The organism is Mycobacterium sp. E3251 (assembly GCF_001666835.1).
Classification (GTDB): Bacteria; Actinomycetota; Actinomycetes; order Mycobacteriales; family Mycobacteriaceae; genus Mycobacterium.
On sequence record NZ_LZJF01000139.1, the window covers coordinates 1 to 44,921 of the forward strand.

Consider the following 44,921-nt stretch of genomic DNA (forward strand, 5'->3'; position numbering starts at 1 on the left):
GGGGGTCTTCTACGGTGCTGCACTCGCAGGGCAGGCGCGCCCGGCGGGTCGGGGGCGCCGGGGCTGACCATCTACAACGCAGTAGGAAGTAGTCCCGGGCCCCCCCGCCCCGGCACTACTTATCTGCTTATCTGCGGGTCGGGTAGCGTCGGGCCAGTGACCGCAACGCCGCGCGAATTCGACATCGTGTTGTACGGGGCGACCGGCTTCGTCGGGAAGTTGACCGCCGAATACCTGGCCCGGTCCTCGCCTGGCACGCGCGTGGCGCTGGCCGGCAGATCCACCGACCGCTTGCGAGCCGTCCGCGACACGCTGGGTGAGTCCGCTCAGGCCTGGCCGCTTGTCGCCGCCGACGCATCCTCGCCGTCGACGCTCAACGATATGGCGGCCCGCACCCAGGTCGTCATCACCACGGTCGGCCCATATACCCGTTACGGGCTGCCGTTGGTCGCCGCGTGCGCGACGGCGGGCACCGACTACGCCGACCTGACCGGGGAGGCCATGTTCGTCCGCGAGAGCATCGACCTGTACCACAAGCAGGCCACCGACACCGGTGCCCGCATCGTGCATGCCTGCGGATTCGATTCCGTCCCTTCGGACCTCAGTGTCTATGCGCTATACCGGGCGGCGCGGGATGACGGCGCCGGAGAGCTCGCCGACACCGACCTCGTGGTCCGGTCCTTCTCGGGTGGGGTATCCGGGGGAACCGTCGCGTCGATGCTGGAGGTGTTGGACACGGCTTCCCGCGATCCCGATGCGCGCCGCCAACTCGCCGACCCGTACACGCTCAGCACCGACCGCAGCGCCGAACCCGAGATCGGGCCGCAGCCCGACCTGCCGTGGCGGCGCGGTCGCCAGATCGCGCCGGAACTGACCGGCCTGTGGACGTCGGGGTTCGTGATGGCCCCCTACAACACCCGTATCGTGCGGCGCAGCAACGCATTACTGGACTGGGCGTACGGCCGCCGGTTCCGCTACACCGAGAGCATGAGCCTGGGGTCGTCGCCGCTTGCGCCGCTGGCGTCGGCCGCGGTGGGCGGCGTCGCGAACGCCACATTCGGATTGGGTAGCCGCTATTTCCGGCTGCTGCCCCGCCGGCTGGTGGAGCGCATCGTCCCCAAACCCGGGACCGGCCCCAGCGCGGCGGCGCGCGAGCGCGGCTATTACAAGATCGAGACCTACGCCACCACGACCACCGGCGCCCGATACGTGGCGCGCATGGAGCAGCGCGGAGACCCCGGCTACAAGGCGACTTCGGTGCTGTTGGGGGAGTGCGGCCTCGCGCTCGCGCTCGACCGCGACAAGCTGCCGAACCTGCATGGCGTCCTCACCCCCGCGGCCGCGATGGGTGACGCGCTGCTGGCCAGGTTTCCCGCCGCCGGTGTGACGTTGCAGGTTGACCGGCTCTCCTAGTGACCCGGCTCACCTGCGATTTGGGCACTTACAGCGGGGTAAACGGCGCTCCCTAGAATTGACGGGTGACCGCCAGCCGCAGCCCCGCCAGCGTCCTGCCCAAGTCGTGGGATCCCGCTGCCGCCGAAAGCGCGATCTATCAGAAGTGGCTCGACGCGGGCTACTTCGAGGCCGACCCGACGAGCGCAAAACCGGGATACTCGATCGTGCTGCCCCCACCGAACGTGACCGGCAGCCTGCACATGGGGCACGCGCTGGAACACACCATGATGGACGCCCTGACCCGTCGCAAACGGATGCAGGGTTATGAGGTGCTGTGGCAGCCGGGCATGGACCACGCCGGGATCGCGACCCAGAGCGTGGTGGAAAAGCAACTTGCGATCGACGGCAAGACCAAAGAGGACTTCGGCCGGGAACTGTTCGTCGACAAGGTCTGGGACTGGAAGCGCGAGTCCGGCGGTGCGATCAGCGGCCAGATGCGCCGGCTCGGGGACGGGGTGGCCTGGAGCCGCGACCGCTTCACCATGGACGAGGGCCTGTCGCGGGCGGTGCGCACCATCTTCAAGCGGCTCTATGACGCCGGCCTGATCTACCGCGCCGAGCGCCTGGTCAACTGGTCGCCCGTGCTCGAAACCGCGCTCTCCGACATCGAAGTCAACTACGAAGAGGTCGAGGGCGAGCTGGTGTCGTTCCGCTACGGCTCCCTCGACGACTCGCAACCCCACATCGTGGTCGCCACCACGCGGGTCGAGACGATGCTCGGCGACACCGCCATCGCGGTCCATCCCGAGGACGAGCGGTACCGCCACCTGGTCGGCACCACCGTGGCGCACCCCTTCGTCGACCGGCAGCTCCTCATCGTCGCCGACGAACACGTCGACCCCGAATTCGGCACGGGCGCGGTCAAAGTCACGCCCGCCCACGATCCGAACGACTTCGAAATCGGCCTGCGGCACCAACTGCCGATGCTATCGATCATGGACACCAAGGGCCGGATCGCCGACACCGGAACACAATTCGACGGCATGGACAGATTCGAAGCCCGGGTGGCGGTGCGTGAGGCGCTGGCCGCCCAGGGCCGCGTCGTCGCGGAGAAGCGCCCCTACCTGCACAGCGTCGGGCATTCCGAACGAAGCGGTGAGCCGATCGAGCCCCGGCTGTCGCTGCAATGGTGGGTCCGGGTGGAATCGCTGGCCAAGGCCGCCGGTGACGCGGTTCGCAACGGGGACACCGTGATTCACCCGGCCAGCCTGGAGCCACGCTGGTTCGGCTGGGTCGACGACATGCACGACTGGTGCATCTCGCGGCAGCTGTGGTGGGGCCATCGCATCCCCATCTGGTACGGGCCGGGCGGCGAACAGGTGTGTGTCGGCCCCGACGAGACGCCGCCGGAGGGCTGGGAGCAAGACCCCGATGTGCTAGACACCTGGTTCTCCTCGGCCCTGTGGCCGTTCTCCACGCTGGGCTGGCCGGAGAAGACCCCCGAGCTGGAAAAGTTTTATCCGACAAGCGTCTTGGTCACCGGATACGACATCCTGTTCTTCTGGGTGGCCCGCATGATGATGTTCGGCACCTTCGTCGGCGGTGACGACACCATCACGCTCGACGGTAGGCGCGGCCCGCAGGTGCCGTTCACCGATGTGTTCCTGCATGGGCTGATCCGTGACGAATTCGGCCGCAAGATGAGCAAGTCCAAGGGCAACGTCATCGACCCGCTGGACTGGCTGGACATGTTCGGAGCCGACGCGCTGAGGTTCACGCTGGCCCGCGGTGCCAGCCCCGGTGGCGACCTCGCCGTCGGCGAGGACGCCGTCCGGGCGTCACGAAATTTCTGTACCAAGCTGTTCAACGCCACCCGGTACGCGTTGCTCAACGGTGCGCACGTCGCACCGTTGCCCGCGCACAACGAGCTGACCGATGCCGACCGCTGGATTCTGGGACGGTTGGAAGAGGTTCGCGCCGAAGTCGATTCGGCGCTCGACGGTTACGAGTTCAGCCGCGCCTGCGAGGCGCTCTACCACTTCGCGTGGGACGAATTCTGCGACTGGTACGTCGAATTGGCCAAAACGCAGCTGGCCGAGGGGAACGCACACACCACCGCCGTGCTGGCCGCGGTGCTGGACACGCTGCTGCGGTTGCTGCACCCCGTCATCCCGTTCCTCACCGAGGCGTTGTGGCAAGCCCTGACCAACCAGGAGTCGCTGGTGATCGCCGACTGGCCGGAACCGTCGGGCTTCGAGCCGGACCCCGTTGCCACGCAACGGATCAGCGACATGCAGAGGCTGGTCACCGAGGTCCGCCGGTTCCGCAGCGACCAAGGCCTGGCCGACCGGCAGAAAGTGCCGGCCCGGCTGGGCGGCATGGACGGCGCCGATTTGAGCACCCAGGTGGCCGCGGTGACATCGCTGGCCTGGCTCACCGCGCCGGGCGATGCGTTCGAGCCGTCGGTGTCGTTGGAGGTGCGGCTCGGTCCCGGCATGAACAGCACGGTCGTCGTCGAGCTCGACACCTCGGGCACCATCGATGTCGCCGCCGAGCGCCGCCGCCTGGAGAAAGACCTCGCCGCCGCGCAAAAGGAACTGGCGTCGACCACCGCCAAATTGGCCAACGAGGACTTTCTGGCCAAGGCGCCGCAGAAGGTCGTCGACAAGATCCGCGACCGCCAGCGCGTGGCCCAGGAGGAGACCGACCGGATCAACACGCGGCTGGCCGGGCTGCGGTGAGCGAGCACTCCGACTGGTCCGAGCCCGGCGAGGCCACCACCCTGGCCCCGACCCCGGATGAGATCGCTGCCTTGCTGCAGGTCGAACACCTGCTGGACCAACGCTGGCCGGAGACGAAGATCGAGCCGAGCCTGACCCGGATCAGCGCTCTGATGGACTTGCTGGGCTCCCCGCAACTGGCCTATCCGTCGATCCACATCGCCGGCACCAACGGCAAGACCTCGGTGGCGCGCATGGTCGACGCGCTGGTGACCGCCCTGCACGGTCGCACCGGTCGAACCACCAGCCCGCACCTGCAGTCGGCGGTTGAGCGGATCGCGATCGACGGCCGGCCGATCACCCCGGCGCAGTACGTCGCCACGTATCGGGAGATCGAGCCCTTCGTGCAGATGATCGACGCGCAGTCGCAAGCCGCGGGCGGGCCTGCGATGAGCAAGTTCGAGGTGCTGACGGCCATGGCGTTCGCCGCGTTCGCCGACGCGCCCGTCGACGTCGGGGTCATCGAGGTCGGCATGGGCGGGCGATGGGACGCCACCAACGTCGTCAACGCCCCGGTGGCGGTCATCACGCCGATCGGCATCGACCACGTCGAATACCTCGGTGACGACCTCGCCGGCATCGCCGCCGAGAAGGCCGGCATCATCACGAAGGCCCCCGACGGCGCACCCGACACCGTCGCCATCATCGCGCGCCAGGCGCCCGAAGCGATGGAGGTGCTGCTGGCCCAGACCGTGCGGGCCGACGCCGCGGTGGCCCGCGAGGATTCGGAGTTCGCGGTTTTGGAGCGTCAGGTCGCGATCGGCGGCCAGGTGCTGCAGCTGCAGGGCCTCGGCGGGGTGTATTCCGACATCTACCTGCCGCTACACGGCGAACACCAGGCGCACAACGCGGCGGTGGCACTCGCGGCCGTCGAAGCGTTCTTCGGCGCGGGGGCGCAGCGGCAACTCGACGTCGAGGCGGTGCGGGCCGGGTTCGCCGCCGTCACCAGCCCCGGCCGGCTGGAACGCATGCGCAGCGCGCCCACCGTCTTCATCGACGCCGCGCACAACCCGGCCGGCGCGGCCGCGCTGGCGCAAACCCTGAGCGACGAATTCGACTTCCGCTACCTGGTCGGCGTGCTCAGCGTGCTGGCCGACAAGGACGTGAACGGCATCCTCGCCGCGCTCGAACCGGTTCTGGATGCCGTCGTCGTAACCCACAACGGGTCGCCGCGGGCGCTGGACGTCGAGTCGCTGGCGCTGGCGGCGGCGGAGCGATTCGGGCCCGAGCGGGTGTTTTCCGCCGAGAACCTGCGCGACGCCATCGACGCCGCGACCGCCCTGGTCGATGACGCGACGCTGGACGGGGAACCCGAAGCGTTCTCCGGCGCCGGAATCGTCATCACCGGCTCGGTCGTCACCGCCGGGGCGGCACGGACCTTGTTCGGCCGGGATCCGGAATGACCGACCAGAACCGGGCAGACCCCTGGAAGAGCTTCGGCGCGGTGATGGCCGCCACGCTGCTCCTGGAAGCGATCGTGGTGTTGCTGGCGATCCCGGTGGTGAGCGCCGTCGGCGGCGGACTGACGCCGGTGTCGCTGGGCTATCTGATCGGAGTGGCCGCGCTGCTCATCCTGCTGGGCGGGGTGCAGCGCAAACCCTGGGCCATTTGGGTGAATCTCGGTGTGCAAGCCCTCCTGCTCGCCGGCTTCGCGGTGTATCCGGGCGTCGGGATCATCGGGCTGCTGTTCACGGGATTGTGGGCCTTGATCGCGTACTTCCGGGCCGAGGTGCGGCGCCGCCAGCGGTAGGGGCGGCTCCAGCGGCATCCGCCGCACTCGCCGCCCGGCCGATCGCCGCCCGGTTCTGTACGCTGTGCGCCGTGACCGAACGGACCCTGGTACTGATCAAGCCGGACGGCGTCGAGCGGCAGCTGGTAGGGGAAATCATCAGCCGCATCGAGCGAAAGGGCCTGATCATCGCTGCGCTGGAGCTCCGGCGCGTCAGCGAGGACCTGGCCGCCGCGCATTACGCCGAGCACGAAGGCAAGCCGTTCTTCGACTCGCTGCTGGAGTTCATCACCTCGGGCCCGGTGGTGGCGGCGATCGTCGAGGGACCGCGGGCGATCGCCGCGTTTCGGCAGCTCGCGGGTGGAACCGACCCGGTGGAGAAGGCCACACCCGGCACGATCCGGGGCGATTTCGGGCTGGAGACGCAGTTCAACCTCGTGCATGGGTCCGATTCGACCGAGTCCGCAAAGCGCGAAATCGCGCTCTGGTTTCCCGACGCGTAGCGCCCCGGCGAACGGGGCCGCGCCGCGCCGCTGACGGCCCGTTTGCTCACGGGTGGGTGGGGCCCGCCGAGTGATGTGGGATACTGACGGAGGGTGAACGTGGCCGGACCGGCTTCGGACACCCGAATGAAGACTTAGACAAGCGCGATCAATCGCCAGCCGGCATTGGTGCGCGGCATGTCAGGCCATCATTCAGCACGGCGCCGAGCGCATTCCCCGCGAACCGCTCGGGGCGAGACCATCACAAGCCCGGGGGAAGTTAGCCGGGCCCATAGCGAAGCCCTCGCGTGGCCGCGTCGCAAGGACGCGCCCGGGGGCTTGAGGAGAATACGTGGTAGACGGTGCACCATCCGCAGAGTCATCCGAAGAGCCGACCCGGCACGACGAACTGCCGGACCGCCTGAGAGTCCATTCGCTGGCCCGAACGCTGGGAACGACCAGTAAGCGGGTGCTGGATGCGCTCAGCGCACTCGACGGACGGATACGCAGCGCGCACTCCACCGTTGACCGTGATGACGCGGTCCGGGTACGCGATCTGCTGGCCGCCCAGCCCGATGAGGGCGCCGAGGACGCCGGCGCCGTCGGCGAAAGCCCCCACGCCGAGGCCGGGGAACCCGAATCCCGGCTGATGCTCGAGACGGCGGTCGAGCGACCGCACTACATGCCGCTGTTCGTTGCGCCGCAGCCGGTACAGGCGGAGGAAGACGACGGCAACGCCGACGAGGACACCGACGCCGACGATTCCGACGTCGACGACGAAGACGACGAGCAGACCGATCGACCGGCCAACCGGCGCCGTCGCCGGGGCCGTCGCGGGCGCGGGCGCGGCCGCGGTGAGCAGGGCGGACCCGACAACCAGAACGACTCGGGCGACGACGACGAGCCGCAACAGCGGGGCCAGAAGGCGGGAGAGGCCGACTCCTCCGGCGCCGAGGACGACGACGGCGAAGACGACGAATCCGATGACTCCGACAGCGGCGACGACGGTTCGGCGGAGGGCGGCAATCGACGTCGCCGCAGGCGCCGGCGCCGCAAGTCGGGTTCGGGCGACGACGGCGATGAAAACGCGTCGCCCGACGACCCGCCGAACACGGTGGTGCACGAGAGGCCGCCCCGCAGCGGGAAGAACGGCGGCAATGGCGGAAACGGCTCGTCGAACGCCGAGATCAAGGGCATCGACGGCTCCACCCGGCTGGAGGCCAAGCGCCAACGGCGCCGTGACGGCCGCGACGCCGGACGGCGTCGTCCGCCGGTATTGAGCGAGGCGGAGTTCCTGGCGCGCCGCGAGGCCGTCGAACGGATCATGGTCGTGCGCGACAGGGTCCGCACCGAACCGCCGCATCAAGGGGCGCGCTACACCCAGATCGCCGTGCTCGAGGACGGCATCGTCGTCGAGCACTTCGTGACCTCGGCCGCGTCCGCCTCGCTGGTGGGCAACATCTACCTCGGGATCGTGCAGAACGTCCTGCCGTCGATGGAGGCGGCGTTCGTCGACATCGGCCGCGGCCGCAACGGCGTGCTCTACGCCGGCGAGGTCAACTGGGAAGCCGCCGGCCTGGGCGGGTCCGACCGCAAGATCGAACAGGCGCTCAAACCGGGAGATTACGTCGTCGTCCAGGTCAGCAAGGACCCGGTCGGGCACAAGGGCGCCCGGCTGACCACCCAGGTGTCGCTGGCCGGCCGGTACCTCGTGTACGTGCCGGGCGCGTCGTCGACCGGGATCAGCCGCAAGCTGCCCGACACCGAACGGCAGCGGCTCAAAGAAATCCTGCGCGAAGTGGTGCCGTCGGACGCCGGGGTGATCATTCGCACCGCCTCCGAGGGCGTCAAAGAGGACGACATCCGCAACGATGTCACCCGACTGCAGGAGCGCTGGAAACAAATCGAGGCCAAGGCGGCCGAGATCACCGAGAAGGCCGCCGGCGCGGCGGTCGCGCTCTATGAAGAGCCCGACGTGCTGGTCAAGGTCATCCGTGACCTGTTCAACGAGGACTTCGCGGGCCTCATCGTCTCCGGTGACGAGGCGTGGACGACGATCACCGACTATGTGAATTCCGTTGCGCCCGACCTGGTTTCAAAGCTGAACAAGTACGAACCGCCCGGCGGCGCCGACGGTCAGCCGGGACCCGACGTCTTCGCGGTGCATCGCATCGACGAGCAACTCGCCAAGGCGATGGAGCGCAAGGTGTGGCTGCCTTCGGGCGGGACGCTGGTGATCGACCGGACCGAGGCCATGACGGTGGTCGACGTCAACACCGGCAAGTTCACCGGGTCCGGCGGCAACCTCGAACAGACGGTGACCAAGAACAACCTGGAGGCCGCCGAGGAGATCGTCCGGCAGCTCCGGCTGCGTGACATCGGCGGCATCGTGGTCATCGACTTCATCGACATGGTCCTCGAGTCCAACCGTGACTTGGTGTTGCGGCGGCTCACCGAGGCGCTGGCCCGCGACCGCACCCGCCATCAGGTGTCCGAGGTGACGTCGCTGGGCTTGGTTCAGCTGACCCGCAAGCGGTTGGGCACGGGGCTGATCGAGGCCTTCTCGACGTCGTGCACCCACTGCGGCGGCCGGGGGATCGTGCTGCACACCGACCCGGTGGACTCGGCCCCCTCGAACGGTCGCAAATCGGAGTCCGGTGGTCGCCGCGGCAGGCGGTCCAAGAAGAAGGGGGCCGAGGAGCCGGTGGTGGCCAAGGTGCCCGCGCACGCTCCCGGCGAGCACCCGATGTTCAAGGCGATGGCCGCCGGCGGGTCCGGGCAGGCCGACCGTGACGACGACGAGTCCGACGAGTCCGCCGAGGAAGCGACCGGCGAGCTCGACGAGCGGAAGCAACGGGACGTGGCCGACGGGGCGGACACCGACCAAGAGGACTTCGAAGACACCGACGAAGACACCGACGACTCTGACGACGACTCTGAGGACGATCTCGACGACGACGACGAGGATCTCGACGACGAGGAAGACCTGGGCGAGGACGACGAGGACCTCGAGATGGACGACGACGACCTGGACGTCGAGGACGACTCAGACTCCGATGACTCCGATTCCGACGAGGATTCCGACGGTTCCGTCAACGGCGGATCGGGCTTCGGGCGTCCGCGGCGGCGTCGAGCGGCAGGCAGACCGGCGGGGCCGCCGATCCACGCGGACTGACCTGGACCAGTTTGACCCTGTAGCCGCTGGTCAAGTACCCTAGGACAGTTGTCGTCAGGTCGGGTGGACTTTGGCCGGCGGCAGCGGGACTCCCGGGCAGCCGGCGCAGACCCGCACCCCAGACCCACTTAGCTTTGTCCGAGCGCACCGCCGGTGGCTCGCGCGCGAAGAGCCGAAGAACGGCTGAGCAGAGGAAAGAAGGCAGGAGCAACGATGGCGACCTACGCAATCGTCAAGACGGGCGGCAAGCAGTACAAGGTCGCCGTCGGGGACGTGGTCAAGGTCGAGAAGCTCGACTCCGACCCGGGCGCGAATGTGTCGCTTCCCGTCACGCTGGTCGTGGACGGCGCGAAGGTGACCACCGACGCGGCCGCGCTGGCCAAGGTGGCGGTGACCGGCGAGGTGCTCGAGCACACCAAGGGCCCCAAGATCCGTATCCACAAGTTCAGGAACAAGACCGGCTATCACAAGCGTCAGGGGCACCGTCAGCAGCTGACGGTCCTGAAGGTCACCGGGATCAAGTAGCGGGAGGCGACAGACATGGCACACAAGAAGGGCGCTTCCAGCTCGCGCAACGGCCGGGATTCCGCCGCTCAGCGGCTGGGCGTGAAGCGGTTCGGCGGCCAGATCGTCAAGGCGGGCGAAATCATCGTTCGTCAACGTGGCACCAAGTTCCACCCCGGCCTCAACGTCGGGCGTGGCGGTGACGACACGTTGTTCGCCAAGGCCGCCGGAGCCGTCGAGTTCGGCATCAAGCGCGGCCGCAAAACCGTCAGCATCACGCCCCAGGTCTAAGCCTCACGAGCCGGGGGCAGCGCCCCCGTGCGGGGAACGCTGCGGCGGCGTTGCGAGGTATTTCGCCCTGGCGTGACATTCGAAGGGCTGGTATTCGATGCCTCGATTTGTCGATCGGGTCGTCATCCACGCGCGAGCGGGTTCCGGCGGTAACGGCTGCGCGTCCGTCCATCGGGAGAAATTCAAGCCGCTGGGCGGTCCCGACGGCGGCAACGGCGGCCGCGGCGGCAGCATCGTGTTCGTCGTCGACCCGCAGGTCCACACCTTGCTGGACTTCCACTTCCATCCGCACGTCACCGCGCCCTCGGGCAAGCAGGGGATGGGCAACAACCGCGACGGCGCGGCCGGCGCCGACTTGGAAGTCAAAGTTCCCGACGGCACCGTGGTCTTGGACGAAAACGGCCGGCTGCTAGCCGATCTCGTGGGTGCGGGCACCCGCTTCGAAGCCGCGGCGGGAGGCCGTGGCGGCCTGGGCAACGCCGCACTCGCATCGCGTGCCCGCAAGGCCCCCGGCTTCGCGCTACTCGGTGAGCAGGGCGAAGCGCGGGACCTGACGCTCGAACTCAAGACCGTCGCCGACGCCGGCCTCATCGGTTTCCCCTCGGCCGGGAAATCGTCGCTGGTGTCGGCGATCTCGGCGGCCAAGCCGAAGATCGCGGACTACCCGTTCACCACCCTGGTGCCCAACCTCGGTGTGGTGTCGGCCGGCGAGCACACCTTCACCGTCGCCGATGTGCCGGGCCTGATTCCCGGCGCGTCGCAGGGCCGCGGTCTCGGCCTGGATTTCCTCCGGCACATCGAGCGCTGCGCCGTGCTGGTGCACGTCGTCGACTGTGCTACCGCCGAGCCGGGCCGCGACCCGATGTCCGACATCGATGCGTTGGAAGCCGAACTCGCCGCGTATACGCCTACCCTGCAAGGCGATTCGACCCTGGGCGACCTCGCCGAGCGGCCACGGGCGGTGGTGCTCAACAAGATCGACGTGCCCGAGGCGCGGGAACTCGCCGAATTCGTCCGCGACGACATCGCCGAACGCGGCTGGCCGGTGTTCCTGGTGTCGACGGTATCGCGGGAAGGCTTGCAACCGTTGATCTTCGGGCTGTGGCGGATGATCTCGGAATACAACGCCACCCGCCCGCAGGTCGTGCCGCGGCGGCCGGTAATCCGGCCGGTTCCGGTCGACGAGAGCGGCTTCACCGTCGAGCCGGACGGTGAGGGTGGCTTTGTGGTCACCGGCGCCCGCCCCCAGCGTTGGGTCCGGCAGACCAACTTCGACAATGACGAAGCCGTGGGCTATCTCGCCGACCGCCTGGCCCGGTTGGGTGTCGAGGACGAACTGTTGCGCCTCGGCGCGCAACCCGGGTGCGCCGTGACCATCGGGGACATGACATTCGACTGGGAGCCGCAAACACCTGCGGGACAACAGGTTGCGATGAACGCCCCGATGTCTGGGAGAGGCACCGACGTGCGGCTGGAACGCAGCGAGCGCACCGGGGCCGCGGAGCGCAAGGCGGCCCGCCGTCAGCGCCGCGAACGCGGTGACGAGTCGTGAGCGCCGGCGATGATGCAGTGGGGGCACCGCCCGCTTGCGGGGGACGAAGCGATGAGCAGGAGCGGCGCATCGTGATAGCTCAGCGCGACGCCATCCGGGCCGCGCGCAGCCTGGTGGTCAAGGTCGGGACCAACGCGCTGACCACACCGTCCGGGGTGTTCGACGCGGGCCGGCTGGCCGGGCTGTCCGACGCCATCGAAACACGCATGAAGTCGGGCACTGACGTCGTCATCGTCTCTTCGGGTGCCATCGCCGCCGGCATCGAGCCACTCGGATTAGCCCGTCGCCCCAAGGATTTGGCGACCAAGCAGGCCGCGGCCAGCGTCGGGCAGGTCGCGCTGGTGAACGCGTGGAGCGCGGCGTTCGCGAGGTATGGCCGCACGGTGGGGCAGGTGCTGCTGACCGCGCACGATATCTCCATGCGGGCCCAGCACACGAACGCCCAGCGCACCCTGGACCGGCTGCGGGCTCTGCACGCGGTGGCGATCGTCAACGAGAACGACACGGTGGCCACCAACGAGATTCGGTTCGGCGACAATGATCGACTTTCGGCGCTGGTGGCTCACCTGGTCGGAGCCGAGGCCCTGGTGCTGCTCTCCGACATCGACGGTCTGTACGACTCGGATCCCCGAAAAACCAAGGGCGCCCGATTCATTGCGGAGGTCTCCGGCTCGGCGGACCTGACCGGTGTGGTTGCCGGACCGGGCAGCGACTTGGGCACCGGGGGGATGGTGTCCAAGATGTCGTCGGCATTGCTGGCCGCCGACGCGGGAGTGCCGGTCCTGCTCGCCGCCGCGGCCGACGCCGCGACCGCCCTGACCGATGCTTCGGTCGGCACGGTGTTTGCCGCCCGGCCCGTTCGAATGTCGGCGCGCCGGTTCTGGGTGCGGTATGCCGCCGAAGCGGCCGGCGCGCTGACCCTGGACGAGGGCGCGGTGCGTGCGGTGGTATCCCAGCGCCGCTCGTTGCTGGCCGCCGGCGTCACCGCGGTGTCGGGCCGGTTCTATGCCGGAGACGTCGTCGAACTGCGCGGCGCGGACGCGGCCATGGTCGCCCGCGGCGTGGTGGCCTACGACGCGACCGAACTGGCGACCATGATCGGCCGGTCAACCTCCGAGCTGCCGGGGGAGTTGCGCAGGCCCGCGGTGCATGCCGACGATCTGGTGGCGGTTTAGGGCGGCTAGCTGAAGGGGTTGCTGTTGTCCTGCCACGCCGCCGATTCGGGACGCGGCCCGTAACGCAGGGCGTAGTCCTCGTGCATCTTCGCTTGCTTCTTGTTCTTGAGCACGTCGACGAGGTTCGGGTTCAGGCCGTGCTGCGCCAGCCGGTGCCGGCGCCAGACCTTGTTCAATGCGAGCGAAATCAGCAGGGCCCAGGTATAGAGCGGCACGGTCATCTCGGTGTGCACATACAGCGAAGCGGGCAGCAGCCAGAATGGTGCGAGAACCAACAGGGGCGGGATGGCCCACCGGATCATGTGCCGGCGCACGGCCCCCTTGCCGGCCAGATCGTTGGCGACCCAGTCGCGCATCGAGCTGGGCAGGCACCGACCGTACGAGTAGGCGATGTACTGCCAGACGTTGGGTTTGGTGCGGGTCTTGGATTCGGTCACGGTGGCTCCTATGGCGGGCGGTTTCAGGACTGCAATGCGCCCGCCGCCAGGGCGGCCGCGTTGATGCGGGTCAACACCTGGTGCAGGTGCTGAAGTTCGCCGATGTCGACGCCCAGACGCGCGACCACGGCGGGTGGAATCTTGAGCGCACGGCGCCGCAAGGCTGTGCCGCTGTCGGTGAGTTTGACGTCAGTGGAGCGCTCGTCGACGGTGCTTCGCGTACGGGTGATCAGGCCGAGTGCCTCCAAGCGCTTGAGCATCGGCGACAATGTGGCCGGATCCATCTGCAACGTAGCCGCAATTTCCTTGACTGACAAAGCTTTTCGCTGCCCCGTTCCGGCCCGCTGGTGATCCCAGAGCGTCAGCATCACCAGGTACTGGGGGTGGGTCAGCCCCAACGGCTCCAACAGCGGCCGGTAGACGGCCAAAACGGCGCGGTTGGTCACGCTCAGCGCGAAGCACACCTGCTGTTCGAGGGAAAGCGGGTCGAGCTCCGGTGCGGTCAGCGGCGACATAATTACATGGTATCCCAATAGTTAACGTGCTAACTATGTCGTCCTCGTCACAGCCACGGCCCGTGCATTAGTGCACCGAAGTGGATTTGAGATACAGAGCGCCCCAGACGATCTCGGTCAGCGTGGCGGCCAGCTCCGCGTCATAGTCGCGCGGGTTCACCGGGAGGTTCTGCTGGCAGGATCGCTCGACCATCCAGGTCAGGGCGTTGGCGGTGGTGGCCGCGGGCAATTCCGGCCGGATCGAGCCGTCGGCCTGCCCTTCCTCGATGACCCGGGTCATCCGCCCGGTGACCGCGGTCAACAGGTTGCGGTAGGTCGCCGCGACCAGCGGGTCATAGCCGGCCATTTCGTTCAGCGCGACCAACACCGGTTGGTGCCGCCGATAGCTGGCGATGATGGCGTCCATCGCGGCGCGCACGTCGGCCGGATCGTGCCGGCCGGCCACGCTCCACCAGCGATCCGCGCTCTCGGCGAGGTCGGCGAACACCTGGTTGGCCAGGCGGCGCAGCAGGTGCCCTTTGTCCTCGAAGTAGATGTAGAAGCTCGCGCGGGAGATGCCGGCCGCGCTGGACAGCCGGTCCACGCTGAGCTCGGTGAAACTGGCGCCGTCGCGCATCAGCCGCTCGGTGGCGTCCAGCAGCCGGCGTTCGATCTGCTCTCGCCGCTGCTGACGTTCCTGTTCGCGGTTGGCCTGCGGCTTCCGGGTGACCGATGGCATATGCCCAGCATAGAGCGTCTTGTGACGGCTTGACTAGACACTATGTCTAGGAATAGTGTCGCAGGCAGTCTGTGACCGAGGTCATACGCAACGGAGGGATCGCCAATGACCGTGATGACCGGGACGTCGGGCACCGAGAAGCCCGGGCGTGCCTACGACCCCATCGACCTGTCCTCGCGCGCGTTTTGGTCGACCACCGCGGCCGACCGGGAGCGTTCGTTCGCGGTGCTACGGGCCGAACGCCCGGTGAGCTGGCACCCTCCGGTTGAAGACGCCCTGATGTCCGATCCCGAGGATCCCGGCTACTGGGCGGTCACCCGGCGCGCGGACATCGTCTCGGTCAGCCGAAACAACGAGGTGTTCCTGTCCGGCAAGGGGGTGATTTTCGAGAACGTCCCCGTGGAACTGCTCGAGGCCTCGCAGTCCTTCCTGGCGATGGACCCACCGCGGCACACCAAGCTGCGCAAGCTGGTCAGCGCGGCGTTCACCCCGCGGCAGGTCCGCCGCATCGAGGACTCGATCAAGGCGAACGCCAAGACCATCGTCGAAGAGCTGCGGGCCGCGGGCAGCGGCGTAGATTTCGTCGAGCAGTGTTCGAAACAGCTGCCCATTCGCACACTCTCGGACATGGTCGGGATCGAAGAATCCGAGCGTGAGCACGTGGCGCGGGCCGCCGATGCGCTGGTGTCATGGGCGGACCCCGTCTACCTCGACGGGCGCAATCCGCTGGAGGTCCTGGTCGAGAATCAGATGTATCTGCACCAGGTCGCCGGCGCGCTGGCCGCCGAGCGCCGCGAGCGGCCGGGTGACGACCTGTTCAGCGGTCTGGTGAACGCGGAGGTGGACGGCGACCGGTTGTCCGACGCCGACGTGGCCGCGTTCTTCGTGTTGCTCGCCGTGGCCGCCAACGACACCACCCGCCAGACCACCAGCCATGCGATGAAGGCGCTCACGGACTTTCCCGATCAGCGCGCCTGGCTGCTCGAGGATTTCGACAACCGGATTCCCATGGCGGTCGAGGAGTTCATCCGGTGGGCCTCACCGGTGATGACCTTCCGGCGCACGGCGGCAACGGATGTCGAGCTGGGCGGCCAGACCATCCGCGCGGGGGAGAAGGTGGTGATGTTCTACCCGTCCGGAAACTGGGACACCGAGGCTTTCGACCATCCGGAACGTTTCGACCTGGCCCGCGACCCCAACCCGCACGTCGGCTTCGGCGGCGGGGGGGTGCACTTCTGCCTCGGCGCGCACGTGGCCCGGGCGCAGCTGCGAGCCATCTTCGGCGAGTTGCTGCGGCAGCTGCCGGACATCCAGGCGGGTGAGCCCGCATACGTGGCGGGCAACTTCATTCACGCCGTGCGCCGCATGCCGTGCACGTTCTAACCCGCTGCTATCGGCGATAACTCGTCAGCCAGCAGCGCCAGCAGCTCCGAGCAGCCGCCGTCGACCTTGACGGTGGCCAGGTCATCCCCGCGGGTGCGGCCCCGGTTGATGATGGCGATGGGCCTGCCCAGCGCGGCGGCGTGACGCACGAACCGGTAGCCGGAGAACACCGTCAGCGACGAGCCGGCGACCAGTAGTGCGTCGGCCTCGTCCACCAGTGAATATGCCTGGTCGACAACCTCTTTGGCGACGCTTTCACCGAAGTAGACGATGTCCGGCTTGAGCATTCCGCCACAGCGCGGACAGTCCAGATAGCGGAACGACGTGGTATCGGCGACGACGGCGTCGGCGTCGGGGGCCACCGCGAGGCCGCCGACCGCTTCGGCGCGCTCGGCGAATCCCGGGTTGAGCGCTTCCAGTTGTTCGGCCAGCGCGGCGCGGCTCATGGTGTACCCGCAGCCCAGGCAGATCACCCGCGCGTAGGTGCCGTGCAGATTGACGACATTCTCGCTGCCGGCCTTGGTGTGCAGCAGGTCGACGTTCTGGGTGATCACCCCGGTCACCACCGACGCGCGCTCGAGGGCGGCCAACGCTCGGTGGCCGGCGTTGGGCATGGTGTCATCCATGTGCCGCCAGCCGACGTGGTTGCGCGCCCAGTACCGCTGCCGGAACGCAGGATCCGAGGTGAACTGGCGGATGGTCATCGGATTGCTGGGCGGGGAATCAGGACCCCGGTAGTCGGGGATGCCGGAGTCGGTGGACAGCCCCGCGCCCGTCAGCACCGCAATCCGGCGGCCGGCCAGCAACGCGACCAACTCCGGCGATTCTGCGCGGCGGGCGGTCACCCCGTCCAGCGTACGGCCATGACGTGGTTAACCGAGGCACTCCGCGGCGGTGGTGAGCTCCGCCGACATGTTCTTCTCCATCATCTTGAGCGCCGCCGCGGCCAACTCGGCGTCGATGCCCGCGACCGCGTCGGTCGGTATCACGACGGGAAAGTGCCGCACGTAGGCGTCGAGCGCGGTGTAGAGGATGCACTGCTCGGTGACCTGGCCGGCGATGACCAACCGCTTGGTCTCCAGCCGGTTCAGCAGGTAGGCCAGCGCGGTCGCATAAAAGGCGCTGTGCCGGACCTTGGTCATCACGCGCAAGTCCCCGGCCGGCACAATCGGCTTCACCAGATCGGGGCGCGCGCCGTCGAGCGCGGAGCCGACGATGTCGGAGAACTGGGCCGCGAAATCGCCGTAGTTGTCGTTGACGTAGACCAGGTCCACGTCGTCGGATTCGCGTGCGCGCCGGACCAAATCGGCCAGCGGGTCGATGATGGTGGCGACATTGGGTATTAGTTCTTCAGCATCGGGATGCTGGTAGGTGTTCATCATGTCGACCACGACCACGGCAGTATCGCTCATGATGGAAGGGATACCCGGCGGCCGCGGGTTGACACAGGTCAGGCGACAATGGAAGGGCGATGGACTTTTACAACGCTTACAGCCAGGGCTTTGTCCGGGTCGCCGCGTGCACGCACCACACCACGCTCGGCGATCCGGCGGCCAACGCGGAGTCGGTGTTGCGATTGGCGCAGGCTTGTCACGACGACGGCGTCGCGCTGGCCGTGTTCCCGGAGCTGACGTTGTCCGGGTACTCCATCGAGGACATCGTGATGCAGGACTTGTTGCTCGACGACGTCGCAGCCGCCATCGAGACCATCGTCGGGTCCTCGACCGATCTGCTGCCGGTTCTGGTCGTCGGTGCCCCACTGCGGTACCGCCATCGCATCTACAACACCGCGGTGGTCATCCATCGGGGCGCGGTGCTCGGGGTGGTGCCGAAGTCGTACCTGCCCACCTACCGAGAGTTCTACGAGCGCCGGCAGATCGCGGCAGGAGACGACGAGCGCGGCACCATCCGGATCTGTGACGCCGACGTCCCCTTCGGCCCCGACCTGTTGTTCGCCGCTTCGGATGTGCCCGATTGCGTGCTGCACGTCGAAATCTGCGAGGACATGTTCGTGCCGATCCCGCCCAGCGCGGAAGCCGCGCTGGCGGGCGCGACGGTGCTGGCGAACCTGTCCGGCAGCCCGATCACGATCGGCCGCGCCGAGGACCGCTGCCTGTTGGCGCGTTCGGCGTCGGCGCGCTGCCTGGCCGCCTATGTGTATGCCGCGGCGGGCGAGGGCGAGTCGACCACGGACCTGGCCTGGGACGGTCAGACCATGGTGTGGGAGAACGGTGAACTGCTGGCCTCATCCGAGCGCTTTCCGAAGGGGGAGCGGCGCAGCATCGCCGACGTCGACATCGACCTGCTGCGTTCGGAACGGTTGCGCATGGGGACCTTCGACGACAACCGGCGCCACCACCGCGGGTCGGCCGAGTCGTTCCGGCGCATCGAGTTTCGGCTGGACCCGCCCGACGGCGATATCGGATTGCACCGCGACATCGAGCGCTTCCCCTTCGTCCCCGCCGATCCGCAACGCCTGGAACAGGATTGCTACGAGGCCTACAACATCCAGGTGTCCGGACTCGAGCAGCGGCTGCGCGCGCTGAACTATCCGAAGATCGTCATCGGCATTTCCGGCGGCCTGGACTCGACCCACGCGTTGATCGTCGCCGCACGGGCGATGGACCGCGAGGAACGGCCGCGCAGTGACATTTTGGCGTTCACCCTGCCGGGGTTCGCGACGGGCGATCGCACCAAACGCAACGCGATCGAGCTGTGCCGCGCACTCGGGGTCACCTTTTCCGAAATCGATATCACCGAGACGGCAATGGTCATGTTCAAGGAGATCGACCATCCGTTTGGGCGCGGGGAGAAGGTTTACGACGTCACCTTCGAGAACGTGCAGGCGGGCCTGCGCACCGACTACCTGTTCCGGCTGGCCAACCAGCGCGGCGGCATCGTGCTCGGCACCGGCGACCTCTCTGAAATCGGGCTGGGCTGGTCGACTTACGGGGTGGGCGACCAGATGTCGCACTACAACGTCAATGGCGGCGTCCCGAAGACGCTCATTCAGCACCTGATCCGTTGGGTCATCTCGTCGGGCCAGTTCGAGTCCGACGTGACCGACGTGCTGCAGTCGGTGCTGGATACCGAGATCTCCCCGGAGCTCGTGCCGAAAGGCGAGGAGGAAGAGCTGCAGAGCAGCGAGGACAAGGTCGGACCGTATGCCCTGCAGGACTTCTCGCTGTTCCACGTGCTGCGCTACGGGTTCAGGCCGTCGAAGATCGCGTTTCTGGCGTGGCACGCGTGGAGCGATCCCGAGCGCGGGAACTGGCCACCGGGATTTCCCGCCGACAAGCGACCGGTCTACTCGCTCAAGGAGATTCGGCATTGGCTCGGGATCTTCGTGCAGCGGTTCTACTCGTTCAGCCAGTTCAAGCGCTCGGCCTTGCCCAATGGCCCCAAGGTGTCGCACGGCGGTGCGCTGTCACCGCGCGGTGATTGGCGTGCCCCGTCGGACATGTCGGCGCGCATCTGGCTCGACGAGATCGAGCGGCAAATACCCGAGGAGTAGCACGCTCGGGGCCCGCCCGGCATCGCCGGACGGGCCCGGAACGTCCGCTCACGCCCTCGCGCGGCGCCAGCCCTGGTACTGCAGCTCCGCGAACACCAGCGTGTAGGCGCCCGCCGCCAGATTCAACGCGACGCCGGCCGAGGTCAGCGGGAAGACATCCGCGAGCACCAGCACCACGGCGGCCACCGTGTAGGCCACATTGGCGATGATGACGGCCATACCGGCGCGCAGCACCGATCGCATCCTGGCGAGCCCGAACACGAGCACGCCGTAGCCGATCAAGAACGCGGCCATGCTGTATTCGAACGCCTTCGTGGTTCCCGAAAGCTCGGCGAGCCGGCCGACCAGCGGGATACCGGCCAGGCCGACCAGCCCGCTGATGGCGGCGTCGGCGCGCATGGCGAGGCGGAGCAGCCCGTCGCGGGTGCCCGTGCGGTCAATGGTGGTGGCGGACATTGATGTTCCTTTCGTGGTGGCTGAACGGTCGCCACTCACGCTGCTCGCAGACCACTGCCAGATCGACGCCAGACGCTGCCAATCACTGCCAAGCGCAGGCCAGGAGGGTCGCGTCGGCCCGCCGCCTCAGCGTTCGTAGGTTCCGGTCAGCGCGCCGCGGGCCAGCACGTGCCCACGGATCGCGGCCAGCAGCGCCTTGGCCGTGGCGATGCTGTCCGGCACGGCCCGGTCGATCGCGAACACGTGGAATCGGTAGTGGTGCGGGCCGTGGCCGGGGATCGGACGCGGCCCGGCGTAGCCGCGATGGCCCAGATCCGCCCGCAGGCACCGGACGCCTGCCGCATGCGGTTGCAAGCCGCCGGCCTCGAGGCCGTCCAGCGTCGGCTCGATCACGGCGACGGTGTGCAACAGCGGGCGGGGCAGCGGCACGTCGACGTCGTCGACGATGAGCACCAGCTGCCGGGTCCCCGGCGGCGGCGCGCTCCACCGCAAGGGTGGCGAGACATTGTCCCCGACGCCCTTGCCCGCGCTGGAGGTCGGCATCCCGCCGCCATCGGTGAAAGCGGTGCTGCTGAGGCTGATGGCGGCGGGCGCATCGAACGCCGGCCCGGCAAGGGGACTTCGGTGCGCGCCGGCGCGGACGCGGCGCAGCAGCCGGCCCGGCAGCGCCGTCATGCGCCGCTGCCCGCGCCGCGAATCGCGACGGTGGGCGACCGCAGGAGATCGCCCAATTCGCTGGGAAGATAACCCTGCTCCACCAACCGCGGCAGCACGCCGCCGCTTTCGATGATGTCCAGGATGAGCCCGGGGAGTTTGGGAACGCGTCCGGACGCACCCGTGGTGTCGTTGCGCCAGGTGCCCCCGGTCAGGTCGAAGGTGGCCGTGTCGCCTTCGTGGAAAACGCTGGTGGCATCGGGCACGGTCATGGCCGGAAGGCCGGCGTTGACGGCATTGCGAAAGAACAAGGAGTTGAATTCCTCGGCGACCAGTCCCGCGACGCCGAGCTCGACGAAGAGGGCCGCCACCGGCCGCGAGGATCCGAGACCGAAGTTCTTGCCCGCCACCACGATGTCACCCGGGGACACCTCGTCGGTCCAACCCGGGCGAACCTCGTAGAAAATGTGCCTGGCCGCCTCCGACGGATCCATCTTCATCGCGAAGGCCGGGTACATGGCGTCGGTGTTGAGGTTGTCTCCGAACAGCCAGACCTTGCCGCGAAACTGCACGGTCATGCCGTCACACTCCTCGGGTCGGTGATGTAGCCGGTGATTGCCGACGCGGCGACGGTCGCCGGTGATGCCATGAAGATCTCGGCCTCGGTGCTGCCCATGCGTCCGGTGAAGTTACGTGTGCTCGAGGTGATGCATACCTCCCCGGGACCGACCACGCCCATGTGGTAGCCGAAACAGGCGCCGCAGGTGGAGTTGGTGATGACCGCACCCGCGTCGGCCAGATCCTGCAGGTACCCCAGCCGCATGGCGTCCCGGTACACCGCCTGAGAGGCGGGCGTGACCAACAGGCGCACCCCGGGCGCGACGGTCTTGCCGCGCACCACCCGTGCGGCGATCGCGAGGTCTTCGAGCTGTCCGTTCGCGCACGAGCCGATGAAGGCCTGGTCGACCTTGCGGCGGTCCAGCTGGGAGACGGGCAGACCATTGCGGCTGACCGTTCCCGGCCGCGCCACGTAGGGCTCCAGCGTCGCCAAATCGACGCGGCGGATCTCTTGGTATGCGGCATCGGAATCCGGCGTAACGGCACGGTATTCGGTGACGCCACGGTCCTCGAGAAACGAGGTCAATACCTCGTCGGGCTCGAACGTGGCGAAGTCGGCGGAAACCTCGGCGCACTGGGTCGCCACGGTGCGCCGGTCATGCATCGGGATGCCGGCCAGGCCCGTGCCGCCGAATTCCAGGTTGCGGTTCGGCGCATCGCCGTACTCGTTGGCGATATGCAAGAAGATGTCTTTTCCGCTGACGGTCTCCGGCTTGGCGCCCTCGAGCTCATATCGGATCGTGGGCGCGACCTGAAACCATGTCATGCCGGTGCACATGATCGAATAGATCTCCGCGGGCCCGAGGCCCCGCGCGGCGGTGTTGTAGGCGCCCGCCGCGCAGGTGTGAGAGTCGGTGCAGGCCAAGACTTCTCCGGGTCGCGCCAGCCCGTTCTCGGCGATCACCTGGTGGCAGATGCCGTGCCGGCCGACGTCATAGAACCGTTGGATGCCGAAATCGGCGACGAATTCGCGGGCCCGCGGACCGCCCGCGGCGTCCTTGATTGTCGGTGCGGGCACTGCGTGGTCCATGACGACCGCCAGCTTGTCGGGGTCATGGATCCGGTTGGGCGTAATCCACATCGTGGCGAACTGCAAATCGATGAGCACGGTCATGTCGACGTCGACCACGACCGTGTCACCCGCGGACACCACATCCAGACCGGCCTTGCGGGCGAAGATCTTCTCGATGATCGTCATGCCCATGAGGGGTCCTTGCGGGCGTAGCGGGCGTCGCGCTCCAGCCAGTCGGCCATTCCCACCATGTTGAAGAAATCGGCGGGTGTGCTGGGCAGGTGGCCGGCGATGTCGGTGCCGTTCAGTTCGCAAAGGCTTTGCAACATACCAAAAGTCGCCTGCATCAACAGGGTGCTCGGATGGATCGCGATGGCGTAGCCCAACTCTTGCAGCCGCGAGGCCGACTGCAGCGGCGTGAGGCCACCCAGCACCAAATTGATCAGCAGGGGAGCGTCGACCTCGCGCGCGATGCGCTCGATCTCACCGTCGTCCTGCGGCGCCTCGACGAAGACGATGTCCGCGCCTGCCTGCGCGTACCGGTTGGCGCGTTCGATGGCAGCGTCCAGGCCTAGGGGCGCCCGCGCGTCGGTGCGCGCCACCACCAGCAGGTTGTCATCGGAGCGGGCGTCCAGCGCGGCGGCCAGAGTCTGTTCGAACACCGCCACATCCACCACCTGCTTGTCGGGCAGGTGGCCGCAACGTTTCGGAAAGACCTGGTCCTCCAACTGAATCGCGGCCACTCCCGCCGCGTCGTACGAGCGAACGGTGCGCACCACGTTCATGGGCGCGCCGTAGCCGGTGTCGGCGTCGGCGATCAGGGGGATGTCACCCAACGCTTCGGTGATCATCGCGACCCTGCCGGCCATCTCGGTCGCGGTGACCAGCCCGATGTCGGGTAAGCCGAAGCCCGAGGCCGCCACGCCTGCGCCGGTCATGTAGGCCGCGGTGTGGCCGGTGCGTTTCGTCAGGTGCGCGGAGATTCCGTCGAAAACGCCTGGCGCGACGATGAGTTCGCGGGCACCGAGCAAGTCCTTCAGCCGTTGCCGCGCCGCGGTAGTGGGCATGACTCTCTCCTTTAGTCCAGGGCGCCCGCGACCGAGGCCGCGAGCAGATCCGTCAGTCGCTCGACGTCGTCGAGGCCGTCGAGATTGACCACCGCCCGCTCGATGGCTTCGGCGCGCGACCGGCTGGTGACCCGGTCGGCGAGCGAGTGGAACTTGTCGACGAGTTCGTCGTTGGTGACGGGGTCGTTGGGCGCGCCGTGCGGCAAGGCCACGCGGGCGCGATGGACCGCGCCGTCCCGGGTGGTCACCGCGACGTCGGTACGAAATTTTTCGGTGAAATCGGCGTGGGTGAGCGATTCGTCCAGGTGCACCGTCGTCGCCGCGATGAGCGACCAGATGTCGTCGGAATCGAGGCGGGCGGCGGTGAACTGTTCGGGCAGCACGTTGCCGTCGAGCAGTGCCGCGGCGGTCGCATAGCCGATGTTCATCTGGGCGCCGATCGCGGTCAGCGGTCTCTCCGGTTGCCACCAACCGTGCTTGTAGATGGTCTCGCCGACGGTGATGTCGATCTTCGAAATGCCCTGGGATGCAACGGATTCACGCACCCGACGGGCGGCGTCGATCGCGGCGTGCACCCCACCCATCGCGGCGTAGGACTTGACCATGATCATGGTGGTCTCCCATCGCTGGCCGAGTTCGCCGGTCAGCGGCGCGGCGTCGGGGTCGTGGCCCTCGCCGAAAACACTGAGAAACCCGCCGTATTCGCGCTCGAAAACCCGCTTGATGCCGGTGTAACCGGCCGCCGCCAGCCCCGCCGCGTAGAAGCCGTTGCGCGCCGCCAAGCCGTGGTGCATGCGCTTGCTCATGGCCTCGTACTGGGCGGCCATCAGACCCGCCGACTGCGTGCCGGCCAGACCGAGGGCGTCCTCCAATTGCGCCGGCGGCAGCCCGCGTAACTTTCCGGACGCCATCGCCGCGGCATGCGTGCCGAAAACCGAGCCCGAGTGCCAGCCGCGGTCGAGCATCTGGGTGCCGTGCAGCGTGTAGCCGACGCGCGGGCCCACCTCGAAGCCGGCGACCGCGGCCAGCAACAGGTCGGCGCCCGTCGAGGGGTGCGGCCGCGTGGACGCCGTCGACAGCAGGGCGGGAATCAACAACGAGCAGCTGTGCAGCGGGGCAAGCGGGTGAAAGTCGTCGAGCTCGAAGCCCTGAATGAAGGTGCCGTTGAGTATCGCCGCGGCAGGCGCCCCCGTGGTGCGTCCGGTGCCGATGACGACGGTGTCGCCGGCGCCTTCCAGCGCGAGGACGGCGTCGGTCGCGGTGCGTGACCACGGTAGTTGCGCCCCTACCAGCGCGCAGCCGATGCCATCGAGGAGCAGGTGTTTCGCACGGTCGAGGACGGGACGCGGGACGTCGTCGAGCGTGAGGCCGGCGACCCAGGTGGCGAGCCGCCCCGTCGGCCCGTCCGGGTCGGTGGCGGCCGGCGTGTTCATCGAATCTCCCTGGCCAATGAGTGGTTGTTATATACATATAACAACCGATCGGGCTACGCAAGGGGGCCGTGTGGAAGCATTGACCACCATGCAGCAAGGCGAGGGTGGGCCGGTCTCGGCGGCGGCCGGGGTGCCGCTGCACCGGCAGCTGTTCTTGGTGCTGCACGACGAGATCGACCGTGGCGTCATCGCCGCGGGCGACGCATTGCCCACCGAGCAGACCCTGTGCGATCAGTTCGGCGTATCGCGCATCACCGTGCGCCGGGCGCTGGCGGACCTGGCCGAGCAGGGGTACATCGAGCGCAGGCACGGCGTCGGGTCGTTCGTACGGCCGCACGGACGAGCGGACGTCTCGGGTGTTTTGGCGGCCGGGCGTTCCTTCATGCAGGGGTTGCGACAGACGCAATTCGAAACCAAGGTCGACGTCGTCGAGCTGGGAAAACGCCGTCCACCGAGGGCCATCGGGGAGGCGTTGGAAAGTTCCGGCGAGCTGCTGCAGATCGTGCGGGTGCGGCGCCAACGCCGCACTGATGAGCCGTTGATGGTGACCGAAGCCTGGCTGCCGCCGGAATGGGCCGACGTACTGACCGAACGGGAGTTGCGGCGCAGGCCGCTTTACGAGCTGCTATCCGACGAGGGCGTCGTCGTGGACCGTGTGCTGCACGAGATCACGGCCGAGATCGCCGGACCGCGCCACGCGCACCTGCTCGGCACGGCCATCGGCGCCGCGCTGCTGCGCGTCAACCGCTTGGCGTTCGTGGCCGAGGCGCCGCATCACTACGTTTCGACCGTGCTGTCGCCGAGCCGTAGCCGCGTCCTGCTCAGCCAGACGGCCGAGGAGATGGAGACCGGCGACGGCCTGAGGATCGCCCACGACGTGGGCGGACGCATCGGCTAGCGGGCGTCGCGCAGCGCCGCGTCGATCGCTTCGGCGTCCGGTGCGCAGTTACCTGCGCCCGGCAGCAGCGTCGCCAGCGCGCCCGCGGCACAGGCGCGCTGCAACGCGCGCAGCCGCTGGGCGGGCGATCCGGGATGGGGCGGCCAGCTGCCGGCCAGCACCCCCGCGAACACGTCGCCGGCCCCGGTGGTGTCCACCGCGGCTACCGCGGGGGCGGGCACCAGAAAGTCGCCGTCGACGCCCACGTACCGGACGCCGCGCGCACCCAGTGTGGTCACCAAGTGTGTTGGGCGCCAAGGCCATTCGTCGGACTCGGCTTCGTTGGCAATCACCACGTCGGCCGCGGCCGCCAGGTCGGCCAGCGAGCCCCGGTCTCCGCCGGCCGGCGAGGCGTTGACGATGACGACCGCCCCGACCGAACGGGCCTGCTGCGCCGCAACCACCGCGGCTTGCACCGGAATTTCCAACTGCGTCAATAACACATCACAGCCTGCGATGACGCTTCGCGCGGCGGCGGCGTCCAGCGCCAGCCGGCCGTTGGCGCCCGGCGCGACCACGATGGTGTTCTCGGCGTGGGCGTCGACGACCACGATCGCCGTGCCGCTCGGTCCGGGCGTTTCGGCGGTGGCGTCCAGGCTGACGCCGTTGCCCAGCAGGTGGGCGCGCAATTCCGCGGCGGCCGGGTCATCGCCGATCGCGCCGACGAATTGCACCCGTGCGCCCGCGCGCGCCGCCGCCACCGCCTGGTTACCGCCCTTGCCGCCCGGAGCGTAGGTCAGCGACGACGCCAGCACCGTCTCGCCGGGAGAGGGGAGGGCATCGACGCGGAGCGACAGGTCCATGTTCACGCTGCCGACCACACAGACTCGGGCCATTAAGTTGACGTTAGTCGCGCTTCCGTGGTGCACGAATGCACAGGATTCTCCACGTCGAGTGCTTTGGCGCAATCGCCCATATCTTGAGACACGCGCGCTAATGTGCTGCGTGAGCGATGCTGCGTGTCCGAGGAAGGGCGAAGTCGAGTGACATCGAGCGAGCTGCAAAACGCTGAGCCGGCTTCCAAGACCGCACCCGAACACGCTTCGGACCAGGCTGCGGCCGCCATTGAGGAAGGCGAGCCTCGCAAGACCCGTAAGTTTCGCCGCCGTCGGCTTTTCCGGATCGGCCTGCAATCCAAGCTCTTGCTGACGCTGCTCCTCTGCAGCATCCTCTCTATCGGGGTGATCGGCTTCATCGGGGCGTCGTCGGGCCGCAACGCCCTGCGCCAAGTCGAATCCGAGCGACTCACCGAACTGCGCGAGTCCCAGGCGCGGCAGGTGCAGTCGCTCTTCAGGGAGGTGACCAACTCCCTGATCGTCTACAGCGGCGGCTTCAGCATCGTCGAAGCGACGACGGCGTTCACCGATGGATTCGCCCAATTGTCCAATGCGACGATCAACCCGGCGCAGCAGCAGGCGATCTTCAACTACTACGACGACAACATGATCAAGCCGATCAAACGGATCACCGGTGAAGATCTCGATCGCAACGCGATCCTGCCGAGTTCCAACGCGCAGAAGTACCTTCAGGCCTACTACACCGCGCCTTACCATTCGATCTCCGAGGCGAGGAAGGTTGACGACGCCGGCGACGGCAGCGCGTGGTCGGCGGCCAACGCTCGCTACGGCTTCTACATGCGCGAGATCGTCACCCGCTTCGAGTACCCCGATGCGCTGTTGCTGGACATGCAGGGCAACGTCGTCTATTCGGTGAACAAGGGCCCGGACTTGGGCACCAACATTCTGACCGGGCCTTACCGGGAATCCAAGTTGCGCGATGCCTACCAAAAGGCTTTGCGCTCAAACGATCTCAGCTTCGTCTGGATCACCGACTTCCAGCCGTACCAGCCGGAGCTCGACACCCCCACGGCCTGGGCGGTGTCGCTGGTGGGAATGAACGGAAAATTCAACGGCGTCATGGCCCTGCCACTGCCGATCTCGAAGATCAACAGGATCATGACCGCCGACAAACACTGGGATGCCGCGGGAATGGGCCCGTCGACCGAGACTTACCTCGCCGGAGCCGACAACCTGATGCGTTCCGACTCAAGGCTTTTTCTGGAGGATCCGGCTGAATACCGGCGCGAGGCGGTGGCATCGGGCACCCCGCCCGACGTTGTCGACGAAGCGATCCGGCTGGGTGGCACGACCCTCGTCCAGCCGGTGCCCACCGCGGGTCTTCGCGCCGCCCAACGTGGGCAGACCGGAGTAATCAGCGCCACCGACTATCTGGGCAACCGGGAGCTGGAGGCCTACGCGCCGCTGATCGTGCCGAACTCCGATCTGCACTGGTCGATCCTGGCGACACGGGACAACTCCGACGCTTTCGCGCGCCTGGGCAGGTTCAGCAGGACGGTGGTGCTGGCGGTGGCGATCATGATCTTCGCCATCTGCGTCGCGTCGATGGTGCTGGCCCAGCTGATGTTGCGGCCGATCCGTCGGCTGCAGGCCGGCACGCAGAAGATCAGCTCCGGCAACTACGAGGTCAACATCCCGGTCACCACCCACGACGAGATCGGCGACCTGACCGCGGCTTTCAACGAAATGAGTCGCAGCCTGGCAATCAAGGAGGAACTTCTCAACGAGCAGCGCCGGGAGAACGACCGCCTGTTGCTGGCGCTGATGCCCGAGTCCGTTGTTCAGCGATATCGCGAGGGGCAGGAGACCATCGCGCTGGAACACCAGGGCGTGGCCGTCATCTTCGCCGAAATCGTCGGGCTCGACGAAGTTTCCGTGGATGTATCCGGCGACGAGCTCGTCGGGATGGTCGACGAACTGTTCCGGCAGTTCGATTCGGCGGCCGAATCTCTGGGCGTCGAGCGGATTCGCACCTTCCACAACGGCTATCTCGCCAGCTGCGGTGTGGTCACGCGGCGCCTGGACAGCATCCACCGCAGCGTCGACTTTGCCATCGAAATGCGCCAAATCATCGATAGGTTCAACGGCCAGACCGGCCACCAGCTGCGCCTTCGAGTGGGCATCAGCACCGGTGACGTCATCAGCGGACTGGTGGGTCGCTCGGGGCTCGTCTACGACATGTGGGGCGCCGCGGTCAGCCTTGCCTACCGGATGCAAAGCGGCGCAAACCAATCGGGCATCTACGTCACCTCCCAGGTGTACGAGGCGATGCGGGACGTGCGGCAGTTCACGCCGGCCGGCACCATTTCGGTCAGCGGAACCGACCAGGAGATCTACCGGTTGTCGGAGCGATCATGAACCTGTTCGACTCATCGTGGTTCTACTGGGCCATCGGCGTAGCGGTCGGATTCCCGATTGCCTTGATCCTGCTTACCGAGCTGCACCGCACGCTGGTCCGCCGAGACAGCCAGCTGGCCCGGCAGGTCAGCCTGCTGCGCAACTACCTGCTGCCGCTGGGCGCGTTGTTGCTGCTGCTCGTCGAGGCTTCGCAGGTGCCCGCCAAAGACGGCTCGGTGCGGATCCTCACCACGCTGTTCGGCCTGCTGGTGCTCGTGCTGGTCTTGTCCGCGCTGAACGCCACCGTGTTCGAGGGCGCGCCCGACAAAAGCTGGCGCAAACGGCTGCCCGCCATCTTCATCGATGTCGCCCGCTTCGGAGTCATCGGCGTCGGCCTGGCGGTCATGCTGTCAATGATCTGGGGCGTCCGGATCGGTGGCCTGTTCACCGCGCTCGGCGTCACCTCGGTTGTCATCGGCCTGATGCTGCAGAACTCCGTCGGCCAGGTGGTGTCCGGGTTGTTCGTGCTGTTCGAGCAGCCATTCCGGATCGATGAGTGGCTGGACACCGGGACCGCGCGAGGGCGTGTCGTCGAAGTGAACTGGCGGTCCGTGCACATCGACACGGGCAGCGGCATCCGCATCATGCCCAACTCGATGCTCGCCAGCACCTCGTTCACCAACCTCAGTCGCCCGTCGCGCGCGTACGACTGCGCGATCACAACCAAGTTCGCGCCCGGCGATTCCCCGGACAAGGTGTGCGAGATGCTCACGCGGGTCGCTGCGGCGTTGCCGGCCCGCAGACCCGGAATGTTGCCCACCGCAGTCTCCTTGGGCGGCGCCCAGTACCGCACGACCATCCGGTTGGCGTCCCCCGCCGACGCCGAAGCCACCGAAGCGACCTTCCTGCGCTGGGTTTGGTATGCGGCGCGGCGGGCGCGCCTGCATCTCGACGGTGCCGACGACAACTACTCCACCAAACAACGCGTGGAAAAAGCCTTACGCACGGTCGTCGCGCCGGCGTTGCGGCTGAGCCATACCGATCAGCAATCGCTCGTCCCGTACGCGAAGCTCGTCCGCTACGGCGCCGACGAAATCCTCGAATCCGCAGGCCAGGTCTCGCCCGGCATGACCTTCCTGGTGGCCGGCCGGGTGCGCTTGACGGCGACGACCGACGACGGCTCGGTGGTGCCGGTCACCACCCTGGACGAGGGATCGTTCCTGGGCCTGACCGCGCTGACCCGCCAGCCCAACCTCGCCGGCGCGTACGCGCTGGACGAGGTGACGGCGCTGCAGATCGATCGCGAGCACCTCGAGCATCTGGTGATGCGTAAGCCGTTGCTGCTCCAAGACTTAGGACGACTCATCGAGGAGCGACAAGCCAAGGTGCGACAGGTGACGCACCGTGAACGGATCAGCCTGAGCCGCATCGGGGCGCCGGCGGCGGCAAAAACGCTCCGCTGACCCGCCGGAGACCGCGACTTGATAGTCGGCGCGTTACGCGCGGGACGGAAGCCGTAATACCCGGGCCGCCTCACCTGGCCGGTTAAGGCCCGATACCCTGGTTCAATGAGTCTGCAAGCACCATTCCTCAGCGGTGGGGCTCAACAGCGGGAGTCTGACTTGCGCCGGGAGGTGCACAATGCCGCTCGCCGCGCCCGCGTCGCCTCCCGCGTCCTGGCGTTGCTCCCGACGGTCGCCAAGGACCAGGCGCTGCGGTCGGCCGCCGACGCGGTAGCGTCCCACACCGACTTGATCCTGTCGGCCAATGCCGAAGACCTCCGCGCCGCCGAGGCTGCCGGCACCCCGACCGCCATGCTCGACCGGCTGGCGCTGGACCCCAAACGGGTCGAGGGAATCGCCGCCGGCCTGCGTCAGGTCGCCGGGTTGCCCGACCCGGTCGGCGAGGTGCTGCGCGGCTACACGCTGCCGAACGGATTGCATCTGCGCCAGCAGCGCGTGCCGCTCGGCGTCGTCGGCATGATCTACGAAGGCCGGCCCAACGTCACCGTCGACGCCTTCGGTCTGGCGCTCAAGTCGGGCAACGCCGTGTTGCTGCGCGGAAGTTCCTCCGCCGCGCGGTCCAACCAGGCGCTGGTGCAGGTGCTGCGCGCTTCGCTGGTCAGCGAGGACCTCCCCGCCGATGCGGTGCAACTGCTTTCGGCCGCCGATCGCGCCACGGTTACGCACCTGATCCAGGCCCGCGGCCTGGTCGACGTGGTGATTCCGCGCGGGGGAGCCAGTCTGATCAACGCGGTGGTTCGCGACGCGCAGGTGCCCACCATCGAAACCGGCGTGGGCAACTGCCACGTCTACGTCCACGAAGGCGCCGACCTGGACGTCGCGGAACGGATCCTGCTGAACTCCAAGACCCGTCGGCCCAGCGTCTGCAACGCCGCCGAGACGCTGTTGGTCGATGCCACCATCGCCAAGAAGGCGCTGCCCCGGTTGGTGGCCGCCCTGGAGGACGCTGGCGTGACCGTGCACGGCGGATCCTCGGCGGATGCGGGGGAGGACGACCTGCGCCGCGAGTACCTGTCGATGGACATCGCGGTCGCGGTGGTGGACGGCATCGATGCCGCGATCGCCCACATCAACGAGTACGGCACCGGGCATACCGAGGCCATCGTCACCAGCAATATGGCTGCGGCGCAACGGTTTAGCGACGGCGTCGACGCCGCCGCAGTGATGATCAACGCGTCGACGGCGTTCACGGACGGTGAGCAGTTCGGTTTCGGCGCCGAAATCGGCATCTCCACCCAGAAATTGCATGCGCGGGGCCCCATGGGGCTGCCGGAATTGACCTCGACCAAGTGGATCGCGTGGGGCGACGGGCAGATCCGTCCAGCCTGACCGCGACGAAAAGTGCTTTAGGAGAACCGACATAGTGAGCGTGCCCGCCCGGCCCAAGCCGCTGTTCGCCGACATCGACGACGTCTCGCGACGGTTGGCCGAGACCGGTTACCTGCCCGACACCGCCACCGCGACCGCGGTGTTCCTGGCCGACCGGCTGGGCAAGCCGCTGCTGGTGGAGGGCCCCGCCGGGGTGGGCAAGACCGAGCTGGCCCGCGCCGTCGCCCAGGCGACCGGTTCCGGACTCGTCCGGTTGCAGTGCTACGAGGGCGTGGACGAGGCGCGCGCGCTCTACGAATGGAACCACGCCAAGCAGATCCTGCGCATCCAGGCGGGCTCCGGTGACTGGGACCAGACGAAGGACGACGTGTTCAGCGAGGAGTTCCTGCTGCAGCGCCCGCTGCTGACCGCCATCCGGCGCACCGAGCCCACGGTTCTGTTGATCGACGAAACCGACAAGGCCGACATCGAAATCGAGGGCCTGCTGCTCGAGGTGTTGTCCGACTTCGCCGTGACCGTCCCGGAACTGGGCACGATCACCGCGGAGCGGACGCCGTTCGTGGTGTTGACCTCCAACGCCACCCGCGAACTGTCGGAGGCCCTCAAGCGTCGGTGCCTGTTCCTGCACATCGACTTTCCCAGTCCCGAATTGGAGCGCCGCATCCTGTTGTCGCGGGTGCCGGAGCTGCCGCAGCATCTCGCCGATGAGTTGGTGCGCATCATCGGCGTGCTGCGCGGCATGCAACTCAAGAAGCTCCCGTCAGTCGCCGAGACGATCGACTGGGGACGCACGCTGCTCGCGCTGGGCCTGGACACCATCGACGACTCCGTCGTCGCCGCCACCCTGGGCGTGGTCCTCAAGCATCAGTCCGACCAGCAGCGCGCAACCGGCGAGCTCCGGTTGAACTAGGGACGCACCGATGGCCCCCCGCCGCATCCGCCCCACCCGGCCGCTCGCCCCGCACGGGCTGCCCGGGCACCTGGTGGGTTTCGTGGAAGCACTTCGCGGAGTTGGCATTTCGGTTGGCCCATCCGAGACGGTGGACGCCGGCCGGGTGATGGCCACGCTGGGTTTGGGCGACCGTGAGGTGTTACGCGAGGGCATCGCCTGCGCCGTGCTGCGGCGTCCCGAACACCGCGAGACCTACGACGCCATGTTCGACCTGTGGTTCCCCGCGGCGCTGGGCACACGCGCGGTGGTGACCGACGAGGAGGCCGACGCGACGTCGGGCGACTCCTTGCCGCCCGACGACGTCGAGGCGATGCGCCAGATGCTGCTGGATCTGCTCACCGAGAACCCCGACCTTGCCGGCATGGACGAGCGGCTGGTCGCGATGATCGCGCGCATCGTGGAGGCCTACGGCAAATACAGTTCCAGCCGCGGCCCGTCGTTCTCGTCGTACCAGGCGCTCAAGGCGATGGCCCTGGACGAATTGGAGGGCAAGCTGCTGGCGGGGCTGCTCGCCCCGTACGGCGACGAACCCACGCCCACCCAGGAACAGATCGCCAAAGCCATGGCGGCGCAGCGGATCACGCAACTGCGCAAGATGGTCGACGCCGAGACCAAGCGACGGACCGCCGAGCAGCTGGGCCGTGACCACGTCCAGATGTACGGCATCCCACAGCTTTCCGAGAACGTCGAGTTTCTGCGCGCCTCCGGCGAACAGCTGCGCCAGATGCAACGGGTGGTGGCGCCGCTGGCCCGGACCCTGGCCACCCGGCTCGCGGCCCGGCGGCGGCGCAGCCGCGCCGGCGTGATCGACCTGCGCAAGACGCTGCGCAAGTCGATGTCCACCGGCGGCGTGCCGATCGACGTGGTGCTGGCCAAACCCCGTCCGGCGCGACCGGAGCTGGTGGTGCTGTGTGACGTGTCCGGTTCCGTCGCCGGGTTCAGCCACTTCACCCTGCTGCTGGTACACGCGCTGCGCCAACAGTTCTCGCGGGTCAGGGTGTTCGCGTTCATCGACACCACCGACGAGGTGACCCACATGTTCGGGCCCGAAGCCGACCTGGCCGTGGCGATCCAGCGGATCACGCGGGAGGCCGGCGTGTACAGCCGCGACGGGCATTCCGACTACGGCAACGCCTTCGCGTCGTTCGTGCAGGCGTTCCCCAACGTCCTTTCGCCGCGCAGCTCGCTGCTGGTGCTCGGTGACGGCCGCACCAACTACCGCAATCCGGAGACCGAGCTGCTGGCCCACATGGTGACCGCCAGCCGGCACGCGCACTGGCTGAATCCCGAGCCCAAGCACCTGTGGGGCAGCGGCGACTCGGCGGTGCCGCGCTACCAAGAAGTCATCACGATGCATGAATGCCGGTCGGCCAAGCAGCTCGCCGCCGTGATCGACCAGCTGCTGCCGGTCTGAGGACGTTCTTCGTCCCTGCGTCACGCTCGGGCGCCGGTGTGACGCTCGCCGGAGGTCCCGGGATGCGGGCCGGCCCGCGGACTGAGGAATCAGGCCGGATCGCCGCCTCAAGTAAGCTGGCAAATCGTGCAAAAGCAGCTGCGCAGGCTGGGAGTGATGGGCGGGACGTTTGATCCCATCCATTACGGACACCTGGTTGCCGCGAGTGAGGTCGCCGACCTGTTCGACCTCGACGAAGTGGTGTTCGTGCCCAGCGGTCAGCCCTGGCAGAAGGACCGCCACGTCTCCGCTGCCGAGGACCGATACCTGATGACGGTGATCGCCACCGCGTCCAACCCGCGCTTCTCGGTGAGCCGGGTCGACGTCGACCGTGCCGGGCCCACCTACACCAAGGACACGCTGCGGGACCTGCACGCCCTCAACCCCGATTCGCAGCTGTACTTCATCACCGGGGCCGACGCGCTCGCTTCGATCCTGTCCTGGCAGGGCTGGGAGGAGCTCTTCGAGCTGGCGCGGTTCGTCGGCGTCAGCCGGCCCGGCTACGAGCTGCGCCGCGAACACATCACCGGCGTGCTGGGCGAGCTGGCGGAGGACGTGCTGACGCTCGTTGAGATCCCGGCGCTGGCGATCTCGTCGACCGACTGCCGTTTGCGCGCCGAACAACATCGGCCACTGTGGTACCTGATGCCCGACGGCGTCGTGCAGTACGTCTCCAAGCGCCGGCTCTATCGCGGCGAACAATCGAAGGACACCGTGAGCCGATCGACCCTGCCCGCCGGGAAGAACACATGACCGCCACGCAGGAGGCGATCGACATGGCGACCGTGGCCGCCGGCGCGGCCGCCTCGAAACTGGCCGACGATGTCGTCGTGATCGACGTGTCCGGCCAACTGGTGATCACCGACTGCTTCGTCATCGCCTCGGCGTCCAACGAGCGGCAGGTCAATGCCATCGTCGACGAGGTCGAGGAGAAGATGCGCAGGGCGGGCTACAAGCCGGCGCGCCGGGAGGGCACCCGGGAGGGCCGCTGGACGCTGCTGGACTACCGCGACATCGTCGTGCACATCCAGCACCAGGACGACCGCGACTTCTATGCCCTGGACCGGTTGTGGGGTGACTGCCCGGTCGTGCCGGTGGATCTGGCCGCGGTTCCCGACGACTCGGCGGGCACGCAATGACGATTCGCCGCCTGATCATGTTGCGGCACGGGCAAACTGAGTTCAACGCAGGCAGCCGCATGCAGGGGCAACTGGATTCCCAACTCAGTGAGCTCGGTCGGGCGCAAGCGATCGCCGCCGCCGAGGTGCTCGGCAAGCTACAGCCATTGCTTATCGTGTCGTCGGATCTGCATCGCGCGTACGACACGGCGATCCGGCTCGGGGAGCGGACCGGCCTGCCGATCCGGGTGGATCCGCGGTTGAGGGAAACCCACCTCGGCGACTGGCAGGGAGTGACGCACACCGAGGTCGACATGCAGGCCCCTGGTGCCCGGCTGGCCTGGCGCGAAGACGCCACCTGGGCGCCCCATGGTGGCGAAAGCCGGGTCGACGTCGCCGCCCGCAGCGTGCCGTTGGTTACCGAACTGGTCTGCGGTGAGCCGGAATGGGGTGGACCCCAGCACGCCGATCGGCCGGTGGTGCTGGTGGCCCACGGCGGGCTGATCGCCGCGCTGTCTGCCGCGCTGCTGAGGCTTCCGGTCGCCAACTGGCCGACGCTGGGCGGCATGGGCAATGCCAGCTGGGTGCAGCTTTCCGGCCATTCGGACGACTCGGGGGCGGCTTTCGAGAGCATCCGCTGGCGCCTCGATGTGTGGAACGCTTCGGCGCAGGTGTCCAACGATGTCCTCTGATGCACGGCCCACCCTGCTGATCTTCGCCGACTCGCTGGCCTACTACGGGCCGACCGGCGGCCTGCCCGCCGACGATCCGCGCATCTGGCCCAATATCGTTGCCGCGCAATTGGGTTGGGATGTGGAACTCATTGGTCGCATCGGCTGGACCTGCCGCGACATCTGGTGGGCGGCGACCCAAGACCCGCGTGCCTGGGCAGCGCTGCCCAGGGCCGGCGCCGTCATTTTCGCGACCGGCGGCATGGATTCGCTGCCGTCGGTGCTGCCGACCGCGCTGCGCGAACTGATCCGCTACGTCCGCCCGCCGCGAGTGCGGCGCTGGGTACGTGACGGATACGGCTGGCTGCAGCCCAGGCTCTCGCCGGTGGCCCGGTCCGCGCTGCCTGCGCGCCTGAGCGCCGACTATCTCGAACAGACTCGCAGCGCAATCGATTTCAACCGCCCGGGCATCCCGGTCGTGGCCTCGCTGCCGTCGGTGCACATCGCCGACACCTACGGCAGGGCCCACCATGGCCGCCCGGCGACCGCCGCGGCGATCACCGAGTGGGCGCAAACCCATGACGTTCCCCTAGTCGACCTCAAAGCGGCTGTCGCCGAGCACATCATGAGTGGACGAGGAAATCCCGACGGCATTCACTGGAATTTCGAAGCGCACCAGGCGGTTGCCGAGCTGATGCTGAAGGCGCTCGCCGAAGCCGGCGTAGTGACAGAGAAGCCACGCCCGTGACCGTCATGGTGGTGACCGACGCGTCGGCGCGCTTGCCGGCCGATTTGCTGGAGCAGTGGGCGATACGGGTTGTGCCGCTGCACATTCTGCTCGACGGCGTCGATTTGCGCGACGGTGTGGACCAGATCCCCGAAGACATCTACAAGCGTCACGCGACCACCGCGGCGGCCACGCCGGCCGAACTGGCCGACGCCTACCAGCAGGCGCTGGCCGACAGCGGCGGGGACGGCGTGGTGGCGGTGCACATTTCGTCCGCACTGTCGGGCACCTGCGGCGCGGCGGAGCGGACCGCGGCCGACCTGGACGCCCACGTACGGGTCGTCGACTCGAAGTCGACCGCCATGGGCACGGGCTTCATCGCGTTGGCCGCCGCGCGGGCCGCTGCCGCCGGCGGTGACCTCGACGCCGTCGCCGCCGCGGCGACCGCGGCCGTACGACAAAGCCACGCGTTCATGGTGGTGCACCGGCTGGACAACCTGCGCCGCAGTGGGCGGATCGGCGGCGCCAAGGCATGGCTGGGCACCGCGCTGGCACTCAAGCCGCTGCTGCGCATCGACGACGGCAAACTCGTTCTGGCCCAACGGGTACGCACCGTCACCCACGCGACGGAGGCGATGATCGACCGGGTCTGCGGGGTCGTCGGCGACAGTCCGGCCGCGCTGGCGGTGCATCACGTCGCCAACCCGGACGGCGCCAAGGAAGTGGCGGCCGAGCTGGCGCGCAGACTACCGGCCTGCGAGCCGGCGATCATCACCCCGCTGGGGCCGGTGCTGGCGTTGCACGTCGGTGCCGGAGCCGTCGCGGTCGTCGTGCAGCTGCCGACTTAAGCGGGCACCGGGCGCCGGGCGTTGTCGCCGCGAGGGTGTACCACCTGCGGCCACCAGAACCACCGTCCCAGCAGCGTCGCGATGGACGGCATCAGCAACGTGCGCACCACCAGCGTGTCGAGCAGCAGACCGATGCACACCGTCGAACCGAACTGACCCAGCACCCGCAAGTCGCTGCCCAACATGGCCGCCATGGTGAACGCGAACACCAGACCCGCCGCCGTCACGACGCCGCCGGTACCCGCCATCGACCGGATGATTCCCGTCTTGAGGCCGGCATGGATCTCTTCTTTGAACCGGGAGACCAGCAACAGGTTGTAGTCGGACCCGACGGCCAGCAGGATGATGACCGACAGCGCCATCACGATCCAGTGGATCCTGATGCCGAACAGGTCCTGCCAAATCAGCACCGAGAGGCCGAACGACGCCGCGATCGAGCTGGCCGCGGTGCCCACGATCACCAGCGCGGCCACCACGCTGCGGGTAAGTATCAGCATGATCATGAAGATCAACGTCAGGGCGGACACCACGGCGATCATCAAGTCGTATTTCTCGCCGTCGGCCATGTCCTTGAACGTCGCGGCGGTTCCGCCCAGGTAGACCCGGGCGTCGGACAGCGACGATTGCTTGAGACCCTCCTGCGCGGCGGTGCGTTCGGCGTCGACTTGCGCGATGCCCTCCGGCGACATCGGATCGCCTTGATGCGTGATGAAGAACCGCGCCGACTTTCCATCCGGCGACAAGAACATCCGAAGGCCGGTCTGGAAATCCGGGTTGTCGAAGGCCTCGGGCGGCAGGTAGAAGAAGTCGTCGTTCTTCGATGCGTCGAAGCTTTGACCCATCACGATCGCGGTGTTGCTCATCGCCTCCATCTGGTCGATCATCGCCTTGAACGTCTGATACAGGGTGAGCGTGATGCCCCTGGTGGTCTTCAGCGTGGTGATCAGCGTGGGAAAGAGCGCGGTCAGGTCGCGTGAGGCTTTGGCGGTGTGGGCGATATCGGTCGTCAGGTAATGGAACTGCTCGGCGAGCTGGTCGAACCCGTCGAACGTGTCGAACAGGGACCGCAACCCGATGCACACGGGAATGTCGTAGCAGTGCCGCTCCCAGTAGAAGTAGGAGCGTACCGGCCGGAAGGTGTCGTCGAAATCCGCGATGTGATCACGCAGGGAATCGGTGATCTGCGACGTCACCGCCGTGGTCTTCGCGCTGTCGTCCGCGGCGTTGGCCAGGTCCTGTGACACCTCGTATTGGCGTTGCGTGGTGTCGATCTGGGTCTGCAGATCGTCGGCCATCCGGAGGATGTCGGCGATGCGCTCCTTGAGGAAGCTCATGTTCTGCATCGTCGTCTGACTCTGGACGCTGTTCTGAAACGGTATCGAGCTGTGCTGGATCGGAATGCCCAGCGGCCGGGTGATGTCCTGGACCATGGCGATGCCCAGCGTGCGCATCTCGTTTTTCGCCACCCGGTCCAGCACCAGCATGTCGGCCGGGTTTCGCATGTCGTGGTCGGATTCGACCATCAACAGGTCGGGGTTCATCCGTGCCTCGGAGAAATGCCGGTTCGCGGCCTCTTGTCCTTGGTTGGACGGGGCCGACAACGGCAGGTAATGGCGGTCGTTGTAGCTCGTGTGGAAGCTCGGCAGGGCGATCATGCCGACCAGCACGACCGCGGCGCTCACGGCCAAAACCGCTGCCGGCCAACGTACTACGGCGGTACCCACCCGGCGCCACAGCCGGCCACGCTTGGCCTGCCGCTCGAACAGGTGGAAGCGGCTGCCGACGAAGACCACCGCGGGCCCCAGCGTGACGCCGGCCAGCACCACGACAATCATGCCGATCGCCACGGGCGCCCCCATGGTGTTGAACCACGGTAGCCGCGAGAAACTGAGGCAATAGGTCGCGCCCGCGATCGTCAGGCCCGACCCCAACACGACCGGGGCGACGCCCTTGAATGTGGTGTAGTACGCGGTTTCTCGGTCCTCGCCCGCGGCCAGCGCCTCCTGATAGCGGCCGATCAGGAAGATGCCGTAGTCCGTCCCCGCGGCGATCGCCAACATGGTGAGGATGTTGGCGGCGAAGGTGGTGAGCCCGAATGCGTTGTGGTACGCGAGAACCGCGACCACCCCCCGCGAACACGCCAGGGCGACAAAGGTCATGAACAGCTGGACCAGCGTGGTGACGATCGACCGGTAGACCAGCAGCAACATGATCGCGATGGCGCCCAGGGTGAACAGCGTGATCTTGGCCAGGCTGGCGTTACCGATGATGTGCATATCGTCGGACAGCGCGGCGGGGCCCGTGACGTAGGCCTTCACGCCGGGTGGCGCCTTGTTCTCCTCGATCACCTTGCGCACCGAGTCCACCGATTCGTTGGCCAGCGTCGTGCCCTGGTTACCGGCGAGGTTCACCTGCACGTAGGCGCTCTTGGCGTCGGCGCTCTGCGCGCCCGCGGCCGTCAGCCGGTCGCCCCAGAAGTCCTGAATGTGCTGAATGTGCTTGGGATCCTGGCGGAGTTGCCGAATCAGCTTGTCGTAGTACTGGTGCGCGTCGGGGCCGAGCGGTTGCTGGCCCTCCAGCACGATCATTACCGTGCTGTTGGAATCGAATTCGTGGAAGTTGTGGCCCAGGCGCATCATCGCCTTCATCGACGGCGCATCCAGCGGGGTCATCGGCGCCGAGTGAGCCTCACCAACTTTTTCCAGTGTCGGAACGATGACATTCACCAGGACCGTGACGAACAACCAAACCAAAATGATCGGCACCGCAAAGATCCGGATCGCATGCGGCAGGTACGGGCGGTGGCCCCGCTCGGCCTTGGACAGGCCCTTGACGTTGATGGGGCCGGTGTCGGCCGCGCTCACGTCGCGCTGGGTCTCGTTGCTCGCGTTGCTCATGCGGACTTCACCAGGCAGAAGGTCTGCGCGTTGTGGCCGTCGGAACTCCGCTGTTCGCGCACGACGCCGTCGACGGTGATCTTGCAGCTGATCTCACCGCTGTCGCTCTGCGCCATGATGTTGGCGCTCACCGAGGGCAAGGTGGTCGAGATGGTGGTCGACCACGGCAGCGGCGCCGCGTTGACCTGATGGGTGTTGGCGTTCTCGTCCCAGTAGTTGATGTTGGCGGTGGCCCCGGGCGGCCCCGTGATGTCGTACACCACGACCTTCGGGTTGAACTGCACGATTTCGATCCCCTTGCCGGCGTTCGCGTTGAGATCCTGCGAGCCGAAAATCTTGTGGAGCCGCGACACGATCAACGCCGAAAGGGCCAAGACCACCACCAAAAGCAGCGGTATCCACACCCGTTTCAGGACGCGGGTTACGGTGCCGGTACGTGGACCCGATTCTGGACTAGCCACCACCTGACCGCCTTCCGCATTACCGCCACCCCGGCGCTGCCGCAAAGCTCACCTACGTCGCCGACGACACCGATGTCCCTCGACAATTTGCTCAGCTAAGCACTCTAAACCTTAGTGCACGCAAGCGTTCCTCCGGGTGCCTCCGATGTGGCGAACCGCATATGGTTCGGGCCCTTACCGGGCCACCCGGCCGGTGACCGGCGGCAAATCGGCAAGCGTCACGATCCCGGGCTCGGCCGCGACCACAGCCGGGACCGCATTGGTCACCGGCATCGCCGTGTAGATCATTCCCAACCCCATGAAGCCGGGTTCCGTCCAATCCTTCGGCGGCAGGCAGTGCAGCACGGTCCGCATGTTGGGCAGCCCGTACACCTGGATGACGTGGCCGTGCTCCAGCGGCTTGGGCGGCACCACATGATTGCCCATGGTCCAGTTGAACCCCACGCTGACCACGTTGCGGTCGCCCTGCCAGCCGCGGTGGTATCCATAGACACCGCCGACCGTTCCCGCGGGGATTGTCATGAAGCCCAGATCCGAATCCCCGGTGGCCGCGGTGAAGGTCACGTCGAAGGTCATCCGGTCCAGCTTCGCCCCGATCGCGTCGGCCATCATGGCGGCCGATTCGGCGAAGACCTCGCTTTCGCGCCGCACGCTTTCCGCCAGCCCCGGAGTTTCGGGATCCTGCGAGAAGCCCATCGCCGTCTGCGTTTCCGCTGATTCGTAGGTGGAGCAATCCACCGACTCGGTGATCCGGATTTCGTCGACGCGTTCGCACGCGCCGCTGAGCACCATGCCCACCATGTTCGTCATGCCCGGGTGCGCGCCGCTGCCGAAGATCGTCGAACCGCCTCGTTTGCACGCATCCGCGATGCGTTCGCGGTCCGCGGGCGTCTGCTTGCCGCCGGTAATCCAGGCCGCGCTGGAACACACGTTGACGCCCGCTTCCAGCAAGCGCACCAGCTCATCGATGTTGGGCCACAACGGGTTATAGCAGCACGCGTCGGCGCCCAGGGCGAGGAGCGCGTCGATGTCGTTCGTCGCGCGCACGCCGGTCGGTTCCGGCCACCCGGCCAGTTCGGCGGCATCCACGCCGACCTTGTCCGCCCCGTGCGCGTACACCCCGACCAATTCCATGTCCGGCCTGCCGATGATGGCATGCAGCGAACGCCGCCCGATGTTTCCGGTCGTCCACTGGATGACGCGCAGGGGGCGGTCCGTCGGGGGCTTGCTCATCGCGTCTCCTTTGACGTGGGCGGATTTGGGTCATTATCGCCGCCGTGCGCCCGGGCGTGTCTACACCCTTGAAGGTCAGCGGTTGCCGGGGTTCAGCGCGGCCATGGCGCTGGACATCAGCTGCGAAAAGGGATCGCCGCCCCCGCCGAAGGTGGCCTGACTGGCCGGTGCGATCACGGCCGCGGGGTCGAAGCCCCGCACCGGATCCACTTGAAGCGGAGCGGTGAGCGGGTCGTCGTTGCGCGAGTAGCCCGCGTTCACCATCGGGGTCAACTCCGCGTCGAGTTGGTTCAGCACGTCTTCCGGCACGCCCAGGTAGCCCAGGGGCAGTACCAGCGGGAGGTGCCTTTCGGGGATCAGATACGTCGTTGTCTTCGCGCCCCTGGAGTTGACGGTCGTCCTGATGTTCTGCGGCGGCACCATGCTCGGGTCGGTGAACGCGACGGCGGTATGACCGGTTGCTTCGCCCACCAGCGTGTTGGCCAGCGCTAACAGGTTGTCCGGCCGGTCCGGAAAGTCGGCGATCATGTCGTATGCGGCGACGAAGGCCTTGGTGTCGTATTGGCTTTCCACGGGGGGCGGTATGCGGTAGTCCATTGCGGGAACGACGGCGCCGACCGGAAAGAAGGAGGTCAGGAAGCTCTCGCCGAAGGCGTGATGCCCGACCGGGTTGCCAAATGTGCTGAACACCAATTGGTTTGGTGGGGGAGCGGTCGGATCGTTCGCGAGCCTGGCCTGCTCGGCGTCAACCACGAGCGAACCCTCGGACAGGCCGATGGCGGCTCCGGGCCCACCCCTGCGGATCGCCGCATCCAGGTTTTCGGTCCCGACGGCGACCGACTCGCCGACGCTGGGGCCGTCCACGCCTAGCCCCGGGAAGGCTTCATCCAGCCGGCCAATCCCCGGAAAGAGCCGTTCGAGCACGTGGCCCTGGACCTGCCCGGCCGGGTAGGCCACGATTTCTCGCTTCAGGCTGGGAAACCAGCCGGCACCCAGGCGCCTGCCGTACTCGTCGTAGGGAATGCCCGGAACGTGAGCGCCGCCCAGGGCGTACGCGGTGCCGTCACCGGGCGTACGGTCGCCTGGCGCGTCATCGGCCGCCGCCATCCCGAGGCCGAAATATCCTGTGACGCCGAGGGTTACCACAGCGGTAGCCCCTGCGAGTAGTTTCTGCATCGCCACGTCCCGCCTGCCCGACTTGGTCTCGTAGTGTCGCATATCGCTCGTCGGCCTCGCGGCTGACGGGTATTAGTCCGCGCTTCCGGCCGGTGAGCGGGATCGCGACCGCCGCGCTCCCGGTCGTGACGGCCACCAGCTGGCCCGCCCGACCAGCGTAGCCAACGCGGGAACCGTTATGGTGCGGACCAGAAAGGTGTCGAGCAAGATTCCGAACCCGATCACGAAGCCACCCTGGACGACGGTGCCGATGCTGGAAAACACCAGGCCCCACATCGAGGCGGCGAAGATCAAACCCGCCGCGGTGATCACGCCGCCGGTCGAACTCAACGCGCGAATGACGCCGTAACGCATACTGTGCGGGGATTCGTCACGCATTCGCGAGACGAAAAGCATATTGTAATCGGCTCCGACGGCGACCAATACCACGAAGGCCAATGGTGGGACGCTCCAATGCAATTGCTGGCCCAGTAGGAATTGAAACGTCAGGACGCCGATACCTACCGCCGACAAGTACGAAATAACGACGGAAGCGACCAGATACAGCGGCGCGACGACCGCACGCAGCAGCGCGACCAGCGTCATCAGCACGACGATGATGGTGACGACAATGATGAACTTGATGTCGTGTTCATAAAAGTCTCGCGTGTCCCGCAGCGTGACCGGATATCCGACCATCGATATCGACGCATCCGCCAATGACGTATTCGGTTGGGCTCCGCGGGCGGTATCGCTGATCGCACTGACCTGATCCATCGCCTCGGCGCTGAACGGGTTGAGTTTGGTCTGCACCAAATACCGCACCGAATGCCCATCGGGCGAAATGAACGCCTTGGCGGCCTTCTTGAACTCTTCCATGTGCAGCAGCTGCGCCGGAACGTTGAACCCCGCCATCGACGGTTCGGCCGCGTCGCGTTTCAGCGTGAGGAGGAACGCCGACGCCTCGCCGAGCCCCGTGCCCATCTGTTTGATCTGGTCGACGAGTTGGTCCACCCCGTCAGCCACTTGCCGGCTTCCGCTGGCGAACCGGTCAGCGCCTTGTTGCAGGTGGTTCAGGTCGGCCTGCAGGCCACCGGGCTGGTCCAGACCCATGGCATGCAGCGCCTTGACGAAGTTGGCGAGCGCGCCGCGGAGGTGATCCACCGACGCGTTGAGGGTCTGCCGGTCTTGGAAAGCCTGGAGTTGTCCCGCCAGATCATTGATCTGGTCGAGGCTTCCGTCACCACGCGCGTTGACCACGCGCTCGAATTGGGCTCGGGTGGCGCTGCAGGAGGGATCGGCATCGCAAACCTGGTTGCCCTCGAGCGCCGCCAGCACCGGGGCAACCCAGGCGAACATGTCCTTGACGGCGGCGAAGTTGATGCCGATGGTATGGCCGAGGGAGTTGATGCTGCTGACGAGCTTGGCGGCGGTGACGACCTCCTTGACCAACTTGTCGCCGCCGTATTGGGTCCTCATCGAAGTGAAAGCCTCTGTCAGGCCTTGCATCCCGGCGACCATCTGGTTGACCTG

At 67.4% G+C, this 44,921-nt stretch carries 40 protein-coding genes; 23 read left to right on the forward strand and 17 right to left on the reverse strand.

The window, feature by feature from the left end; translation table 11 throughout:
* The first annotated feature begins 156 nt into the window (after nt 1–156).
* The 10 genes from A5697_RS16395 (at nt 157) to proB (ending at nt 13,083) form a co-directional block, all read left to right on the forward strand.
* A complete protein-coding gene (locus A5697_RS16395) occupies nt 157–1,413 on the forward strand; it encodes a trans-acting enoyl reductase family protein (RefSeq protein ID WP_067944214.1) in 1,257 nt (418 codons plus the stop codon).
* Nucleotides 1,414–1,478: 65 nt separating this feature from the next.
* Nucleotides 1,479–4,136: a valine--tRNA ligase gene (locus A5697_RS16400; protein ID WP_068011408.1), complete on the forward strand. Its 2,658-nt coding sequence runs from the start codon at nt 1,479–1,481 to the stop codon at nt 4,134–4,136.
* Nucleotides 4,133–5,578 (forward strand): folylpolyglutamate synthase/dihydrofolate synthase family protein, encoded by a 1,446-nt coding sequence (locus A5697_RS16405; protein WP_067944216.1) that lies wholly within the window; start codon nt 4,133–4,135, stop codon nt 5,576–5,578. The genes A5697_RS16400 and A5697_RS16405 overlap by 4 nt, the downstream gene beginning before the upstream one ends.
* Complete coding sequence (locus A5697_RS16410; protein ID WP_067944218.1) at nt 5,575–5,925, forward strand: DUF4233 domain-containing protein; 351 nt, start codon at nt 5,575–5,577, stop codon at nt 5,923–5,925. The genes A5697_RS16405 and A5697_RS16410 overlap by 4 nt, the downstream gene beginning before the upstream one ends.
* Nucleotides 5,926–5,996: 71 nt before the next feature.
* Nucleotides 5,997–6,407, forward strand: coding sequence for a nucleoside-diphosphate kinase (gene ndk, locus A5697_RS16415; RefSeq protein WP_067944220.1), 411 nt, complete (start codon nt 5,997–5,999; stop codon nt 6,405–6,407).
* A gap of 331 nt (nt 6,408–6,738) precedes the next feature.
* A complete protein-coding gene (locus A5697_RS16420) occupies nt 6,739–9,561 on the forward strand; it encodes an Rne/Rng family ribonuclease (RefSeq protein WP_068011409.1) in 2,823 nt (940 codons plus the stop codon).
* A gap of 213 nt (nt 9,562–9,774) precedes the next feature.
* On the forward strand, nt 9,775–10,086 hold the full coding sequence (rplU, locus tag A5697_RS16425) for a 50S ribosomal protein L21 (RefSeq protein ID WP_007169506.1): 312 nt from the start codon (nt 9,775–9,777) through the stop codon (nt 10,084–10,086).
* Between the two features lie 15 nt (nt 10,087–10,101).
* Nucleotides 10,102–10,356: a 50S ribosomal protein L27 gene (gene rpmA, locus A5697_RS16430; protein ID WP_046186480.1), complete on the forward strand. Its 255-nt coding sequence runs from the start codon at nt 10,102–10,104 to the stop codon at nt 10,354–10,356.
* 97 nt (nt 10,357–10,453) lie between these two features.
* Nucleotides 10,454–11,908: a GTPase ObgE gene (gene obgE, locus A5697_RS16435; protein ID WP_067944223.1), complete on the forward strand. Its 1,455-nt coding sequence runs from the start codon at nt 10,454–10,456 to the stop codon at nt 11,906–11,908.
* 71 nt (nt 11,909–11,979) lie between these two features.
* A complete protein-coding gene (gene proB / locus A5697_RS16440; protein WP_067944225.1) occupies nt 11,980–13,083 on the forward strand; it encodes a glutamate 5-kinase in 1,104 nt (367 codons plus the stop codon).
* Nucleotides 13,084–13,088: 5 nt separating this feature from the next.
* Here proB and A5697_RS16445 read toward each other — a convergent pair whose 3' ends face one another.
* The 3 genes from A5697_RS16445 to A5697_RS16455 all read right to left on the reverse strand — a co-directional run bounded on the left by A5697_RS16445 (nt 13,089) and on the right by A5697_RS16455 (nt 14,753).
* The gene (locus A5697_RS16445; protein WP_067944227.1) at nt 13,089–13,520 is read right to left on the reverse strand and encodes a DUF5313 domain-containing protein; all 432 of its coding nucleotides are present in this window, start codon (nt 13,518–13,520) and stop codon (nt 13,089–13,091) included.
* 23 nt (nt 13,521–13,543) lie between these two features.
* A complete protein-coding gene (locus A5697_RS16450; RefSeq protein ID WP_068011410.1) occupies nt 13,544–14,035 on the reverse strand; it encodes a MarR family winged helix-turn-helix transcriptional regulator in 492 nt (163 codons plus the stop codon).
* Between the two features lie 67 nt (nt 14,036–14,102).
* The gene (locus tag A5697_RS16455) at nt 14,103–14,753 is read right to left on the reverse strand and encodes a TetR/AcrR family transcriptional regulator (protein WP_068011411.1); all 651 of its coding nucleotides are present in this window, start codon (nt 14,751–14,753) and stop codon (nt 14,103–14,105) included.
* A gap of 105 nt (nt 14,754–14,858) precedes the next feature.
* Between A5697_RS16455 and A5697_RS16460 the strand changes: the two genes are divergently transcribed.
* A complete protein-coding gene (locus tag A5697_RS16460; RefSeq protein WP_067944234.1) occupies nt 14,859–16,136 on the forward strand; it encodes a cytochrome P450 in 1,278 nt (425 codons plus the stop codon).
* On the opposite strand, the gene A5697_RS16465 is transcribed toward A5697_RS16460, so the two are convergent.
* Nucleotides 16,133–16,981 carry an NAD-dependent protein deacetylase gene (locus tag A5697_RS16465; RefSeq protein WP_067944236.1) on the reverse strand — a complete coding sequence of 283 codons (849 nt, stop codon included), beginning with the start codon at nt 16,979–16,981 and terminating at the stop codon, nt 16,133–16,135. The genes A5697_RS16460 and A5697_RS16465 overlap by 4 nt on opposite strands.
* Before the next feature lie 27 nt (nt 16,982–17,008).
* Nucleotides 17,009–17,548, reverse strand: coding sequence for a cysteine hydrolase family protein (locus A5697_RS16470; protein WP_067944238.1), 540 nt, complete (start codon nt 17,546–17,548; stop codon nt 17,009–17,011).
* 59 nt (nt 17,549–17,607) lie between these two features.
* On the opposite strand from A5697_RS16470, the gene A5697_RS16475 reads away from it, so the two are divergent.
* A complete protein-coding gene (locus A5697_RS16475) occupies nt 17,608–19,650 on the forward strand; it encodes an NAD(+) synthase (RefSeq protein WP_067944240.1) in 2,043 nt (680 codons plus the stop codon).
* Between the two features lie 48 nt (nt 19,651–19,698).
* Here A5697_RS16475 and A5697_RS16480 read toward each other — a convergent pair whose 3' ends face one another.
* From A5697_RS16480 to A5697_RS16505, 6 genes are all read right to left on the reverse strand, one after another.
* Nucleotides 19,699–20,106: a hypothetical protein gene (locus A5697_RS16480; RefSeq protein WP_067944242.1), complete on the reverse strand. Its 408-nt coding sequence runs from the start codon at nt 20,104–20,106 to the stop codon at nt 19,699–19,701.
* Between the two features lie 126 nt (nt 20,107–20,232).
* A complete protein-coding gene (locus A5697_RS16485) occupies nt 20,233–20,781 on the reverse strand; it encodes a YbhB/YbcL family Raf kinase inhibitor-like protein (RefSeq protein WP_067944244.1) in 549 nt (182 codons plus the stop codon).
* Nucleotides 20,778–21,338: a 3-isopropylmalate dehydratase gene (locus A5697_RS16490; protein WP_067944246.1), complete on the reverse strand. Its 561-nt coding sequence runs from the start codon at nt 21,336–21,338 to the stop codon at nt 20,778–20,780. The genes A5697_RS16485 and A5697_RS16490 overlap by 4 nt, the downstream gene beginning before the upstream one ends.
* Entirely contained in the window at nt 21,335–22,582 is a 1,248-nt protein-coding gene (locus tag A5697_RS16495) for an aconitase/3-isopropylmalate dehydratase large subunit family protein (protein WP_068011412.1), read from the reverse strand. The genes A5697_RS16490 and A5697_RS16495 overlap by 4 nt, the downstream gene beginning before the upstream one ends.
* Complete coding sequence (locus tag A5697_RS16500) at nt 22,573–23,457, reverse strand: oxaloacetate decarboxylase (protein ID WP_067944250.1); 885 nt, start codon at nt 23,455–23,457, stop codon at nt 22,573–22,575. Before A5697_RS16500 ends, A5697_RS16495 begins: the two co-directional genes overlap by 10 nt.
* 11 nt (nt 23,458–23,468) lie before the next feature.
* Nucleotides 23,469–24,890, reverse strand: coding sequence for an MmgE/PrpD family protein (locus tag A5697_RS16505; protein ID WP_068011413.1), 1,422 nt, complete (start codon nt 24,888–24,890; stop codon nt 23,469–23,471).
* Nucleotides 24,891–24,978: 88 nt separating this feature from the next.
* Here A5697_RS16505 and A5697_RS16510 point away from each other — a divergent pair, with 88 nt between their 5' ends.
* Nucleotides 24,979–25,788 (forward strand): GntR family transcriptional regulator, encoded by an 810-nt coding sequence (locus A5697_RS16510; RefSeq protein ID WP_067944283.1) that lies wholly within the window; start codon nt 24,979–24,981, stop codon nt 25,786–25,788.
* Here the strand turns inward: A5697_RS16510 and A5697_RS16515 are convergent.
* Nucleotides 25,785–26,663, reverse strand: a complete 879-nt coding sequence (locus tag A5697_RS16515) for a PfkB family carbohydrate kinase (RefSeq protein ID WP_068011414.1) — start codon at nt 26,661–26,663, stop codon at nt 25,785–25,787. The genes A5697_RS16510 and A5697_RS16515 overlap by 4 nt on opposite strands.
* Nucleotides 26,664–26,810: 147 nt before the next feature.
* Here A5697_RS16515 and A5697_RS16520 point away from each other — a divergent pair, with 147 nt between their 5' ends.
* From A5697_RS16520 to A5697_RS16565, 10 genes are all read left to right on the forward strand, one after another.
* On the forward strand, nt 26,811–29,042 hold the full coding sequence (locus A5697_RS16520) for an adenylate/guanylate cyclase domain-containing protein (protein ID WP_068011415.1): 2,232 nt from the start codon (nt 26,811–26,813) through the stop codon (nt 29,040–29,042).
* Nucleotides 29,039–30,484 carry a mechanosensitive ion channel domain-containing protein gene (locus A5697_RS16525; RefSeq protein WP_068011416.1) on the forward strand — a complete coding sequence of 482 codons (1,446 nt, stop codon included), beginning with the start codon at nt 29,039–29,041 and terminating at the stop codon, nt 30,482–30,484. Before A5697_RS16520 ends, A5697_RS16525 begins: the two co-directional genes overlap by 4 nt.
* Before the next feature lie 105 nt (nt 30,485–30,589).
* A complete protein-coding gene (locus tag A5697_RS16530; RefSeq protein ID WP_067944259.1) occupies nt 30,590–31,873 on the forward strand; it encodes a glutamate-5-semialdehyde dehydrogenase in 1,284 nt (427 codons plus the stop codon).
* 34 nt (nt 31,874–31,907) lie between these two features.
* Entirely contained in the window at nt 31,908–32,783 is an 876-nt protein-coding gene (locus A5697_RS16535; RefSeq protein ID WP_067203379.1) for a MoxR family ATPase, read from the forward strand.
* Between the two features lie 10 nt (nt 32,784–32,793).
* Nucleotides 32,794–34,239 (forward strand): VWA domain-containing protein, encoded by a 1,446-nt coding sequence (locus tag A5697_RS16540; protein ID WP_067944260.1) that lies wholly within the window; start codon nt 32,794–32,796, stop codon nt 34,237–34,239.
* Nucleotides 34,240–34,377: 138 nt separating this feature from the next.
* Nucleotides 34,378–35,031: a nicotinate-nucleotide adenylyltransferase gene (nadD, locus tag A5697_RS16545; protein ID WP_255395923.1), complete on the forward strand. Its 654-nt coding sequence runs from the start codon at nt 34,378–34,380 to the stop codon at nt 35,029–35,031.
* Nucleotides 35,028–35,417 (forward strand): ribosome silencing factor, encoded by a 390-nt coding sequence (gene rsfS, locus A5697_RS16550; RefSeq protein ID WP_067944263.1) that lies wholly within the window; start codon nt 35,028–35,030, stop codon nt 35,415–35,417. Before nadD ends, rsfS begins: the two co-directional genes overlap by 4 nt.
* Nucleotides 35,414–36,088 carry a glucosyl-3-phosphoglycerate phosphatase gene (gene gpgP, locus A5697_RS16555; protein ID WP_068011417.1) on the forward strand — a complete coding sequence of 225 codons (675 nt, stop codon included), beginning with the start codon at nt 35,414–35,416 and terminating at the stop codon, nt 36,086–36,088. Before rsfS ends, gpgP begins: the two co-directional genes overlap by 4 nt.
* Entirely contained in the window at nt 36,078–36,815 is a 738-nt protein-coding gene (gene octT, locus A5697_RS16560; protein ID WP_067944267.1) for a diglucosylglycerate octanoyltransferase, read from the forward strand. The genes gpgP and octT overlap by 11 nt, the downstream gene beginning before the upstream one ends.
* Nucleotides 36,812–37,642, forward strand: coding sequence for a DegV family protein (locus A5697_RS16565; protein WP_068011418.1), 831 nt, complete (start codon nt 36,812–36,814; stop codon nt 37,640–37,642). Before octT ends, A5697_RS16565 begins: the two co-directional genes overlap by 4 nt.
* On the opposite strand, the gene A5697_RS16570 is transcribed toward A5697_RS16565, so the two are convergent.
* The 5 genes from A5697_RS16570 to A5697_RS16590 all read right to left on the reverse strand — a co-directional run.
* Entirely contained in the window at nt 37,639–40,539 is a 2,901-nt protein-coding gene (locus tag A5697_RS16570; protein ID WP_067944272.1) for an RND family transporter, read from the reverse strand. The genes A5697_RS16565 and A5697_RS16570 overlap by 4 nt on opposite strands.
* Complete coding sequence (locus A5697_RS16575) at nt 40,536–41,003, reverse strand: MmpS family transport accessory protein (protein WP_197501034.1); 468 nt, start codon at nt 41,001–41,003, stop codon at nt 40,536–40,538. The genes A5697_RS16570 and A5697_RS16575 overlap by 4 nt, the downstream gene beginning before the upstream one ends.
* Before the next feature lie 171 nt (nt 41,004–41,174).
* Nucleotides 41,175–42,233: a dihydrodipicolinate reductase gene (locus A5697_RS16580; protein WP_067944274.1), complete on the reverse strand. Its 1,059-nt coding sequence runs from the start codon at nt 42,231–42,233 to the stop codon at nt 41,175–41,177.
* 75 nt (nt 42,234–42,308) lie between these two features.
* The gene (gene pe, locus A5697_RS16585; RefSeq protein WP_067944290.1) at nt 42,309–43,409 is read right to left on the reverse strand and encodes an acyltransferase PE; all 1,101 of its coding nucleotides are present in this window, start codon (nt 43,407–43,409) and stop codon (nt 42,309–42,311) included.
* A 72-nt stretch (nt 43,410–43,481) separates the two neighbouring features.
* On the reverse strand, nt 43,482–44,921 hold a 1,440-nt coding region (locus A5697_RS16590; RefSeq protein WP_156673332.1), incomplete at its 5' end, for an MMPL family transporter.

Bases quoted from the DNA above. Each gene is read 5' to 3' on its own strand.
- A5697_RS16410 (WP_067944218.1), top strand. From the start codon at position 5,575: ATGACCGACCAGAACCGGGCAGACCCCTGGAAGAGCTTCGGCGCGGTG.
- rplU (WP_007169506.1), top strand. From the start codon at position 9,775: ATGGCGACCTACGCAATCGTCAAGACGGGCGGCAAGCAGTACAAGGTC.
- rpmA (WP_046186480.1), top strand. From the start codon at position 10,102: ATGGCACACAAGAAGGGCGCTTCCAGCTCGCGCAACGGCCGGGATTCC.
- obgE (WP_067944223.1), top strand. From the start codon at position 10,454: ATGCCTCGATTTGTCGATCGGGTCGTCATCCACGCGCGAGCGGGTTCC.
- A5697_RS16450 (WP_068011410.1), bottom strand. From the start codon at position 14,035: ATGTCGCCGCTGACCGCACCGGAGCTCGACCCGCTTTCCCTCGAACAG.
- A5697_RS16455 (WP_068011411.1), bottom strand. From the start codon at position 14,753: ATGCCATCGGTCACCCGGAAGCCGCAGGCCAACCGCGAACAGGAACGT.
- A5697_RS16460 (WP_067944234.1), top strand. From the start codon at position 14,859: ATGACCGTGATGACCGGGACGTCGGGCACCGAGAAGCCCGGGCGTGCC.
- A5697_RS16470 (WP_067944238.1), bottom strand. From the start codon at position 17,548: ATGAGCGATACTGCCGTGGTCGTGGTCGACATGATGAACACCTACCAG.
- A5697_RS16475 (WP_067944240.1), top strand. From the start codon at position 17,608: ATGGACTTTTACAACGCTTACAGCCAGGGCTTTGTCCGGGTCGCCGCG.
- A5697_RS16480 (WP_067944242.1), bottom strand. From the start codon at position 20,106: ATGTCCGCCACCACCATTGACCGCACGGGCACCCGCGACGGGCTGCTC.
- A5697_RS16485 (WP_067944244.1), bottom strand. From the start codon at position 20,781: ATGACGGCGCTGCCGGGCCGGCTGCTGCGCCGCGTCCGCGCCGGCGCG.
- A5697_RS16490 (WP_067944246.1), bottom strand. From the start codon at position 21,338: ATGACCGTGCAGTTTCGCGGCAAGGTCTGGCTGTTCGGAGACAACCTC.
- A5697_RS16495 (WP_068011412.1), bottom strand. From the start codon at position 22,582: ATGGGCATGACGATCATCGAGAAGATCTTCGCCCGCAAGGCCGGTCTG.
- A5697_RS16500 (WP_067944250.1), bottom strand. From the start codon at position 23,457: ATGCCCACTACCGCGGCGCGGCAACGGCTGAAGGACTTGCTCGGTGCC.
- A5697_RS16505 (WP_068011413.1), bottom strand. From the start codon at position 24,890: ATGAACACGCCGGCCGCCACCGACCCGGACGGGCCGACGGGGCGGCTC.
- A5697_RS16510 (WP_067944283.1), top strand. From the start codon at position 24,979: ATGCAGCAAGGCGAGGGTGGGCCGGTCTCGGCGGCGGCCGGGGTGCCG.
- A5697_RS16515 (WP_068011414.1), bottom strand. From the start codon at position 26,663: ATGGCCCGAGTCTGTGTGGTCGGCAGCGTGAACATGGACCTGTCGCTC.
- A5697_RS16525 (WP_068011416.1), top strand. From the start codon at position 29,039: ATGAACCTGTTCGACTCATCGTGGTTCTACTGGGCCATCGGCGTAGCG.
- A5697_RS16530 (WP_067944259.1), top strand. From the start codon at position 30,590: ATGAGTCTGCAAGCACCATTCCTCAGCGGTGGGGCTCAACAGCGGGAG.
- A5697_RS16540 (WP_067944260.1), top strand. From the start codon at position 32,794: ATGGCCCCCCGCCGCATCCGCCCCACCCGGCCGCTCGCCCCGCACGGG.
- rsfS (WP_067944263.1), top strand. From the start codon at position 35,028: ATGACCGCCACGCAGGAGGCGATCGACATGGCGACCGTGGCCGCCGGC.
- gpgP (WP_068011417.1), top strand. From the start codon at position 35,414: ATGACGATTCGCCGCCTGATCATGTTGCGGCACGGGCAAACTGAGTTC.
- octT (WP_067944267.1), top strand. From the start codon at position 36,078: ATGTCCTCTGATGCACGGCCCACCCTGCTGATCTTCGCCGACTCGCTG.
- A5697_RS16570 (WP_067944272.1), bottom strand. From the start codon at position 40,539: ATGAGCAACGCGAGCAACGAGACCCAGCGCGACGTGAGCGCGGCCGAC.
- A5697_RS16580 (WP_067944274.1), bottom strand. From the start codon at position 42,233: ATGAGCAAGCCCCCGACGGACCGCCCCCTGCGCGTCATCCAGTGGACG.
- pe (WP_067944290.1), bottom strand. From the start codon at position 43,409: ATGCAGAAACTACTCGCAGGGGCTACCGCTGTGGTAACCCTCGGCGTC.